45 protein-coding genes and 3 tRNA genes (2 of these 48 cut by a window edge) are annotated in these 57,671 nt (G+C 37.8%); 43 read left to right on the forward strand and 5 right to left on the reverse strand.

The genetic code is table 11. From position 1 onward, the window contains the following. The 7 genes from apf to N4627_RS03135 form a co-directional block, all read left to right on the forward strand. Positions 1-469, forward strand: the 3' portion of a protein-coding gene (gene apf / locus N4627_RS03105) for an aggregation-promoting factor (RefSeq protein ID WP_260964972.1). 329 nt of this gene lie to the left of the window's left edge; 469 of the gene's 798 nt are visible here — the last part of the coding sequence; its start codon lies off the left edge, out of view; it ends in the stop codon at positions 467-469. Positions 470-985: 516 nt separating this feature from the next. Next, positions 986-1,675 (forward strand): hypothetical protein, encoded by a 690-nt coding sequence (locus N4627_RS03110; RefSeq protein WP_260964973.1) that lies wholly within the window; start codon positions 986-988, stop codon positions 1,673-1,675. Between the two features lie 25 nt (positions 1,676-1,700). Beyond that, the gene (locus N4627_RS03115; RefSeq protein ID WP_260964974.1) at positions 1,701-5,342 is read left to right on the forward strand and encodes an SEC10/PgrA surface exclusion domain-containing protein; all 3,642 of its coding nucleotides are present in this window, start codon (positions 1,701-1,703) and stop codon (positions 5,340-5,342) included. A gap of 119 nt (positions 5,343-5,461) precedes the next feature. Then, positions 5,462-5,713 (forward strand): type II toxin-antitoxin system RelB/DinJ family antitoxin, encoded by a 252-nt coding sequence (locus N4627_RS03120; protein WP_191912862.1) that lies wholly within the window; start codon positions 5,462-5,464, stop codon positions 5,711-5,713. A 14-nt stretch (positions 5,714-5,727) separates the two neighbouring features. After that, positions 5,728-6,027: a type II toxin-antitoxin system RelE/ParE family toxin gene (locus N4627_RS03125; protein WP_260964975.1), complete on the forward strand. Its 300-nt coding sequence runs from the start codon at positions 5,728-5,730 to the stop codon at positions 6,025-6,027. 212 nt (positions 6,028-6,239) lie between these two features. Then, on the forward strand, positions 6,240-8,942 hold the full coding sequence (locus tag N4627_RS03130) for a hypothetical protein (RefSeq protein WP_260964976.1): 2,703 nt from the start codon (positions 6,240-6,242) through the stop codon (positions 8,940-8,942). 184 nt (positions 8,943-9,126) lie between these two features. After that, positions 9,127-10,053: a site-specific integrase gene (locus N4627_RS03135; RefSeq protein WP_260964977.1), complete on the forward strand. Its 927-nt coding sequence runs from the start codon at positions 9,127-9,129 to the stop codon at positions 10,051-10,053. A 58-nt stretch (positions 10,054-10,111) separates the two neighbouring features. On the opposite strand, the gene N4627_RS03140 is transcribed toward N4627_RS03135, so the two are convergent. After that, positions 10,112-11,059, reverse strand: coding sequence for a hypothetical protein (locus N4627_RS03140; protein ID WP_260964978.1), 948 nt, complete (start codon positions 11,057-11,059; stop codon positions 10,112-10,114). 285 nt (positions 11,060-11,344) lie between these two features. Here N4627_RS03140 and N4627_RS03145 point away from each other — a divergent pair, with 285 nt between their 5' ends. The 3 genes from N4627_RS03145 (at position 11,345) to N4627_RS09225 (ending at position 14,302) form a co-directional block, all read left to right on the forward strand. Beyond that, on the forward strand, positions 11,345-12,226 hold the full coding sequence (locus N4627_RS03145) for a hypothetical protein (protein ID WP_260964979.1): 882 nt from the start codon (positions 11,345-11,347) through the stop codon (positions 12,224-12,226). Positions 12,227-12,349: 123 nt separating this feature from the next. After that, positions 12,350-14,074 (forward strand): KxYKxGKxW signal peptide domain-containing protein, encoded by a 1,725-nt coding sequence (locus N4627_RS03150; RefSeq protein WP_260964980.1) that lies wholly within the window; start codon positions 12,350-12,352, stop codon positions 14,072-14,074. A gap of 138 nt (positions 14,075-14,212) precedes the next feature. Then, positions 14,213-14,302, forward strand: coding sequence for a putative holin-like toxin (locus N4627_RS09225; protein ID WP_390893940.1), 90 nt, complete (start codon positions 14,213-14,215; stop codon positions 14,300-14,302). Between the two features lie 170 nt (positions 14,303-14,472). Here N4627_RS09225 and N4627_RS03155 read toward each other — a convergent pair whose 3' ends face one another. Next, positions 14,473-15,471, reverse strand: a complete 999-nt coding sequence (locus N4627_RS03155) for a hypothetical protein (protein ID WP_260964981.1) — start codon at positions 15,469-15,471, stop codon at positions 14,473-14,475. A gap of 285 nt (positions 15,472-15,756) precedes the next feature. On the opposite strand from N4627_RS03155, the gene N4627_RS03160 reads away from it, so the two are divergent. The 23 genes from N4627_RS03160 (at position 15,757) to N4627_RS03270 (ending at position 45,139) form a co-directional block, all read left to right on the forward strand. Continuing rightward, a complete protein-coding gene (locus N4627_RS03160) occupies positions 15,757-20,796 on the forward strand; it encodes an SspB-related isopeptide-forming adhesin (protein ID WP_260964982.1) in 5,040 nt (1,679 codons plus the stop codon). Between the two features lie 31 nt (positions 20,797-20,827). Continuing rightward, positions 20,828-21,052 (forward strand): hypothetical protein, encoded by a 225-nt coding sequence (locus N4627_RS03165; RefSeq protein WP_260964983.1) that lies wholly within the window; start codon positions 20,828-20,830, stop codon positions 21,050-21,052. 985 nt (positions 21,053-22,037) lie between these two features. After that, on the forward strand, positions 22,038-23,201 hold the full coding sequence (locus tag N4627_RS03170; protein WP_260964984.1) for a DUF3991 and TOPRIM domain-containing protein: 1,164 nt from the start codon (positions 22,038-22,040) through the stop codon (positions 23,199-23,201). Between the two features lie 114 nt (positions 23,202-23,315). Further along, on the forward strand, positions 23,316-25,403 hold the full coding sequence (locus N4627_RS03175) for a DNA topoisomerase (protein ID WP_260964985.1): 2,088 nt from the start codon (positions 23,316-23,318) through the stop codon (positions 25,401-25,403). An 8-nt stretch (positions 25,404-25,411) separates the two neighbouring features. Beyond that, on the forward strand, positions 25,412-26,233 hold the full coding sequence (locus N4627_RS03180) for a hypothetical protein (protein ID WP_260964986.1): 822 nt from the start codon (positions 25,412-25,414) through the stop codon (positions 26,231-26,233). Positions 26,234-26,250: 17 nt separating this feature from the next. Further along, entirely contained in the window at positions 26,251-28,146 is a 1,896-nt protein-coding gene (locus tag N4627_RS03185; protein ID WP_260964987.1) for an AAA family ATPase, read from the forward strand. Next, positions 28,139-28,426, forward strand: coding sequence for a hypothetical protein (locus N4627_RS03190; RefSeq protein ID WP_260964988.1), 288 nt, complete (start codon positions 28,139-28,141; stop codon positions 28,424-28,426). Before N4627_RS03185 ends, N4627_RS03190 begins: the two co-directional genes overlap by 8 nt. An 80-nt stretch (positions 28,427-28,506) precedes the next feature. Beyond that, on the forward strand, positions 28,507-28,800 hold the full coding sequence (locus N4627_RS03195; RefSeq protein ID WP_260964989.1) for a hypothetical protein: 294 nt from the start codon (positions 28,507-28,509) through the stop codon (positions 28,798-28,800). Positions 28,801-28,935: 135 nt separating this feature from the next. Further along, positions 28,936-31,413 (forward strand): coiled-coil domain-containing protein, encoded by a 2,478-nt coding sequence (locus N4627_RS03200; RefSeq protein ID WP_260964990.1) that lies wholly within the window; start codon positions 28,936-28,938, stop codon positions 31,411-31,413. A 167-nt stretch (positions 31,414-31,580) separates the two neighbouring features. Beyond that, entirely contained in the window at positions 31,581-32,744 is a 1,164-nt protein-coding gene (locus tag N4627_RS03205; protein ID WP_260964991.1) for a hypothetical protein, read from the forward strand. Positions 32,745-32,857: 113 nt separating this feature from the next. Continuing rightward, positions 32,858-35,815, forward strand: coding sequence for a VirD4-like conjugal transfer protein, CD1115 family (locus N4627_RS03210; RefSeq protein ID WP_260964992.1), 2,958 nt, complete (start codon positions 32,858-32,860; stop codon positions 35,813-35,815). Between the two features lie 5 nt (positions 35,816-35,820). Further along, a complete protein-coding gene (locus N4627_RS03215) occupies positions 35,821-38,268 on the forward strand; it encodes a pLS20_p028 family conjugation system transmembrane protein (protein WP_260964993.1) in 2,448 nt (815 codons plus the stop codon). A gap of 109 nt (positions 38,269-38,377) precedes the next feature. Then, the gene (locus tag N4627_RS03220; RefSeq protein ID WP_260964994.1) at positions 38,378-38,734 is read left to right on the forward strand and encodes a hypothetical protein; all 357 of its coding nucleotides are present in this window, start codon (positions 38,378-38,380) and stop codon (positions 38,732-38,734) included. Next, positions 38,715-39,377, forward strand: coding sequence for a hypothetical protein (locus N4627_RS03225; RefSeq protein WP_260964995.1), 663 nt, complete (start codon positions 38,715-38,717; stop codon positions 39,375-39,377). The genes N4627_RS03220 and N4627_RS03225 overlap by 20 nt, the downstream gene beginning before the upstream one ends. A 13-nt stretch (positions 39,378-39,390) precedes the next feature. Then, on the forward strand, positions 39,391-41,325 hold the full coding sequence (locus tag N4627_RS03230; protein ID WP_260964996.1) for a conjugal transfer protein: 1,935 nt from the start codon (positions 39,391-39,393) through the stop codon (positions 41,323-41,325). After that, positions 41,325-41,582 carry a hypothetical protein gene (locus N4627_RS03235; protein ID WP_260964997.1) on the forward strand — a complete coding sequence of 86 codons (258 nt, stop codon included), beginning with the start codon at positions 41,325-41,327 and terminating at the stop codon, positions 41,580-41,582. The genes N4627_RS03230 and N4627_RS03235 overlap by 1 nt, the downstream gene beginning before the upstream one ends. A gap of 12 nt (positions 41,583-41,594) precedes the next feature. After that, positions 41,595-42,791: a phage tail tip lysozyme gene (locus N4627_RS03240; protein WP_260964998.1), complete on the forward strand. Its 1,197-nt coding sequence runs from the start codon at positions 41,595-41,597 to the stop codon at positions 42,789-42,791. A gap of 18 nt (positions 42,792-42,809) precedes the next feature. Beyond that, on the forward strand, positions 42,810-43,394 hold the full coding sequence (locus tag N4627_RS03245) for a hypothetical protein (protein WP_191913374.1): 585 nt from the start codon (positions 42,810-42,812) through the stop codon (positions 43,392-43,394). Beyond that, the gene (locus N4627_RS03250) at positions 43,394-44,023 is read left to right on the forward strand and encodes a hypothetical protein (RefSeq protein ID WP_260964999.1); all 630 of its coding nucleotides are present in this window, start codon (positions 43,394-43,396) and stop codon (positions 44,021-44,023) included. The genes N4627_RS03245 and N4627_RS03250 overlap by 1 nt, the downstream gene beginning before the upstream one ends. A 1-nt stretch (position 44,024) precedes the next feature. Continuing rightward, positions 44,025-44,684, forward strand: a complete 660-nt coding sequence (locus tag N4627_RS03255) for a CPBP family intramembrane glutamic endopeptidase (protein ID WP_260965000.1) — start codon at positions 44,025-44,027, stop codon at positions 44,682-44,684. Positions 44,685-44,901: 217 nt separating this feature from the next. Continuing rightward, positions 44,902-44,973, forward strand: a tRNA-Glu gene (locus N4627_RS03260). Positions 44,974-44,985: 12 nt separating this feature from the next. Beyond that, positions 44,986-45,059, forward strand: a tRNA-Met gene (locus tag N4627_RS03265). Positions 45,060-45,064: 5 nt separating this feature from the next. Further along, positions 45,065-45,139, forward strand: a tRNA-Asp gene (locus N4627_RS03270). 439 nt (positions 45,140-45,578) lie between these two features. Here N4627_RS03270 and N4627_RS03275 read toward each other — a convergent pair. Further along, positions 45,579-46,073 (reverse strand): hypothetical protein, encoded by a 495-nt coding sequence (locus tag N4627_RS03275; RefSeq protein WP_260965001.1) that lies wholly within the window; start codon positions 46,071-46,073, stop codon positions 45,579-45,581. 304 nt (positions 46,074-46,377) lie between these two features. Between N4627_RS03275 and spxA the strand changes: the two genes are divergently transcribed. The 4 genes from spxA (at position 46,378) to N4627_RS03295 (ending at position 50,137) form a co-directional block, all read left to right on the forward strand. Then, positions 46,378-46,779 carry a transcriptional regulator SpxA gene (gene spxA / locus N4627_RS03280; protein ID WP_003717976.1) on the forward strand — a complete coding sequence of 134 codons (402 nt, stop codon included), beginning with the start codon at positions 46,378-46,380 and terminating at the stop codon, positions 46,777-46,779. Positions 46,780-46,918: 139 nt separating this feature from the next. Continuing rightward, on the forward strand, positions 46,919-47,605 hold the full coding sequence (locus tag N4627_RS03285; RefSeq protein WP_003716815.1) for an adaptor protein MecA: 687 nt from the start codon (positions 46,919-46,921) through the stop codon (positions 47,603-47,605). 95 nt (positions 47,606-47,700) lie between these two features. Further along, on the forward strand, positions 47,701-48,693 hold the full coding sequence (locus tag N4627_RS03290; protein WP_260965002.1) for a competence protein CoiA: 993 nt from the start codon (positions 47,701-47,703) through the stop codon (positions 48,691-48,693). A 67-nt stretch (positions 48,694-48,760) separates the two neighbouring features. After that, the gene (locus N4627_RS03295) at positions 48,761-50,137 is read left to right on the forward strand and encodes a C69 family dipeptidase (RefSeq protein ID WP_260965003.1); all 1,377 of its coding nucleotides are present in this window, start codon (positions 48,761-48,763) and stop codon (positions 50,135-50,137) included. Positions 50,138-50,196: 59 nt separating this feature from the next. Here the strand turns inward: N4627_RS03295 and N4627_RS03300 are convergent, their stop codons facing one another. Next, entirely contained in the window at positions 50,197-50,832 is a 636-nt protein-coding gene (locus N4627_RS03300; protein ID WP_098044985.1) for a DsbA family protein, read from the reverse strand. Positions 50,833-50,998: 166 nt separating this feature from the next. Here N4627_RS03300 and N4627_RS03305 point away from each other — a divergent pair, with 166 nt between their 5' ends. From N4627_RS03305 to N4627_RS03315, 3 genes are read left to right on the forward strand one after another with little or no spacing between them, the layout of a single operon-like run. Further along, positions 50,999-51,643, forward strand: coding sequence for a GTP pyrophosphokinase (locus N4627_RS03305; protein ID WP_040531036.1), 645 nt, complete (start codon positions 50,999-51,001; stop codon positions 51,641-51,643). Positions 51,644-51,652: 9 nt separating this feature from the next. After that, positions 51,653-52,468 carry an NAD kinase gene (locus N4627_RS03310; protein WP_003716820.1) on the forward strand — a complete coding sequence of 272 codons (816 nt, stop codon included), beginning with the start codon at positions 51,653-51,655 and terminating at the stop codon, positions 52,466-52,468. After that, positions 52,468-53,352: an RluA family pseudouridine synthase gene (locus N4627_RS03315; RefSeq protein ID WP_098044986.1), complete on the forward strand. Its 885-nt coding sequence runs from the start codon at positions 52,468-52,470 to the stop codon at positions 53,350-53,352. The genes N4627_RS03310 and N4627_RS03315 overlap by 1 nt, the downstream gene beginning before the upstream one ends. 71 nt (positions 53,353-53,423) lie before the next feature. Here N4627_RS03315 and N4627_RS03320 read toward each other — a convergent pair whose 3' ends face one another. Then, positions 53,424-54,449, reverse strand: coding sequence for a lactonase family protein (locus N4627_RS03320; protein WP_003716823.1), 1,026 nt, complete (start codon positions 54,447-54,449; stop codon positions 53,424-53,426). Positions 54,450-54,552: 103 nt separating this feature from the next. On the opposite strand from N4627_RS03320, the gene N4627_RS03325 reads away from it, so the two are divergent. From N4627_RS03325 to N4627_RS03335, 3 genes are all read left to right on the forward strand, one after another. Continuing rightward, positions 54,553-55,428 carry a methyltransferase domain-containing protein gene (locus N4627_RS03325; protein WP_003716824.1) on the forward strand — a complete coding sequence of 292 codons (876 nt, stop codon included), beginning with the start codon at positions 54,553-54,555 and terminating at the stop codon, positions 55,426-55,428. Positions 55,429-55,575: 147 nt separating this feature from the next. Then, positions 55,576-56,085, forward strand: coding sequence for a tRNA (uridine(34)/cytosine(34)/5-carboxymethylaminomethyluridine(34)-2'-O)-methyltransferase TrmL (gene trmL / locus N4627_RS03330; protein WP_003716825.1), 510 nt, complete (start codon positions 55,576-55,578; stop codon positions 56,083-56,085). Between the two features lie 16 nt (positions 56,086-56,101). Then, positions 56,102-57,671 carry the 5' portion of a DNA translocase FtsK gene (locus N4627_RS03335; RefSeq protein ID WP_003716826.1) on the forward strand. It continues 737 nt past the right edge of the window, so 1,570 of the gene's 2,307 nt are visible here — the first part of the coding sequence; its start codon is at positions 56,102-56,104; its stop codon lies beyond the right edge, outside the window.

The raw sequence follows: 57,671 nt of genomic DNA on the forward strand, positions 1-57,671 counted from the left end.
AATTAAGCAAATTGCTAAAGACAATGGATTAGACGCTAACTATACAATTATTGTGGGCCAGCAATTGAAGATTAATCCAGATGACGGGCAAACTAACGATACAGGATCATTACCAGCAGCTAATAATGTTCAATCTGCTGCTACTTCAACGACAACTTCTAATTCAGCTACAGCAAATCAAACTACTACAAGTGCTCAAACCGCTAGTGTAAACAACAATAATAGTTATAGTTCACCAGTTTCAGGTAATGAAGCAGCGGCCAAGGCATGGATTGCTGGTCGTGAATCAGGAGGCAATTACAATGCTCGAAACGGCCAATATATTGGTAAATACCAATTGTCATCTGCCTACTTAGGTGGTGATTATTCACCAGCTCATCAAGAACAAGTAGCTGATCAATATGTTCAAGGTCGATACGGCTCCTGGACTGCTGCTCAACAATTTTGGCAAGCTAATGGTTGGTATTGATTATGAAAAATTTTATACAATTTTTGCATGACAAGAGAAAAACAATAGTTCGATGGCTTTTTACCATACTATTGCTTATAAGTTTTCTAAGTTGTTGCGAAATAATAATTAACTATTCTGCCTTTCTAAAGTCAATAGAACCGCAATTAAAGCAAGTGTCAAAAACCATTGATAATATAACCATAACTAATAGCTTTATGTATTGGGTTGAAGCTTGGTTCGTGAGCTTATCGACTTATCTTGTTTGGTCGATTTGCTATATTTGGGATACTACCGCAAAACATAAATCAAGCAACCAAGACAAAGAACACTAGTATTTTAACTATTATTAAGGATGCATTTCCGGTGTTTAATAAAAGACAAGGGGATATATTCTTTGCATAACAGCTAAGCAGCAAGCTTTTCTCGCTTGCTGCTATTATTTTTAAATAAAAGATATAAAAAGATACTAAAAAACTATTGAAATAATATCAAATAGTGATATTATAATAAGTGTAAACGGAACGAGGTGATAAGGTGTTAACTAAAGGAGGTAAGGCACGAAGAATTCTGAAATATCCTGATGGCTTTTTTAAAGATGATTTTCGTGTTTTAACCGAAAAGGATCTAACAAAATATTTAGGAATTTCAGATAAAGAGCTTTCACATTATCAAAAACATACTTCTGAATTGACTGACGCAATGATTACTAGTTTAGCTAAATTGTATGATGACTTAGCTGGCAATGGAGTTGCCGTTAGCGAAGAGAACGATGCGGATGATATAGAGGAGAAGGCTATTGAATTACTGAATAATTGGAGAAATTTTTTAGATGAGAAAGGAAAAGTTTTAACTGCTGATAAATTAGCAGAATTATTAGAGGTTAAAAGGCTTCAGATATTCCGATGGAAAAAAGATTATTCTAAGATTCCTAAGGCTATGAAGTCTAAATTGGCAAAGCTTTATGATACTTTACTAAGGGTTGACGACATTCCAACTCCTCACGATGACTTTCTCCAATTACTTCGGAACATTAGAACTGAAGATGAAATGTTTGAAATAGTTCAAGATGAAATTGCAGAGGTGGTTAAACAAGGATTAAAACAAACAGAAGTAACTTATTACACTCGAGAAGTATTAGATACTTTTACTGAAGGGATAAAAGCCAAGCAATCTACGCTATTAAGGATTATAATTACTAAGATGAATGAAAATAATGGGAATTAAGTAGTTTATTATTAGGAGGGTATTAATGATGACTAAAAAAGTAGATACTAAAAAGATTTTAAGTTTAACTGGAGTTGGTCTTGCTACTGTAGCTGGGGTTTCTGTTGCTAACGAAACTGTAAAGGCTGATACAACTAATAGCGATGTCACAATTCAATCACAAGCAACTGATCATGTAGCTAAACAAGCAGCAGTTGATCAAGCACAACAACAAGCTAGTCAAGCAACTGTAGACGTTAACAATGCACAAAATGATGTTAACAATGCTCAAGCCAATGTTACTAGTGCTCAAGGGGCGGCTGATGCTCAACAACAAGTAGTTAACAATGCTCAAGCAACCGCTAACTCTGCTCAAAGTCAATTAGACGCTAATAATGCTGCATTATCACAAGCACAAAAGAATGCTGATAACGCTACACCAGAAAATATTCAAAAGGCTAAGGATGCAATCAGTGATCAACAAAAGACGATTGATCAAGATAACCAAAAGGTTACTGATGCTCAAAAGGCAGTCGAGGCTGCTCAGAAAGCTAGTGACCAAGCTAAGAACGATGTTACTGATGCTCAAAATAAGGTTAACGATCAACAAAAGGCGGTTAATGATGCCAAGACTAACCTTAATAATGCTAAGGATGTTTTGAACAACAGCAATTCTGGTAAGGCTCAAGAAGCATTGGATAATGCTAAGGCTCAAGTTAAGGCTGACCAAGATACTATTACTAATGACCAACAAGATATTGCTGGGAAGTTTAATGCAAAGAACCAAGCACAACAAGCTTTAACTGATGCGCAAAGTAAGGTAAAGCCTGCTGAAGATGCGGTTAAGAATGCTCAAAATGATGCTCAAAAAGCACAAGACACTCGTGACCAAGCTCAAAAGAACGTTGATAATGCTAAGGCTGATCTTGATGCTAAGAACAAGGCTAAGAGTGATGCTCAAAGTAACTATGACAATGCGAAGGCTATTCTTGATGGCAGTGATTCTGGTAAGGCTCAAAAGGCATACGATGACGCAACTGCTCAAGTAAATAATGACCAAAAGTCTGTTGATGCTGCTCAACAAGTCGTTAATCAAAAGCAAGGTGCTTTGGACGATGCTACTAATAACCAAAATGCAGCTGAAAAGACTGCTACTAATGCTCAATCAGATGTAACTGCTAAGACTACCGCTGCTGACCAAGCTCAATCAGCACTTGATTCTGCAACTACAGCTAAGAATGATGCCCAAAACAAGGTTGATGACTTAAATGATCAAATCAGTAATTTCAACACGATTACTGTACCTGATGGATATGGTGATGCATTAAAGAATGTTTTAACCCATGGTGAATCTAGTAATTGGGAACAATATTCTGATGATTTAAATAATATTGCAAAGACTGGTATTAGTAATAACGTTTATAAAGACAATGAAGCAGAAAAGAAGGTAATGGTTGATGTTACTAACTTGGATCAAAATACCCGTAAAAAATTAAGTGTTTATACTGCATCATTAATTAATCAAGTTCGTGATCAGCTGGGATCACAAGATGTAAAGGTTACTGCTAATTCTGTTGCGTTGGCACATAAAATTGTTGATGGGTATAATGCAGATAATTGGAATGCTTATTCTAAGGGTGACCATGACCATTCGCTTCTTGATCGTACAGATGGTTGGACTGCAGAAAATATGGGATTAACTAACCCGCTCTTTACTGAAAACTATTATGTTTTACGTGACGGATACGCACTTCCAAAGGGGAAAATGCAAAATGTTAATGATTTAAAACATTTAATTTATGATGATGTTCTTTCCATGTTGTTTGCTGATAGATCATCTGCTTGGGGACATGCTTCTTCATTTGCTAATATCAATAATGAAGATACAGGTACTTTAGGATTTGATATTGATAACTATTACAATACTCATTATGATATGGGAAGTAGTTCAGAGGACAACTCGGAATCTTACACTGTTCCTGATGTTGAAGCATTAAAGAACCAGTTAACCACTGCACAACAAGACTTAACTACCAAGCAATCAGCATATGATCAAGCTAAGGCTGCTAATGATCAAGCTCAAAAAGATTTAACTACTGCCAAGAGTACTTTAACTGATGCTCAAAATGCTGCTAGTGCTGCTCAACAAGCGGTTACAGATGCACAAAATGACTTGAGTACTGCTAAATCAGCACTTGACCAAGCTACTACTAAGTTGAATGATGCTAAGACTACTCAAAGTCAAGCTAAGCAAAACCTTGATGCTTACCAAGCTGATCTTAAGACTAAGCAAGCTAATGTTGATAATGCTCAAAAGACTTTAGATAATGCTAAGGATGCTGCTAGCGAAGCAGAAGGTAAGCTGTCTACTGAAACTGCTGCTTTAACACAAGCACAAAAGAACCTTGATACTAAGAACCAAGCGGTTACAGACGCTCAAGCAGCTCTTGATCAAGCAAACGCTAACGTAAAGACTGCTCAAGGTAATCTTGACTCTGCTACTGCTGCTTTAACTAATGCTCAAAATAAACTTACTAGTGACCAAACTAAGTTAGCTAATGACCAAAAGTCTCAAGAACAAGCACAAAAGAACGTTGATAACTATGCTGCTGACTTACAAACTAAGCAACAAGCAGTTAAGGACGCTCAAACCGCCCTGGATAACGCTAACCAAGTATTAGCATCTCTTAATAATGACTTGACTACTAAGCAAGCTAATGCTAAAGATACTGACGATGCCTTAACTAAGGCTCAAGCAAATGTTAAGAGTGCTCAAACTCAAGTAACTAAGGATACTAACAAGCTATCCAATTTGAAGCAAAACTTAACTGATTTACAAAATGCTCCGGCATTACTTGCTAAGGCTCAACAAGCAGTTAAGGATACTCAAGCTAAAGTTGCTAGTGCTAACCAAGCATTAGCCGCTGCTAAGGCAAAGCTTGCTCCATTAGCAAGTGCTGTTCAATCAGCTAATGATGCTTTAGCTGCTGCTCAACAAAAACTTGCTAGTGCTAAGGCAAAGCAACAAACTGCTGAAGCTAACTTGGCCGCTGCTAAGGAAGCTCTGAAGTCTGATGCTGAAAAGTACGCTAACAAGGTAGTTGTTAACCCAATTAACTTAACCGAAGGTGATCAATTACCAGAACCACAAATGGCTAATAGCCTTGTAATTCCAGTTAACCTTCACAGTGCTACTAATAAGACTTTGATGGTCTTGGCTGCTACTGGTAATGGCTCTGCTGCTGATTTACCAGCTGGGACTACTGCAACCTGGGCTAACCGGGCACAAGTCCTTGCTGATATTCAACATGCTGGTAACTACACAGAAGATGTATTGGTAACCTTCCCAGATGGCTCTTCAGCTATCGTTAAGGCTAATGTAAAGGTTGCTGCTAAGAATGCTGCTTCATTTGTAACTCCAGGTAGCAACAGTCAACCAGCTAGTCAAACGTCTACTAATGGTTCAACTACTAATGCTGTAAATGACAAGGTTGCCTTTAGCGGTAATGGAACTTCAAGTGTTGTTTCCAACAATGTTGAAGGTACTAATAGTAACCAAACTTCTGCTAAGAAGAATGCCGATGCCAAGACATTACCACAAACTGGTAACAACAACTCAACTGCAATTGTTGGATTAGGTTTAGTATCAGCCTTCGCTGGACTCCTTGGCTTGCGTAAGTTTAATTAAACTTCTTAGAATCCATCAATTATTTACCAAGCCAAGCAAAAAGACTCCCATTAGGGAGCCTTTTTATTTACTTTGTATATTTCATGTATTACAATATACATACAGAAAGGGTGATGATTATGACTAAGCCATACAGTTTACGGCTTGATGAACAAACCCACGATGATGCCCAAGACGTTTTTACTGATTTGGGAATGGATTTTTCGACTGGTATCAAAATTTACTTAAAGAAAGTTATCAAAACTAATGGTATTCCATTTAAGGTCACTAATGAAACAGCAAGTCTTGATCGTTCGATAGAGGAACTAAAAGATGGTAATTACAAATCATTTAACTCTGTCGATGAGCTATTTGATGACCTTGATAACTAGGAGGAAGATTAACATTGATTATTAATCGAACTCCTGAATTTAAACGTAATTACAAACGTCTTAAGCGAAAACATTATGATATGGATAAGCTAAAACATGTTATCAAGCTTCTAGTTGCCGATGCTAAGGAAGAACTGATCAAAAAACATAAGGATCACAAACTACACGGTAAATATAAGGATTTACGTGCATTACATGTTGATCGTCAGTATGATGATAATTGGGTTCTGGTTTATCAAATTCGTAATAATAAAATTGATCTTCATATTTTAGATTTAATCCGTACTGGGAACCAGGATAAGAGCTACCGTTAAGACTATATATTACGGTAGCTTTTTATTTTAGATTGAGCATGTTAGAATTTCAGATGATTTAACATTTATGAGGTGAATAAGATGAATAGTGTTATTAACATCGTTAAGAAATTGATGGGGGGGGTAAAAGTTCACCCCTAATTACCGTATTAGCGAAAACTTTACTTGTAACCAATAAGAAGGCCATCGCTTATCGAAAGGCGGTGGACTAGGTGAGTCGAAGTCTTGTCGGTAATTTCTATAACGCAACGAAAGATAAACATGACAAAAGAACTAACCACAAAAATACTAACCAATCAGTTGTAAATTGGCTCCCTTACCCGAAAACAAGGCAAAAAGAATTCTTGAATGCTCTTAAAATAAAGTCATCAATAAAGGGTGTCAGGCAAGAAAATATTGTTGAGGGCCAATGGTTTAACGTTCTTAATTATTGCTTTGCAGAACCAAACAAGCAATACTCTACTCAAATGGCTAAATTATTAGAAACGGATGGAATGATGTTTGTCCGTGATATAACTGTAGCCTTAAGCTTACTTACTGAGTTTAAAGATGATATAGATTTGGATAAACGTAGTAAGCAAGAGCGGATACTTGCTCAAGTGATCTACTATCTAAAAAAGATTGAACAGCATATCAAAAATGGGAATAAGCTTAACTTAATAATGCCCAATGTGGTATTAGCTGCTGATGCAAATCAGGTCTTTGTTATCAATGCAAGAATATTGTATCCATATTTAAGGCTGAACATTGATTGGAGTAGAAATCCGCGTGCTGCTTATGATACGGGGGAACCTATTGAATTATTCAATAAGCTGGATCAAGATAGAAACATAAATCCATATGTTTACGACTTACGTTCTAAAGATTTTAATCTGAATGATGTTTTAGGTTTAGTAGCAGACCTGGCAAGCACAGAAAACGCCGAGAATTTGAAGAAAATTCCCGTCAACCAGGCAAATATACGTGGCGTCTATGATGAATTTTTACGTCTCGTTACCCAGAAAAGGACTAAAGTTGCTACTAATCAAGAGTTAGTAGGTATGTTTATTCAAGCATTAACTGATCATGATCATTTTATATTAAGGAATAACGAAGTAACTATATTAAATGATAAAGATAACACCTTTAGAAAATATATAGTAAATGGTCGTAATTGGTATGCATTCTTTTCACGATTTGATACCAATTATTCAGTAAGTGAAATAAAAGATATTACTGCCGTTGGTGATGTCTTACTTGAAGAAACAAATCGTAGATTTAGTGGGGAATATTGGACACCAACGATTTGGACTAATCAGGCTATAGCATTATTGGATAAACATCTTGGTAAAGATTGGAAAGAAAAATATTATGTATGGGACAACGCAGCAGGTTCAAAAAATCTTACTCGGGATTATAAGTTTAAACATTTATTTTCTTCAACTTTATTTGGTAATGAATTGCAGATTGGTAAAAATTATAACAAATCAAACGTTGCATTCCAATATGATTTTCTAAATGATGATCCAAATCTGTCATCCACAAATATAGATCAATCAAAGTTAAATAAAAAGGCCCCTGAACTTGTTAACGCTATAAAAAATAATAAACCAATAATCTTTTTTACTAATCCACCGTATGGTTCATCTGGTAATACAAGTGGAAAGAAAAGTAAAACGAACATAGCAAAAACAGCGGTAAATAGACAAATGTTAAAAGATAATATTGGACATGCATCGGAAAATTTATATTGTCAATTCTTTTATCGTGCTGTTAAATTAAAAGAGCAGTTTAACTTAGACAAAGTTATCATTGCATATTTTAGTAATTCTCAGTATCTAACATCCAACAATTATTTCAAAGCGTTGAATCATAAAATATTTTCAAATTTCAACTATGTTGATGGCTTCTTATTTAATGCAGGAGAATTTTCTGATACAGCTACTAATTGGGGAATATCATTTACTTTATTAAATAGTAAAGATAAAAATGAGAATATTCCTAAGTCTTTCGAGCTTCAAGTGAAAAAAAGTAACCCAATGGGAATTATTAAGTTGGGTCAACATACTATATATTCAGTTCCTAAAGAAAAATCATTATCGGATTGGGTAAAAGAAATTGATATACGAAAAAACACAGAAAATTGGAAGAATAATGTTCCACTAGTAACCGGAGCATTTACTGCTTCAAAATCAGATCCCGTTTTATATTATCCTAAAAATGCTATTGGATATGCGTGGTTTAAGGGAAACAATGTTGAATACGCCGATAAAGAAACTGGCTTGTTCTCCACTAATTTTAGTAAGCAACGTGGTACTGCAATAACAAAAAATAATTTTGAAAGGGTAATGGTTAATTTTGCAATTAGACGGGCAACACAACATTCTTGGATAAACAATAAGGATGGGTATAATAGGCCAAAAAGTGACTTTTTAGGAAAACGATCAATTGTAACTGATATGGTTGTCTACAGTATTTTTAATGATAAAAATTTAGCAACTTCCTTGAATAAGTTTGTTTATAACGGAAAAGAATACAATATAAAAAATCATCTATTTTGGCTTAGTAAAGCAGAAATAGCTGAATTAGCTGAAAAAAGTCACTATGCTAATATGGGATTTTCAATTAATGATGATAATGAAAGATTTGTTTATAATTGGATACAAAAAAATCGATCAAATGTTACGCCGGATGGTATAAAAGTTCTTGATATAGCTAAAAAGGTTATAAAGGATACTTTTGAACAGCGTAAAACTTTAGACGAAGATTATCCTGAATTAAATTTGATGAATTGGGACGCCGGATGGGAACAGATAAGACGCCTAATGAATAATGGCAGAAAATCAAAATATTTAAATCAATTTAAGAATGCTTATAATGATCTAGAATCCAAGATTAATAGCTATATTTATAAATACCATTTTCTAGAAAAATAAATTTACCTCTCAGCCTTAATGAAAATTACTTTAACGTATAGTTGATCACTTCATTTGCTCTCAGATGGAATAATAAATTTGTAAATATTATCTAATTATAGGAGAACGTTGCCAGACGTTCTCTTTTTTGCTTTCATATGGTCAGCTTCAAAACGAAGTAAATTATAATGAAAGAGGTTATTTTATGAACTCAAGTTCTATGTTATTTGAAGATTACTATTATAAATGGATTCATATGTATAAAGAGGGATCGGTTCGGCCGATTACGTTGGCTAAATATTATTTAACTCACCGAGAAATTCAACGTAGATTACATGGTGTAAGAGTAAATGAACTGAACCATTATATTTATCAGAAATTCATTAATGAGTATGCTGAAGAGCATGAGTATTTAACGGTTAAAGTATTTCACCATCATTGTAAAGCGGCAATTATGGACGCAATTGAGGACGGCTTATTAGAACATGATCCCACTAGGCACCTTATTCTAAAGGGAAAACAGCCACGCAAGAAAAAGGCTAAGTACTTAAATCTGTTAGACTTAAAGCGTCTGATTAATCAACTTAAACTTGGTCCGGAAGTCAGTTATGACTGGATGATCCTATTAATTGCCAAAACAGGTATGCGTTGTGCAGAAGCATTAGGGCTAACTCCAGAAGATTTTGACTTTGATAATCATACGGTCACGATTAATAAAACTTGGGATTATAAATCAGCAGTGGGAAGTTTTCAGCCAACAAAGAATAAATCTTCGAACCGCACTATTGGAATTGACCCGATTGTATCTGATCAACTACAAGAATTAGTTGAAGGTAAGGAACCTCAGCGGCCAATATTTGTTCCTCATGATCGTCGGGTGTATATTTCAACAATTAATTACCGATTAAGAGCCTATTGTAAGCGAGCAGGAATCGAAACTATTTCAATTCACGGTCTGAGACACACTCATGCTTCACTTTTAATTTATGACGGAGTTTCAATTCCAAGTGTGGCAAAACGTCTTGGTCATGCCAATACTATCACTACTCAACAGACTTACTTGCATATTGTGAAGGAATTAGAGGTTCGAGATAACCAAAAGATTTTAGAAAATATGATTCGACTTTCTTAGAGCGACAACAAAAGCAGCAGTTTCCTAACTATACTAAGTGAGGGGAGATTGCTGCTTTTTAAGAAGTTACATCGTTATGGTAATGAACAGAAGTTGTCTTTCGAGTCGGCGCAGGATCAAACTGACGAACTGGTGGTGTTGGTGATTGGGCCAATGATGCCCCATTACCAAACAGGTTGAATTGCGTACCATTATCAAAATCACCAGTATCAGCTGGTCGCCCGTTATGAGTACCAGTATAGAAGTGGTAGTAGAAGTTAGAACCCTTACCTACCATAACTCCAGTTCCCTCTGGAGACGATTCAAATCCGGTAGTGCCATCCTGACGGCTAGTTGAATAATCATCTCCAGTAATAGTTACTCCAGAGTTAGATGGCGTCCATGAAATTAAATTCCCTAGATTAGTGTTAAATGACTGTTGATTATCCAGATCAGAGAATAACGAGTTTATGAGCACCGGTGCTGCCACATCGGTACCATGATAAACAAATTGGATTGATGAAATATTTAACCCTGCATTAGCACCTTCATAGCCACCGTAAAAGTCAAATTCAATTGATCCATCGCTAGCCGGTCCAATAATTACCTGACTCTTTTTACCACGTTGATCAGTCGCCTCCGCTGTATTGGTGAAGCCAAGTTTCAAATCGTAGTTGATTCCATAAGCATCATGAACCACATTGGTCAAGGTGATGGTGCCATTATTTTTTACAACATCGGTAATGTCATAGAAATCGGATAAGCTACCATCCTCAACTTTCCCTTGATCACTACCTAATGAAGCTTTCGTTGAAGAACCGATTAAAGAAGTGTTAGCATTCCATGACACTTGACCTAAGGAGGTATAACCAGAATCAGTCGACACCACAGCCATACCAGAATAATAACCAATTGATCCTGGAGTTCCTGGAGTTCCTACAAGTTTTGTATTACCATTTGCTACGATTGTTGGCTTACCATTAACCGTTTGATTATATTCTTCAAGTTTACGACGGTAATCAGCCATTTGGGATTGGTATTTAGCTTCATTAGCAGCGTTCTTGGATTGCCAATCCTTGTACGCAGCATCATACTCCTGGTTATTTTTATCTTGTGTAACTCACGCAAAATTAAGGCAGAATTCTAAAATTATCTCTATCGTTCTAGATTATAACAATAGAAATTTTAGGCAAATTAATTAGAAAAATTAAACATATCTTTTACTTTAGTTACTCAGAAACAAAACAACCAACAATACGCTTCAGACTATGCGGAATATCAACAGAAATTAAACACCCTCAATTCCGAACCAGTGATCGCACAAAGTGGGCCGTTGAAATTAGTTGGTCATTCTGGTCCCGATGGATCCACAGCCTATTACCAAGCCATGACTGTTATTGGTATTAATGCCTCCGATACAGTTATGCAGGATATCGGTTGGCACAGTAATAGTGAATTGATTGGCGCAAATGGGCCAGCATATATTGCCCCTGGTCAAATGGCTCCTTCCTATGGAACAGCTGGATTCTACAACATTACCGATGTAGCAAGAAATAATGGAACTATAACACTTACAAACGCTGCAAAGGATCAATACGGGGATATGTATGATCTACATTTACAATTGGCTAATGCTGGTGTACCAGATACTGGTAACGAAGAGGACCCTACTAATTTAGTGATTGGTCCGTCATCAGATGGTTCAATCGAGTTTGATGGCTATGGTGGCTTCATGGTGAACAATGTTAAAATCGGCAACCTGTACTTTACTAAACATGGTTCAATGACACCTAGCAGTGTTAATGTTATTTCAACGTTTGGTGATTTGGACAACCATCAATTTATTGATACTTCATTAGGTAATGCATTATCTTATGTTCCTTCAAACAGTGAAGTATCGCAAAGTGGCAGTACTTTTAATGGAGCTGGTCCTGGAGACGATGGCTATAATTCTACACCTCGAGGAACATTCCTTATGGTTGGGCAAGGCTCTCACTTCAATGTTGAGTTCGGTTGGATGAGTGATACCCGTCCATCATTAGATAACTTCAAGAATATCAGTGCCTCACATCAAGAGACAGGCTTTCAGTTTAACCTCTTTGGTCCATCTGCTACCTCAAAAGTGTTAATTCCACCTGTTCGCAAGACTAGCTCAGTAAACTATCACTACGATGTAACTTTAATTTGCTATTAAATTCCGAATATTAATGATTTGACTTATCTATATTTAATTTGAATTTTTACTTGGCAAAAGTTGTGTTATGAAAATAACCTATTAAATTTCTCCTTGTAAATAAATGAAAAAGGAGAAATTCTTATGATTATTCGCTCAAAAACAAAAGCTGAACCAATCACTAAGCCCTTCTTACGCTATAAATTGTATAAGAAAGGAAAGATGTTAGTAACATCATCTGTTGCAGGACTTTCTATCGTTGGAATGATGGTTACGTTATCGCAAGGTCAAGTACATGCTGATACAACAACATCAGCTTCAACAACTCAAACTGCTAACGCAACGCCAACTCAGCAATCAACTGCTAATTCAGGTAGTAATTCTGTTACCAACCAAGTAACGGTTGATCACAGTACGCTTGATAATGCAGTGAATGCTGCTAAACAGGCTGGTATGAAAGTTGAAAATAAGCCAACTGTTAGTCAAACTGTACAAGAGAGTGACGTGCCAAAAGCTCGTCAAGATATTCAAGCAAATGAATCAAGCCAAGCTTCAGAGATCAATCAGAAGGTTGCAAACTATAAACATGATAAGCAAAATTATGATGATTATAGTGGTTATAAGGGTGATACCTCAAAACTTGATGCATCAGTACAAAAGGCTCAAAATACGGCAGGCTTAACAGTTATCAAAGATGCCGATCATGTACAAGCTCCTGTTGATGCTAGCGATGATCAAGCAATTAATAATACGAAGGACAAGATTCAAAAGGATACCGATGGACAAATTCCTTCAATCGAAAATGCTATCGTTACACAAGTTCATAACAACGAAGATTATGCTAATAAAGAAGCCGCTTACCAAGCAGCCCAGCAGAAATACCAGCAAGAAGTCGCTGATTGGAAAGCTTCCCACAATGTAACAGGTAATACGATATCTGCTTCTGAAATTAATCAACAGCTAATTCTTGGTCATGAACCAAATGCAACTCATACCATAAATTATGTATCATCGTTCTTAACTCCAAGTAGTGATTTGCTTAATGAAACTGGTAAAGGTGAATTGTATGAGACTCGAAGTAGTATTACTGGTGAAGTTCTTCAGGTTACTTATAATAATTTGACCCATTCATCATATACCGATGGCAACGGGAACAAACACTTAATTTCAAAAATTGTTTTTACTTTTTCTGATCTCAATCACAATGCTATGAAGGTAAATGGTAAGTCTTATCTTATCATTAAAGATGATCCAGCTGCTGGATTTTGGTATGAGGGCTCAAATGGCGTCACATTAAAGGAAACGTTCTACGGTCAAGATGGGAATCCTATTAATATTGAACCAGGAACAGGCTTCTTAGCTATAACTTCATTAAATGCTGCCTACGGTAATATACCTGCTGGAACGGTAGAGAAGAATGGTTCACCAGTGCATGTTGAATCAGTTAGTGTCTTAAACGGTGGGACACCAATTGCATTACTTGGTTCTTCAATTCAAGTTATGGGGAACCAGTTAGTATCGCCATCAACTAACGATTATGCCAATGATGGAAAAGGTAATTTAGTATTTGGTTTGCATGATGGAACAACTGTATCTTCTCCTCAATCAGCCTCAACCACATGGCAAGGCGATAATTGGGACGGAAATTCTAGTGAAACTTACTGGGGTACTGGTTTAGTTAGTCTAAATGGAAGTAGCATTACCTTACGTTTTGAATCTGCAACACAAGTTAGAGACGAGGGAACTTGGGCGACTACTCAAACCATTATTCCTCAGACTCCTGGCCCAATTTATGATGGTCCTGAGAAGCCAACCTTAAAGACCACAGAAATTAGCTACCATCACGATGTAACTCACGCAAAAAAATAGCAGGATTAATATTCCTATTTCTTGAGAAAATTAACCATGCTATAATTTTATATTGCAGAGAAGTTTTATGGGCGGTGGCTGTCTACTCCTCAGGAGGTGGAGTTCCTATGGAAAATCACTTGAAAGGGATAACAGTCCATGAGCGTTTACCAAGCGCTTACGCTAATGTTAGCTTTCGCAACCTTTGTGATTGCACTGTTAACGTTTATTTTCAGTAATCGGAAATAAAATAGACCGTCCTGTTAACTTTGGCGAGCTCAGGGCGATCTTTTAAGCTTTGATGTAATGCCACCGCCTTTAAAGCGGCTCTGCTTTTTCTATACATAATTATACCATGAATACTACATAATACAAAACAGTCTTATGTTGCTTAGAGCATTGACCAGACGAGTTTTAGTTTAAATGCTTATTGTTCGTAAATAATACCGTTTTAAAGTTACATCGTTGTAATAGTGCACCTGCGTTGTTTTACGAATTGGTGGAGTTGGTGATTGGGCCAAAGAAGCACCTTTTCCAAAAAGATTGAATTGAACACCACTATCATAGTCACCTGTTTCATTCTTAGTAGGATCTCCTAAATGACCAAAACTATCGGTTTTATAATTGAAATAGAAATTCTGACCAGAACCAACTAGCACCAATGTACCAAGAGGAGTCGATTGAAATCCATTCCAGTCGGTAAAGTCTGTCGCAGTTGTTCCATGATGAGTTCCCCAGTTATAACCATAATCACTACCTGCACCGTGATCAGCAACAGATGAGACTTCATTTCCTTTAATTTGTACATACGATCCACTAGGAGTCCATGAAAGTTGATTACCTAAGTTAGTATCAAAGCCTTGCCCAAAATCAAGATCGGAGAACAAGGAGTTAACTAATACGGGAACTGCAATATTGGTACCATGATAGACAAACTGCATAGAAGAAATATTGATTCCCTTCTGACGGAAACCACCATAATAATCAAATTCAATCGAGTCATCATTAGCCCTTCCAATAATCACCTTGCTAGGAATAGAACTTCCACCAGTTTCTGTATTCGTGAAACTTAATTTCAAATCATAGTTAACTCCGTAAGGATCATGGGCCACATTGGTTAAGGTAATGATTCCATTATTTCTAACAGCATTGGTAATATCGTAAAAGTTATTAATGTCTCCATCCATAACTTTTCCGTATTGCTTATTTAGAGAAGCCTTACCAGAAGCCCCTTGAATCTGAGTATTATCGTTCCAAGATACCTGCCCCAAAGAAGTGTAACCAGTATCAGTTGATACTACTGACATATTAGAATAATACTTAATGGATTTAGGGGTCCCTGTTGTTCCAACCAGCTTGGTATTGCCATTAGAAACAATCGTTGCCTTCCCGTTAACGGTTTTGTTGTATTCCCGCAATCTTTGCTGATAATCTGCATATTGGGAATCATATTCCTGGTTATTTTTTTCTTGTGTAACTCACGCAAAATAGCAATATTTTACGTTCAATATTTTTAATTTAACGAACTATTTTATTCGTATTGCTAATAAATGTTTGACATAAAATAGAAATTTTATGCAATTTAACGCAAAATTACTAAAATTACACAAGTTCGGAACAACCAGGAGTATCAAACTGCTTTAGCCGAATGGAATAAACAGTACGCTTCTATTATGACCAAATATACCAATGATTTAAATTTATTGGAGACAGATCAACATAAAATTGATAGTGGAACATTTAACTGGAAAGCTTATAAAGATAATGAAATCTATACAGGTAAGAATTTTGCTACCGTTGATTGGAAAAGTGATATTACTTGGCATTACGACAAAATTAGTAACACAGTAATAGTTACAAATGTGGATATTACTTTAACAAATATACCTGCTACTGCAAAAGCAAATGGATTTTGGGACGCTTTGATTTTTTTCAATCCTAATAAGGAGCTTCCAGAAGGTGAAGGTAGCTACGATTATAGACAAACTCCCGATTTACCTGGAATTAATGGTGACAGCTTGTACAATCAAATTGGAGCCAATAACCCTTCAAATGGAATATTGGCATATTATGCTCATAACAATGATACTGGTGCATATACCATCAAATTAAGCTTAAATAACACCGTTCCTTATAGTGCCGAAAAGGTAAATTCAAATACATATAGATTGGTAAGAACAGCACTAAGAAAAAACAATCATAATGCTTCTGTTGGCAAAGGGGCTATAAATGATGTTGTTTGGAAAAACGGTTCAATAGATATACTAGTTTCGCTACCAGAAAAACCAGACGTTCCAACTAAACCCACTTTAAAGACAACTGAGGTTAGCTACCATCACGATGTAATGACAGTAAATCCGCCTACACTTGCTCAGTCACGTGTTACTCCTCAATATCATGACTTGTTCTCGCAAACGGATGTTCAAAAGCATTATAGCGAGAACAACATTCAAACTGATAACAAACTCTACATTGCTGGTGATACTGCACATGCGGATGTTTCGGTTAAATTGTTGAATGCTTCTGATTATGAAGGTGGCTTGAACAAGCTTAGTTTTGATGATGATTACTCTAACTTTGCTTCTCATGCCAAAGTTAATGTTGATCAATCAAAGGTTACTCATGACGGTCAGGATATTACTAGTGACTTTACGATTACTGATAATGGCAATGGTCATGTAACGGCAACCGCTAAAGATCCTTCCAAGTTTACGGCTGGTATTTATACCTTCACGCCTTCCTGGACGATCAACACTGATACCGCAACAGATACTATCTTGAAGAACCAAGGTTCAATTACCGTTAATACTTCTACTGGTGAAGTTCCACCTGTTCAAGTTCCAGTCTACAAGCCAGATCCTTCAAAGCATTTCCAAGAAGGGAAAAAGGTTGTTGATTCAATGACCTACATCTCTGGTGATACTGCTCACGGTTGGATCAATGTACCGCTTCCAGATCCAGATGAATTAGCTAAGCCATTGACCGAATTTAGTATTACTGATAACTTCTCAAAATCTGCTAAGTACCTAAGCTATGATTCAAGCCAAGTCTTAGTTAATGGTAAGGATGATACTCAAAACTGGGACGTTAAGGTTGAAGGAACTAAGCTAGTTGCTACGGCTAAGAACCCTGGTAAGTTACCAGCAGGGAATATTGCCTTAATTGCTAATTTTGTCATCTCTAAGGACACTCCATCAGATACCACAATCTACAATGAGGGTTCTGCTACGATGAACAAGGTTACGGTACCAACTAATACTCCAACGGTTCAAACTTATCGGCCAACCGATAATAAGCACTGGGTTGAAGGTCAAGATAACCACATTGTTGATGACCATTCTTTCATTGCTGGAGACAACGTTAACGGATTGGTTTCCTTGACTACCCCAATTGCTTCAACTTTAGCTAAACCATTAACTAAGGTACAAGTTGCTGATGACTTCTCTAACTTTGCTGATAAGGCTGATTACAAGTCAGCATATGTAACGGTCAATGGTAAGCAAGACAACGATTGGGATATTCAACGGGTTGGTAACACCGTTGTGGCTACCGCTAAGAATCCTGGTAGTGTTCCTGCCGGAATGGTTCAACTTCATGTAACCTGGACTGCTCATAAGGGTCTTGCTAATAACACTGCCTTCATTAACAGTGGTTCTGGTACTATTAACAACCTCACAATTGAAACTCCTAAGCGGACAATCAAGACCTATACCCAAAATCCTGATAAGCATTGGGTAGAAGGCCAAGATCACCATTCAGTTGATGACAAGTTAGTTGTTAATGGTGATAATATTAGTGCTTTGGTTACTGGTACTTTGCCAGATCAATCAACACTTACCAAGAAGCTTGAACACGTTCAACTAGTTGATGATTACAGCAACTTTGCTGATAAAGCTGATGTAGCAACCATTGTCCTGACCGAAAACGGCAAGGATGCTCAAGATCTGTACACCGTTACTAATGAGAACGGTAAGGTGACCGCTACTCGGAAGGATGCAAGTACTGCTCCAGCTGGGATTGTTCAAATGGCGATTACCTGGAAGCTCCACAAGGATGTAGCTAATGGAACTAAGCTTCAAAATAACTCATCTGAATTGCTTAACAATAATAGTGTTGACACGAAGACCGTTACGGTTACTACTTATAAGCCAGACCCTAACAAGCATTGGCAAGAAGGTTCACTCGTGGTTGATGGTAAGACTTATGTTGATGGAGATACTGTTCATGCGGATGTCTTCATGCCATTACCAAACCCAACTGACTTGGCTAAGCCGTTAGAAAAGGTCTCTTTAACTGAAGACTTTAACAAGTTTGCTCAATATGCTGATTACTTAGATTCACAAGTCTTTGTAAACGGTAAGGATGTTTCATCAGATTGGGATATTCAACGAGTAGGTAATACTGTTGTGGCAACCGCAAAGAACCCTGGAAAGCTTCCTGGTGGGGTAGTTTACTTACACAACAACTTCAACATCAAGCTTTCAACTCCTTCTGGGACAACCTTGTTGAACAATGGTTCTGGTACCATTAACAACACCACTGTTGCGGTTCCTGAACGGCCAATTAAGGTTTACAAGACTGATGTTACTAAGCACTGGACGCTAGATAATACGGTTACTGATAACCAAATCTACATGAGTGGTACTCAAGCTACTGCTACCATGACGGTTAACACACCAACTAATCTAGCTACGCCATTAACTAAGTTCTCGATTGATGATGACTTTAGTAATTACGCTCAATACGTAACCGCAAACCAGGCTAATGTTAAGGTTATGGAAAACGATCAGGACGCTACCAGCCAATACGATATTAAGATTGACAATAACGGTCATGTAATCGCTACTCGGAAGGATGCTTCTAAAACCCCTGAGGGTAAGGTTCAATTGATTGTTACCTTTGATATTAAGAATGGCGTTAAGACTGGTACGGTCTTCATTAACAATGGTTCTGCTACTGTCAATAAGGATACTGAATCTGTACCACCAACAAAGGTTGTTGTTTGGACTCCCGATCCAACTAAGGACGTTGGTCTCAATCAACAATCCGGAAAGATTCAAAACTCCGTTAATGGTCAAAACGTTGCTAAGGGAACGACCTTAACTTACGGTTTAACTACTGATGATGTACCAGCTAACCGGGCACAGAAGATTACTTCTCGTTCGATTGTTGATACGCTTGATAGTAAGGCTCAATACCTTGGGTACAAGGCTTTCATCAAGGGTGCTGATGGCAAGTTAGTTGATGTTACTGAACACATTAATCTAACTCAAGATGGTCAGAAGTTAACCTTCGATGAAGATAGTTACTTGCTTGATCGTTACAACCAAGACCTTACTAAGTCAGTTGATACCCCAATTATTGACCTCTTTGTATCTGCACAAGGTGATGGTTCTGATATTAAGAACTCCTACGACTTGTACACTAACGGAGTTAAGACAACTTCCAACACCGTTGAAAACAAGACGCCAAATGCACCAAAGCCAGTCAAGGAAGACCTTAATGAAAAGGGTGTTAACATTGATGGTAAGAACATGCTTCCTGGTGACACTAATGTCTTCAAGGTCAACGCTGATTACTCCGACTACAAGGGTGTTCAAGCAAGTGATGATTCCATTGCTAAAGGCTTCTACATCATTGATGACTTCCCTGAAGATGCGTTGGATGTTGATACCAGCAAGTTTATTGCTGTAGACAGTAAGGGTCAAACAGTTAAGGGTATGTCTTACAAGGTTTACAAGTCCTTGAGCGAAGCACCGGCTGCTGTTCAAGCTGCGGTAGCTAAGTCCGGGATTAAGTTAAACGGTTCCTTTATCGTTGCTTCCGCTGATGATCCAGCAAGTTACTTCAAGCAATATGTTCAAACTGGTGATTCCGTAAGTATCAAGATGCCGATGGTCGTTAAGGATGCCTTCAATGGTGAGTACAAGAATGCTGCTTACCAATTCGATTTCGGAAATGGTTATGCTACTAACATTGTTTCTAACAAGGTACCAAAGATTAACCCAACGAAGGATGTTGTTATCTCCGTTGATAATCAAAAGAGCCTTAACAACAGTAATATTAAGCTCAACCAAAACTTTGATTACAAGTTAACCGGAGCAATGTTACCAGCTAATGAAGGTAACCCAATTACTCAATATGGCTTCCAAGATGATTACGACCAAGTACATGACCAATACAATGGTCAGTACAGTGTCTTGCTTGATACTGATGTAACGTTAACTGATGGTACTGTTCTAAAGAAGGGGACTGATGTTACTAAGTACACCACCCAAGTAATTGATACGGAAAACGGGGCAGTTGATGTTGAATTTGATAAGGACTTCTTAGCTAAGGTTGATATTGATAAGAGTGCCTTTGGTGCTTCGGTTTACCTCAACATGAAGCGGGTTAAAGCCGGAGATGTTACTAACAAGTACACCAATATTATTAACGGTAAGAAGTATGTATCTAACACCGTTAAGACACATACTGATGAACCAAAGAAGCCAGAAACTCCTAAGACGCCAACACCAAGTCTAAAGCCGGAGACACCACAACCGGCACAGCCAAAGGTTGAAACTCCTGCGCAACCGGTTATCGCTGCAGTAACTCCGGCACCAGTTCAACCAAAAGCTGAGCCACAACAGGAATTACCACAAACCGGTAATGATAGTTCCCAAGCTGCAGCTGCTGGATTTGTTGGCTTGTTGTTAGCTCTTGGTTCATTTGGCTTGAAGCGCAAGAAAGATTTTGCTTAATCAAATCTTTCTACTGAAAGGATGTTAGCTCATGTCGTTGGTTCAGTTAGACGAGTTATCTGATCGACAATTGGAGTTTACTCAAGCAGGGATCACTAATTCTCCGGAGTGGTCAAAGCTAGAACGTCAATTATCTCTCCATGAACAACTCCAATGTTTAAGATATGTTTCAATGGAACCTAATCCATTACCTAAAGTTCAAGCGCAACTTCAAAATAGGAATTTCTCCCCACAGATGCCATTGAAACAACATTAATAAAAGGATGCTCTACAGTTTGATTCTGTAGGGCATCTTTTTTAACCTTGTCCCCCCTGGTAGACAAGGTTGAAATAATTTAAGAAATTAGGAATGAATAAAAGTACTTTGGATCTCAAGTTTGTCCCCTCGGGGGGACAAACTTGAGATCAATAATAACCTTAAAAATGACGTAAAAAGCACTCCGTAGTATCTAAACAGATACTATGAAGTGCTTTTTGAGTTGAACTAAGATGAGTCTTTTTATCTAACCTTGTCTACCAGGGGGGACAAGGTTAAGTTCACCGATTATTTCTTTGGGGTACTAACCCATGCATCAAACCATAAGATGAAAAACAGTCCTAAAGTAATTAGGGGAGAAAAGAAAAAGATAATTAGAAATTTGAACACCTTAGCAACCAGAAAAAATAAGACATACACACCACCAAAGATCATTGGCAGGTGCGTATAGTTGGTTAAATAATCCCAAGCAAAACAAGCATATGGATAAAATAATCCACAAACACAGAGCACGATTAGTGTTCCGGTGTCAAAACTAGTATCAGGATCTTGAGCTAGTTGAGTACAAGCATATATAAAAAATACGACAAATACATACTTAGGAAAAAGATATTGAAAACTAATTCTACCTAGTGTTCTCCTAAAAAGACTCATCTTGGATCAACTCCTTTGATTATTCGTTCAACATTATTATATCACAAAAAGAAATAAATATTAACTATTTCTAATATCAATTAGTATCATTTAGTGTTTAATTATCAACTGGTATTGCTTGGCAATTTTTTTTTAGTCACTTATATTAAAGAAGCACTATTGAAAAGAGCAGATTTCTGGTATACGTATATTCACAAACTTATATACCGCAACTCTTTTTGTATAAGTGTCATTATATGGCAAAAGGTTCGTTTACCAGTGAAGTTACCTATATTCATTGGTAAAGGGGCCTTTTTGTACTCCTTTTAATTTTAATGAGGAGTGAACCAAAATGCCATCAACTGTTTCCGACAAAGAAATGGATGCCCTTTGTCGCCAATCAATTCAAAGTTATTTAGATTTAAAGGGAATCCCGTATACTCAAGATGCTAATTATTTACGTTTAAAAGATCATGACTCACTGGTGGTTGATACCCGAATTACTCCTAATAAACCTTATGAGACTTTCTACTGGAACAGTCAGGGAGTAGGGGGAAATTTATTTCACTTCTTGAGATATTATGAGAATTATTCAGGTAAAGATGCTCTTAGTTTGCTTGAGAAAATGGGTCCAGCCCTTGCTAAGCATCAACGGACTATTCCTAAAGTAGAGACGATTAAGAAGGTTTACCAACCTTATAAACATCGGGGAGTAAAGTACCCGAAACGTTCACTGGAATATTTTACTAAAGTGCGCAAACTTAGTCCCAAATTGGTTAATGCCATGTATCGGACTGGCTTAGTAAGAGAATTACCGAATGGCAATGCTTTCTTTGTTTGGTATGACCATAAGATGAAAGAAGTTGGTGGTGATGAACAGGGAACTTACATTAACCATCAAAGATTTGGTAAGCGGGGCACCAAGAAGAAAGTTGCCTGGGGTTCGCAGAAAGATTTAGGTTTTCATTTCTCTTGTAATTTTGGTAATGCGCCTGAGCGTTTATATGTCTTTGAGAGCCCAATTGACGCATTATCATTTGCACAAATGCATGGTCGTGAATATCCGGGGAAACAACGGTTTCTATCTATTAATGGGGCGGGAACAAAGGTTGAAACTTTGCCTAAATTTATCGCAAACTTTGGTGTGCCGGCTGAATTACATATTTGTTTTGATACTGATAAAGCTGGTTTTAAAGGAGTTAACAAAGCTAAAGAACGATATGATTGGATGCAATCATTAAGAATCCCAGCATTTGAAAAAATGAAGTTTGTTGTGGATCAACCACCAACCAAATATAAGGATTGGAATGAGCAGCTCCAAAAAGGAATTGATCACGAACTCAAAAGTCAGTCTTATGAAAAGTATGTAGCTGAAAATAAAGATCGTTTCTCAGAAGAAAAGGAAACTAAGTTACATTCACGCCCAGAACAACATTCAGTGCAGCCGAAAAAAACGTCTGAAAACCAACCAGACTCTTTTGGCAATTTATATCAACCCAAGGTACAACAACGGTAAATTAAGTCGACTCTTGGAGTCGGCTTTTTTGCGCTTTTAGGCGAAATTTGGCTTGCTTAACGGCTCTCATGTATGTTGGAAATAACAAATTAGTAGGAGAGGGACGGATCTGCTTTGTATGACTATTTAATTCTTACCGAAAAAACTAGTGAATTTGACCAATTTGTTCAAGCTTTAGGCGGGGAGACCGGCTTTTTTAATAATCATTCTTATAAATTGGTTCATGCTCGAGGACACTTACTGGAGCTAGATGATCCCGAAAACCAGGTAATGCCTTCCCTTGCCGCCAAGTTTAAAAAATGGAATTTGGAAAATATTCCTTGGAATCTACATGATTTTAGCTGGAAAAAGGTTCCTAAAAGAAATAAAAAAACTAAAAAGACTGATCGTCAGGTACTGAGTCTCTTAAAAGAAATAAAAGCAGCTAGTAATAATGCCGAAGCAATCGTGATCGCAACAGATACCGATGCGACGACTGGTGAGGGGGAATTATTAGCTTGGGAGATTATCAATTATATTGGGTGGCATGGTCCTGTATATCGAGAATACCACGCTGATGAAAGCCCAGCAGCCATTCAAGAAGCAATGAAGAATTTGCATGATGTCTCTAATCAAGATAAAGATGGGTGGTTTGTTAAAGGTAATACTCGTAATCGTTGGGACTATGGTTCGATGCAATTAACAGAAGCGGCAACGTTATTAGTTCAGAACGCTGGTTATTACGTCAAAGTAATTAATGAAGGACGCTTAAAATCGGTTGCTATTTCTTTAATTTATCAGCGATTATTGGCTATTAAGAACTATGTTAAAAGACCCTTTTACGAGATTAAATTTAAGGATAATCAAGGCTTTATCTATGCCCGGAAGGTTGATAAAAACGATGAAGAGACAATCAAACAGATCCGACACTTAGATAAAGAAGGGGCGATTGAAGAATCAAAGAATTATCAATCGCCAACTCCCGTGACAGTAGATAGTAAACAACTAAAGTCCCAGATTCCCCATACTTTTACTGATTTAACTAAGTTGGACGGTACGCTTTCGCATAAGGGCTACTCTAGTTCGATGATCCAGAATGTTTACCAAGTTATGTACCAGAAGTATAAATTCCTATCATATCCCCGTTCAGACGATAGGACGGTTACTCCGGCTCAATTTGACGAATTAGTCAAAAATCGTAATCAAATCGCTAATCTAGTTGGTATTGATCCTAACCTATTAACTCACCTAACTCCTAGAAAAGAGTTAGTAAAGAAGTCGGCAACGCACGGGGCTAACCGTCCGGGAAGCAAAGTTCCTCGATCTTTAGATGAAATCAGAGAAATCTTTAAGACAAAGAAAGAACAAGATTGTGCTGTCGATATTTACACTCAGGTAGCTGTCTGTGCGTTAGCTATCTTAGGGGAGAATTATGAGTATTACCAAGTTAAGGCGCATTTAACTAAGTATCCAGACTTTGTTTGTTCATATACTCAACCAGCTAACTACAACTATCGAATAATTCTTCAAGGGCAAACTAGCTTACCGGCAAAAAAACCAGATCCAGGTACGATGGCCCGAGGATTCATTTACTGTGGGGCTAATCCTAAACCAGCTTGGCCGACTAAGAAATGGTTATATGGTCGACTTAATAGCTACAAGTACAGTATTGGGACTCCGGCAACTCAACAATCTACGATTTCGTCAATTAGTGATCCCAACGAGAATAGTTATTTGTTGACGGCTAATAAAGAAAAACTGAATTTAACCCAACAAGGATTAATGGCAGCATTAATTGCTCAAGATACTTATATTGCTTCACCGCAAGTTACGGTTCAGCTGTTTCAATTAATGCAAGCAGTCGGTGAGTTCAAAGTGAAGCCTGAAGCTGTTTTAGCAACCTTAGATCAAGTAATTAGCCATGACTTACCAGTAATGGTTAAAAATGTAGACCTAATTAAACAAACGATTCCGCTTCCTAAGAAAAAGGATCCCAAAGATTATGTCGACTTTGAATATCAAGGGAAAACAATTCACTTTAAGAAAATTTGGGGTAAGCATACCTTTACTAATGCAGAGCTACAAGCCCTTTCTCAAGGTGAGTCGATTACCTTTAAATATGGTCGTAAGTCGATTACTGGTAGTCTGGGGCCTAAAAAGTTCCGTGGTAAGACGTATATTAATTTTATTCCCGATTTTGATAAGAGTAATAAGAAAAAGTGAGGCATATTATGTTTGAAATTGAAGCAAAGTTTAAGAGTGCAAAGCCTAATCAAAACAACGAAAAAAGCCACCTGTTAGTTAAATTTTCAACTAAGTCTGGTGACTTAACCTTAATTATCTCTTCTAAGCAATGGATGGATTATTTCGTTAATGATAGTCAACCAGAACCGGGGAGTGACTGGAAGCTAGGGTTAGAAACAATGGTTATTCCTGAATTATCCCAAACAATGTTGAATCTCAAAAAAGCTAGACCGGTTGAAGAAATTTCTCTAACACCAGCAACAAGCAATAATGACACCATCGTTTTATTACTTAATAAGATTTATCAACGCATGGGCGATCTATCAGTTTCGTCGCAACAACAACCTTCTCTTAGTTCGCTAAACAATTCTGATGATCAAGAACCTGAAGATGATTTTTCTGCTTATGGATATAACTATCAACCTAATGTTGACAGTGTAAGCTCTGACGAAGGTGATGAGGAACCACTGAGTGACGTTAAAACACCGGTGTCTCATGATTTTAATTTGCATCAACGAAAAAAAGTTGTTGATCCAGAAAAAGAAGCCCTTAACCAAGGGACTGGTTCATCAATTACTAATAGTTTCTTTGATGATGAAGATAATCAAAATGAAGATGGTAGTGAATCTGATAATGATGCAGTTTTAGCTGATCAAACTACCCAATCCTCAAGCGACACCGACAATAGTGAGAATAATGCTACTGATTCAACTAATTCGCTGGCTGATGATCAAGAACAAGATGTTGATCAACAAAATGGTCCCTTAGATGCCGGCCCATTATCTATTGATTTAAGCAGTGGACTATAAAGTAAGGAGGCCTAGCATTGAGTGATAATCAACGTCTAGTAAAAAAAGCTAGTTCTAAGACGAAAAAGAAAAGTATCTTGGAACAATATACCGATGATTTAACTGAAGCGGCCAAAAGAAATCCCAATAACTTTAAGGCAATTGCTCGTGATCAAGAAATGCGTCAAGTGGAGTATAACTTGGCCCGAAAGACCAAGAATAACCCAATTTTGATTGGTGACGCTGGGGTTGGTAAAACCGCAATTGTCGAAGGATTAGCTCGGAATATAGCACTCGGGAAAGTTGGCCCGCAACTGGCTGGTAAGCATATTCGGGTGCTACAAATTGCCAATTTAGGACGAAAAGACCCTATTGGTATTTTCCTCAAGATTATTGAAGAAGTTAAAGCTAGTCACCGCCAAGTTATTCTATTTATTGATGAAATTCATACCATTATGGGAGTTGATCAAGCTAACGGTGCGCTAGATTTGGGTGATGTCTTAAAGCCAGCGATGGCTCGGGGTGAAATTCAGCTAATTGGGTCAACGACACTCGATGAATATTACAAATTCATTGAACGAGATCCAGCGCTGCAACGTCGTTTTCAACAGGTTAATGTTGAGGAGCCAACCCCGGAAACAGCAATTACCATTCTCAAAGGAATTCAAAAGAACTATGAAGATTATCACAATGTCACTTATACTGATGCAGCCGTAAAAGGAGCAGTCAATCTCTCAGTTCGCTATATTGCAGATCGCTACTTACCGGATAAGGCAATTGACTTATTGGATCAAGCTGGCGCAATTGCAGCGACTAAAAAGCAAAAAGTAGTGGATTTAAAAGATATTGCCTTAGTTCTTCAAGAAATGCGAGGGATTCCAGTAACAACAGTATTAAGTAATGATTCTGAACGTTTACGTAAATTACCAGGTAATCTCCGCAAATTGGTTAAAGGACAAGACCGGGCGATTAATGAAGTCTCTAATGCAATTGCGATTGCTAAAGCAGGTTTACAGTCACCTAATCGGCCATTAGCTTCGTTCTTATTCCTAGGAACAACCGGAACTGGTAAAACGGCCTTAGCCTTAGCCCTTTCGTACTACTTATTTGATTCTTACCGCTCCTTAGTTCGCTTTGATATGTCTGAATTTAGTGAACGAGATTCAATTGAACATTTTCAACATATGGTTACACAAACTCTGAAGAAACAACCATATTGTATTTTATTGTTAGATGAAATTGAAAAGTCGTGTACTCCAGTCCATGACCGTCTACTACAAATTCTTGACGCTGGAGAACTTCGTGATAGTCGAGGACGATCGACCAACTTTCGTAATTGCATTATTATCATGACCACTAATTTAGCTGCGGAACTAATTGCTGATCGTCAAAGCTACCAAGCTTCAATTGATGCGATTAAAGAAGTTAACACGGATGATGAAGATTCTACCTTAACGCTAGAGCGGCGGCAAAAGGCATTTAGACAGTTGATTCAAGATGAATTAACGACCATCTTTCGTCCAGAATTTGTTAACCGGATTGACCACAAAATTGTCTTTAACATGTTAACTCGGAATATTATCTTGCAAATTGCCAATCATGATTTACAAGTGCTAAACAAACGGTTAACTAGCCGGGGATTCAAATTTGAGTATGGGAATGACGTTCTTAACTATTTGGCTGACGTTGGGACGGACATTGAGAATGGTGCTCGTCCACTTGAACGAAAAATAAATGAAGAATTTACATCAATTATTAGTATGGACGTCTTACAGCTGGAGTCGGACCCAAATAATAATCGTCACCGCATTAAGGCTTCCATTATTGATAATCGAAATGAATACCAACGGATGCCCCAGCAACGACACAACAAGAATGGTCGACAAATTAAATGGAGTTTATTGCCAGATGAGGAGAGTGTATTAAATGGCTAAGAAAGTTTTACTAGATTCAAACAAGACTAATAAACAAGCAGCGGCAGTCCTAAAAGCCCAGAAAACTTTAAAGGATGAAAAGGCTAAGTTGCGTTCCTCACAAGAGGAGGAAACAGACAAAGCTTTTATTGAACTAGGAGAGAAAATTGTTAAACATTATCATATTAAATCAGTGAGTGAATTAGATTCTTGGTACCGGAAAATCATTCAACAGGTACCATATAAAGAGCCACAGGAATCACAACCGTTTAATTCTGATAATTCAAATCAGCAAAACTAACTTCTTTGGCGAAAGATTGTATTTTTTAAATCATTACTATTCTAACCTCTGAACTCATTAATAAAGGAGGTTAGAGAGTAATGAAAACTTGGTTCACGACTCAAGTCTTACCATCACTTTACCTAAATGATGCATTTGACAACATTAGTTCCGGCTTAAACAGCCTTGGTGGTCGACTCACCATGGTTCTTCTAGTTTTCGGAGCCGTCCTATTTGTTGTCGGTGGTTACTACTACAGCTCTGGTGAAGAAGGTAAGCGAAAGGGTAAACACCTGTGGCTACAAGTAGGTGCTGGTGTTGGCGTTGCCCTAATTGCCGTTGCTATTATTAGTTACATCAAAGGCGTTATGGGTAGCGGTGGCTTCGGTAGTTAATCCTCTGTTTTCCAAGCTTAATTTCAAGAAAAGAGTCTACCAAAGTGTAGGCTCTTTTTTGTGGCAAAAGTTGCTAAGGCTTAATACTTCCCTATGCTATTAGTGATTATAAATATATTAAGGAGATATTAAGGTATGGGTCTAATCAATAAATTATTTGGTCATGGTAAAGGCCTGCCCTTTGATGACCATTATCTAGTCCGCTTTGAGCTGGCTAAAGAATTTGCTCCGGAGAATAATGCAGAAGTAAAGAATGTCTTGGATTCTGTATCTGGTGAGCAAAAACAAAATAATAAACCGGCAATAAACGAAACATTACCATTTGCTAGTTTTGAAAGTGCTGAAGATTTTTTCATTAAGCTACGTGATATTGCAGCTAAAACAGCTAAACCAGTTACTTTCGCTTACTTTAGTATTTGGGAATATGATCCTAATGAAAAGACAAAAGTTGGTAAAATTGGTTCTCCAGATGGTAATCCGCATGAAAAAATCCGTTTAGAAGGTGAAGGACATGAGTTCTTCATTTCTAGCGAATATCAAAACATGACGGTTAAGATATTTGAAGAGATCTTTAACGATCCCGAAAATAATGGCTCTTATGAAGAAAAAATTGATTATTGTAAGGAAATTCGAGATGCTTATTTAAAATCAACTCATTTATCTGAAAGCGAAGTTGCTAAGCTTCCAACCGTTGAAGAAACAGAGTCGGGTAACGTAAAATTAGCAATTCCGGCTTTAGCTAATCCAAGTATGGTTAAGGACGATACTCCAGTTAGGGCAGATACACCGATTTATGATCCAAGTTCCCAGTCACTCTATGATCCACATTCTCAATCAGCGGCTGCAGCAACAACGGTAAATAATACTCCTAAAGAAGCTCCGGTTACTGCTAATTCAAGTGCTAGTTCATTAGTTGAATCAGTTAATAGCGAAGGGGTAAGGACTTTAGGTGCCTCTTCTACGGTTGCTGCACCAGCCAGCCAAGCTCAGAGTGAAGCACCAAAGGTTGATCACAGTTTGACTCGAAGAACTATTCGAAAGAGCATTGAAGATCAAGCTCAAGATCAGGTGGCTAATGCTCAGACAAAGGGACATGTAGAAGCTCCCCAATTTAGTGTAGCTGTGTTTGATCCAGTTGAACCTGGGACAGAAGGGTATGTTGATTATCAGGTCAATCAAAAGCGGAAGACCTTTAATGTAGAACTACGCAAGATTGCTTCGCAAATTTCTGATAAGAACGAAAAGGCAATTATCAAAGATCGTCAGGAAGCTAGTAAAAAGGTTGATCAAGCAGTTAAGAAATTCCATGCTGAACACCAGCATGACGATGATAAAATCTTTAGTGATATTCAAGCAGAAATGCAAGAAAAAGCCAACGTTGAGATTGATGAAGCAAATCAAAAACTTGATATTGACCAGCAAAAGCAACTTGATCAAGCCCAAGAAGCTTATCATGCGCAAGTGCATGAAATTGAACATCAGACTAAAGTCAAAAAGCAAGATAGCGAAAGTTCAATTAACCAGAAATACACTGAGCAAGCTGAGTCGATTTTTAAGGATCGCCTATCTAAACACGATTCAGAATTGCAAAAAGCTGAAGAAAAATTAGTTCAAAAGCTTTCTTTACAACTGGAACTTAATGCTCGAACCTTGTCTTCCCAATTACGTTCTGATGGTGATAAGGTTTTACAGGAGGCTTTCCATAAGATGAACGATGACTTGGATAAATTTAAAGTCAAGGCACTTCAAGAGAACAATAGTGCTAAAGAAGTTAATATCTCACAACAACGGGTTGAAAACGAAAAGCACCGGTTAGAGACACCATTTGATGACTTGAAACAGGCTAATCAGAAGTTACAAGAAGTCCAAAACCAATTAGGTTCAGTTACTGCTGAGAAAAATAAGCTACAAAAAATTAATGAAGATCAAGAAGCGCTTCTTCACGCTAATAAGCACACTATTGATGGCTTACACCAGCAAGTTAATAACTTAACTACCAAGCAAGCTAACGACAAGGTTAATAAATCTAATACCGAAGCTAATGAATTACTGAATAAGTTGGTTTCTTTGCAGATGGCTAAGATGCTTGGCAATGATACGCCTAGTTCTCAAGCTAGCGAGACTACCAAGCAATTAGCTAACTCGTCAGTAAGTGATCAGCAGATGAAATTAATGCTTAAAGGGTTCCGTCGTTTAACTACTGGATTGGTAGTCTTCTCGTTATTACTTATTGGTGCTGGTGGATATACTCTTTATCATCAGCAGCAAGTTCATAATCAACAAATGGTTGAGATGACTAAAACGATGAATGCTAAAGTGGCCGCTGCTAAGAAGGCTACCCCACGAAGCATTTCTCAAAGTGAAGCTAATAAGAAAGCATTAATCGCACTACATGAAAACTCACGGAGTAAATTAGATAAATACTCTAATGAGAAATACTATGACTTGGATAAAGCAATCATTGATAATGATGCCTCTGCAGCTAATACAGCGGTTAAGGCCATGGGAAATGATTTAAAGATGAATGATCACTACCGAGCTACGCAAGCACAAAACTTATTACAAACTGCTGGAAATAATTACTTGGCCACTCGGGTTGCTGAGGCAAATTAATCATTTTCTGCTTATACCTTCTTAATATCTTAAAAGCTCAAAGGATTTTACGTCCCTTGAGCTTTTTTGGCGAAAGATTGGTAATAGGTTAGGAGCGGTAGTTTTAAGGTGAATTAAGAAGGACTTTTCTTAATTTCAAAATTATACGAAATGAAGGGATATTGCCTATGAAATCTAGTTATAGTAAGCTTTCTAGTCAATTTCTATTGGCAGCTTTGTTAGCGACCGGATCATCAATTGGCTTTATGAATAGTCAATCATCAACTATTCACGCTGATGTAGCATCAGATTCACTTGAAGTTACGGATACCCAAGAGGTTGATTTTGTTGATCAACAAACTGGTAAGACAGTTGGGCATCAGCAACTTACTTTAGCAAGTAACGGGAAAACCTTTGCCGATGACACTAAATTAAAGTTGCCAGATGGCTATAAGCGGACCGACAAGTTTGTTTATGATCTAGCCGCAAAAGGTGGCAAAGACAAACATTATAGTGACAATGACGGGAAAGTCGTTTGGAATGTTTATGTAGCCAAAGATACTACGGATAATGATGATGTTACCGTAAATGGAAAAGCTGGAAGGCAAATTACTACTAAGACGACTACTAGTGATGATGGGTCAACAGTGGTCGTCACAACTACAATTACTACTAAAGGGAACAAATCAACTACTAAACCAGCTGATGACAGTAGTACTTCGTCAACGGATTCGATGGATCCTAATAGTGACAGTTCCTCTAGCTCTAGCAGCAAGGATTCTAGTAGTAATTCATCAACTTCCAATAGTCAGGATTCTAAGTCAGACGCTAGTTCGGCTAAATCCAGCAATTCAGCTAGTTCAACGAAGCAATCAAATGCTACTTCATTGATGGATCCTAATGGTAGTAGTTCATCAGCCAACTCAGCTTCGACTCAAAGCTCTCAAGCAAATACTACTTCGTCTACTAATGATCAGGCTAAATCAGCTAATGAAAGTGCCGATAAGACAACAGCACTCCCAGATCCTAACAGTAGTACTAGTGGAAATGGTGCAGCTGCTTCAAACTCAAATGGTACTAATTCAGGAGCAAACTCCAGTTCTAACTCCAGCGCTAGCTCTTCTTCAGCTTCCAGTAACCCAAGCAATGCTAATGGTGGAGGAAGTTCTGCAGGTAGTGCTAACGGTGCTCAAAGTAATGGACAAGGTGCTCAGACTTTGCCCCAAACTAGTGCTGATCAGGCTCAACCAGCAATTGAAAAGGGAATTGGTTTAGCCATGAGTGGCATATTAGCCGGTATTGGTTTAGGCCATGTAATTAAGCATCGTCGAGACGTCAAAGAGAAAAAGTAGAAATTAGGCAATTAGGCAGTACTTTAAGTACTGCTTTTTGTTTGGCGAAAGATTGTCGATCGAGATAACCGTCTTAATCTAGCTCTGATGAATTGAAAAGGAGCCTTTCAAAAATGATATTGCATCATGATTACGATAAAGAGCGCCAAAGAAAAGAGGAAAAGCCACACTTCCTCGGTTCTCCAGGCGGTTTAGTATTTATGTACTTAATAACAATCATTATTTCTAGTATTGTCATGTGCTGGCTTACCGGAGTACTTGGTGGAGTTTGGACGTTCTTCCAAGATCCGGTAACTAAAAACGGTTTACATGGCTTATTCCTTGGTCAAACTAATGCAACTTATGGAAATGAATTAGATCAGGCTGCTTCAATAAGCAATTTAGGAAATTTCGCCATTGCTAAGCAATTTCCAGTAATTTTCTTAGTTTTAGAGATTACTTTTATAGTTTTCTGGTCACGACCAATTTTACGGATTCACGCTCGCTGGCGACCACGACAAGCTAATCAATATGGTAATGACCGGCTAACGTCTGAACCAGAAATTTTGCGTCAATATCCGATGATTGCTGATCGGGATCTTGAATTTCCGGGATATGGTGGAGTGCCAGTTGCTCACTTCCAACCATGGTCAATCTTTATTAAGTACCATCCAGTACTTTTTGTTCGTGATTACTTAAAGCCTTGGTTGTCACATACAACTAAGTTTACTAAAGGGTTTTATGCAATCGATCAAACTACCGTTAATACTTTAGGAATTGGTACTACTCGTTCTGGTAAGGATGAGACTGAAGTTACTCCGCTAATTGATATTTTGTCTCGAGCAGCTAAGAAGTGCTCCATGGCAATTTTTGACCCCAAGACAGAAACATTAGCGAAGACTTATTTAAACCTCAAAAAACGAGGATATGAAATTGCAGTGCTAAACGTTAGTGATACTAACTACTCAATATCTTATAACCCACTTCAAACAGTCATTAATTATGCTAAAGACGGTTATTATGATGAAGCGCAAGAGGCAATTAACTCGCTAGCTACGACAATTTATACCGATCCCAATGCTAAAGATAAATTTTGGCAAGAGTCTTCAATCAACCTGCTAAGTAGTCTTGTTTTAGCCTTAATTGACCATGCAGAACGAAACAACCGGAATTGGAAAGAGATCACAATGGATAACGTTATCCATATGATGACTGACTTAGGTGGGAAGGAAGTTCTGATTAATAAAGAGGGACAAATTATCCCTGGTAAAGATGACGATTTACCAGAAGTTGACGATGACAAGCCAATTGCTAAGAAGCCCATGCTAGTTATGTACTTTACTAAGTTACGTCAAATGCAGTCTTCAAGTTATAGTCGTTGGCGTCAAATGGCACTTGATTCATTTGCCCAAAGTAAATTCTCTGGTGACGAAACCCAAGGGAATATCTACAGTTCAGCGATTGGGCCAATTAAAATTTATCTACAAACCAGGATTGGCCGGTTAACTTCTTTAAATACTTTGGACTTTGAACGGCTAGGCTTTCCTCGGCGATTAAAGTTGGTATTTTCTAAAGAATATCGCTTTAGTACCGTAATTATTAAGATCACTGATTCAACAGGGAAAGTAATTGAAACTAACAACTGTTCGGTAGATAAGTTATCCCATTTGGATTATGCTGTCCGAAATAAATTACCGGAAAACTTCAATGTTGATGTGTCCTTTAATTTTCGACGTAATAAGCCAACAATAATGAGTGATTATATAACCTTTGCTGGGCGAAAAGTCTTTAAGCGAAAAGGACTAGATCGCAACAATTATGTTATTGATGAGTACACCAAAAAACCAGTACTTAATCGGGTTTCGCTATCGGTTACTGATAATCAGCTTCATGGAGAATTAATTAAAACTGAATTTGATTATTCAGAAGCTCCGGTGGCATTGTTCATGATTACACCGCCAGACAATCCTTCTTATAACCAAATCCCAGCGTTCGCTGTTGACCAACTGTTTAATGCTTTATGGAAAATGGCAGAAAAGAATGGCCGTAAGTTGGTTACCCGAACTCATATCGTTGGAAACGAGTTTGGTAACATTCCAACGATTAATAAGATGGAAACTAAAATATCAATTGGGCTATCTGCCGGAATTCTGTTTGATCTTTTCGTACAGAACCTTGAACAGTTTGAAGATCACTATTCAAAGAGTCAAGCAGACACAATTAAAGCTAACTGTGCTAACTGGCTCTATATTCTGACTAATTCAAGTAAAACAGCACAAACTATTTCTACGTTAGTTGGTAAACGGACGGTTGATGTTACCAGCAATAGTAGTAAACGTGGTGATTCACAAAGCGGAAATGTAAGCAGTTCTTATATTAGTCAACCGATTCTCTCACCAACCGAGTTAACCAATTTTATGGGTGGTGAAATGTTAACGTTACGGACGACTTACCGCCAAGATCAAAAGGATCATTCGATCATGGCTTATCCAATCTTTGCACACGGGGTTACTAAGATGCCATTCATCCATAAGTTCCTTCAAGATGAATACAATGATGGACAAACCGTTGCGGATATTGGGATCAAGGCTCCTCATCGTAATTTAGACTTAGACAAAATCAGAATTAATTATGACGATGCTTATTTACAACTAATTTCAACTGATACCGATGATGACACGGAAGCCGATGAAGAAAGTGGAAGCTTCGCCACACCGGAATCAGAGTCAAAGACAGAAAACGGTGAATCACAAGAGAATGTTAACGCTAATGTTTCTGACACTAGTTTTCAAAGCAGTCAAGAGACTACGGAAATAGACAATGAGCCAGAAAATAAGCCAATATTTGATGACTTCATCTTAGATAATCACCGCTTCTTAACTGATATAAATGCCTTGATTTATAGCTACCTTAAGGATGTTCCACCATCAGAAGTTCGCCAAGAATTTTTCAATCGAACTTATGACTTCTGGCGAGATCCAAAACATAATGATTGGGAATATCTAAGAGAACTATTTGCTGGTAACTCAGGGTTATACAACTCACTTCGAGAAACGATTAAACAAAAAATTAATAATTTAATGAAAGGATGAGGAAGTTGGACTTAATTGCACTAATTAAATATGCCCTAACCAAGCTATCGCTGTTTGCAATTACAGAATCCTCTTTCAGTACAGCAGCTGCTGGAGGCCCTTATACTAAAATACCTGATAGCGATACAGGCACAGTTATTAATTTCTATATAAACTGGTCTTCCTATTTACATTTAAATTATGGCTTTCTTCATGCCACTTATGGATACTTACAAAAGGCAACAGTTAATCTTCTATTTAGCACCGATAGAGGACTAGAAAAAATCTATGATACAGTTTTTAGCTTTTTAGGTTGGGAAGGGAATATCTCTAATTCTAGTGGCCCTCTATATGGGCTATGGTATTTCTTTCAATTTATGGGTTGGTCATTACTAGCACTTGGGCTACTTATTGTTGCCTTTCAGTCCTTAATGCACCGCTCTGATTGGGGGAAAATTGGTACTAATGTCGTATTAGCCGCAATGACGATGACCTTATTACCGATGATGATGCAAATGTTTAATACGGTTGCTGTTGATGCTGAAAGTGCAATTAAGAGCGTTAAGGGTACTGAGATGACAACTGATATTGCTGTTCAGCCAATAAAAAACAATGTGATTGATTTAAGCACCTTGATTAGGCGAGATTTTGGTAATTTTAAGTATAAACCTGAAGCTAAGAAAATTCGGAATGTAGCAAAGTGGAATGTTATTAATTCTGCTAAGGATGTTAAGGAAATGGACTTCGGTCAGTACTTAGATAAGAAGACGATGAATGATGATTTAAAGCTAAGTAAGTATAAGGCTGGAGAAGCAGCGATGAACTATCACCTTGAAGATGAACATAATCAAGTTGGTGGTGGCTACATCATTGCGAAGAATTCTAATGCTGGGTTGGGGACCTTGAATGATAGATATTATTCACGATATTCGGTTAACTGGATCGGGCTTATTGGTCAGAGCCTTATTATTGGCGTTGTCCTACTTATTGCCGGTATTCGGGTATGTAAAGATTCCTATGAACTAACTCTAATGAGTTTTATTGCTCCTTTGGTAGCTTATCGAAGTATCAGGTCCACGAAGAAATTAAGGGATTTAATTTCTTCTATTGCAGGTATGTATACTTCAATCGTCTTTATGATGGCTTTAATTCGGGTCTACTTAATTGGATTAGTTGTGTGCCAGGCTAAGGTTCCTGGTATGAACTGGTTCGAACGAAGTATTGTTATTCTGATGCTGTATGCTGGTGGCGCCTTTGCTATGTTTGGTGGCCTTAATTACCTTGAACGAGTAACGGGGGTATCTCAAGGCCTATCTGATGAAGCAGGACAAGCAATGGCCGTTGGTGCGTTAGGCGGTGCTGCGGCTGGTGCTGCTGTTGGACTAGCCGGTGGGGCGATGAGTAAAGTTGGCGGTGCTGTTAGTCGCTTTAGTAATAATCGGAGTAATAGCAGTCTTACAGGTAGTAATAGTCGGACCAACGGTATTACTAGTAGTCGAGACAACTCTAACAGCAGTAGTGGTTCAACAAGCAAGTCGAATGACCAAAATAACACCCATGGTATTTCACGCAGTCGTTCGCAACAAAACGGTCAGAACAACCCACAAACGACTAATACTAATCAGCAAAATCAAAAGGGTGGTTTGCAGAATAATCAAAACAACCCAACCGGAATTTCAAAGTCTGGTAACCAAACTAATCAGAATAAAGCTAGTCAAACCAATGACCAAAACAGTCAGAATGTTAATAATCCACAAAATGGAATCAATAGTTCTAATATTAACAATGGATCATCTAATCGGAATGAAGCTAATAATGGAATTAGTGGTCAGACACCAGACAGCCAAGATCAAAATGGTTGGTTAAATGGCACTGAGCAAAATGCTATGAGCGATACTCAGAACATGAACCCTGTCTCAGATGATCCAACTAACCAAAATCCAACTGGAATTGGTTCTAATGATCCTATTCAAAATATGAATATGGATCCTAATGCTAATGTTGCGGAAGATCCTAATAATCATGGTCTTGATAATCCAGAATCTGAAAATAGTTGGGAAAATGATCCTAACTTAAACAGTAATGATAAGTTTGATCCAAACGGACAGAATGGCATTGGTAATCAAAACGGCCTTCCAAAAGATGATAGTTTTGAAGGACAGGCAGATTGGCTTAATGATATGAGTTCTAGTCAACCGCAAGGAGAAAATCCGTCATTTGATGAAGGTACTACTAGTTCGGTCGGCTCTTCAGGTGTTGGACAAACTCAATCGCCAAGTGCCGGTACATCAGCAAGTAGTACATCAACACCAAATACTGGTGTACGAATTGGTAATGCACTTCAATCTACCGGTAATCGGGTTTCCAATGTCTCAAGATCCGTTCGACAACATTCAACGCAATATCTTAAGAATCACCAATTCAATATTGGGACTGGGAATCTTCATGGCCGTGATAGTGACCAATTAGATTAATAAGAAAGTCAGCTGTAAAGCTGACTTTTTTAGTTGGCAATTGTTGTATACAGAAATAATTTACGTAATATCTAAGTGATTTAACTAAGAGGAAAGGATAGTTTTAGCAATGAACGATAACTATGGGGTTGTTAGTGGAATTGGCGAAGGAATTAAAATTGGTCTGTTTTTCGTAAAAGATATTTGCTGCCTAGCAGCAGTAATATTTCCAGCTTATTTAATAATGAACAATGGCTTTCCACCTACCGAAAAGTCTAAAAGTCTCCTGTTCTTTATTGTTGCAATTGTGTTCGCCTTCTACTTAGATTTACACCCACTTACTAATCCGGGTAAAAGAAACTACGAAGTTATTTGGATGCTGCTTAAGGATCGAAAACCAAAAAGCTACAAATCATTTGGCTACTATGAATTTCGACCTTTAGAAAAATTAAAGGAGGAATGGTCTCGTGGTAATTCAAACCAATAAGAAAACAAAAGTTAGCAGAATCGGCAGGACTAAAAAGAAAAATGATTTGTCTGACTTACTAAAATTCAATGGTTCCGATCCTAATTTGGATTCGTCAATCCTCAAATTATTTAATTACAAAGCGATTACAGCTGACCATGATCATTTAATTGTTGCTCGTGATGGAAGTTATATGGATTTAATTAATATTCGAGGCCATGGCCTTTATTCCTTAACTTATGAACAACAAAATATCGTCCTGAGTGATTACCACAGATTCCTCCAAGTCTTCTTACCAGATCATAAATACATTATTACGCCATTTCCAGTGGATACTAGTCCGCAAAAAAGTTTCTGGGGTGAACGCTATATCAAGGTAAGCAATCAGTTACGAAGAGAAACTAATGCTATTCGACGTAAACAGTTGCAAACCCAACTTTATTACATCCGGATTAAGCAGAATAACAACATTTTAGTTGAACAATTGCTTCATTCTGAGGAATTTTACCTATTAATTTTTGGTAAGGATAAAGAAGAAGTGCGAGATAAGCGTAGCTCGTCAATTAATTCTGGTGGTGAAGCATTAATTATGAACCAGATTACTTTGGAAAAGAAGAAAGAAATTTTGTTCAGAATTAATAATCTAAATACAGAAATTAAGTAGGAGGTAAAAAAGGGTGAAAAGAAAAGAGATTAGACGATATGAAGAAGCTGGATATGATCTTGATTTCTTAGCAAAAGTTCAAACCCAAGGGAATTTACGAGTACATGGTCGATATATTGAGATGGGAGACGGCTTCCTAACCTGCTTACGAGTTTACCGTTATCCTTCTCAAGGTTTAGGTCGATTCTGGGGAGTACCGTTAACTAATAATATGAACACAATGAGTGTTGTTTCTGTAGGAACCGAAGACCAAGAAGCAATTCAAAAAGCAATTGATTCAGCCGCTGGTGAAGAGTACTCACGTATTTCCGGGAAGAATAAAGTAATTGACAACTTAACTGCTGGTGGAAAATATAAGGACTTACGTAATTTATTAATTAAGATGACTCGGCAACATGAAATTGTGAAGCGACTATACATCAGAACGTTTGTCTATGCTGAAACAATTGAAGAACTTGATAAGCGTTGCCGAAAAATTATTCATGATAATCATGAGTTCAGATTTGGACGCTACAGTAGTGAGCAACTTGATGATTTTCAAAGTATCTTTGTTCCGACAATGAGGGAAAAAGGAATGGTAAATAAGCCGGAAGGTACCCCGATTGATGCTGAGAACCTGACCGGATTTTATCCTTTCAATCACGTTAAGTTGGATGATCCACATGGTAGTTACTATGGCTACACCAAAACTAATGGGGAAGTTATGTTTGATCCGTTCCAACGAGACGATATTCGGACACGATCATTCTTTTTTGTTACCGGTAACGCTGGTATGGGTAAGTCAACCTTACTAAAGAAAATGAATGACGATGTATTCGCTCGTGGCGCTTTTATTCGCAATTTTGATGTTTCCTCGGAATACTCTGCCCAAACTAAACGTCAATCAGGAGTAGTAGTTGACTTAGCTCGGCCGGAATTTATGATTAATCCATTTGAAATTTTCCCAACAGAAATTAACGAAGATGGTAGTAGTAATGAAATTAGCTCATTTAACCGGCAAATTACGAAACTAAAGAATATGTTACGGTTCTTTAATCCTAAGGTTAATGACGATGACCTCGGGGTGTTTGAACAATGGCTTAATAAGTTCTATGTCGCTCAGAATGTCTGGGTTGCTAATGCCGCTAAGGTTCAACCAGATATTAAGGTAACCAATCTTTATTTACCTAAAGATGCTTACCCAACCCTTGAAGATTTTGTTTTATTTGCTAAAGAACAGAAACGAAAAGCAACGAGTGATATACGACGGCGACCAACCGATATGGAACAACGTTCAATGGTACGAATTGTTAATACTTTTGAAGGGCTATTAAACAATAAACGTTCTATGTTTGAAGGCTATACCAAATTCCCGGACTTAAGTAATGAACAAGTCGTTACTTTTAATTTACAAAGCCTTAATGCACAAGGAAAAAATGTTTTTAATGCACAAATTTATCAAGTATTGACCTTACTTGAAGGAGAAATCATTAAAAATGGTTTGAGGCAACGACAATTACTGCAAGCTGGAAAGATTACTGAAGATGATGCTAAATGGTACTACTTGAATCTTGATGAAGTTGAAAATTTGATTAATCCACACTTCTCATATGGGGTTGAATTTTTGGCTTCAATGATGGAGCAAATGCGGAAGAACAACTGTGCAATTACAATGGCGGCACCAACAATTAAAGATTTAATCGTTAATGTTAGTTCAGATAGTCCGTACATTATTGCAGTTCAAAAAATCTTTTCACTGTTCCAAATTAACTTCTTCTTCCAAATTTCTAACGATGACTTACCACGATTAAAGGTTGCATTAGGTAAGTCAATGTCAATGGCTGAACTTCAAGGTTTGACCACGTTGCGACGAGGAGAGTGTCTAATGAACATTAACGGTGATCGCAACATTCGATTCTATGTTCAACTTTCTGACGAAGAAAAGAAAGTTTATGGGGGCGGTATGTAATGGCGATTACTAAAAAAGATCCAGAAAAGCATCATCATTTCCCACATCCAGTAAAAGCAGCAAAGCATAGCTATCAAGACTTTCAAAAAAGGTCTAAGGATTATGTAAAAGCAAGAGTTGACTACATAAAAAATAATGATGAAGAAAATGATCGAAATACTAATCAACAATCGGATCGAGTTAATATCAGTTTTCTGATTTTTATGGTGGCTTTTGCGCTGCTTCTTGGCCTTTTTAAATTATTAGATTGGCTTTAAGAGGTGAACTAAATGCGAAAAAGGATAAAGGCCCATTGGATGATTATTACTGCTGGGATAGTAGGATTCGGAGTCTTCTTGCTTTTATTAGGTGGCTTTGTTTCAGCACTATTTGCACTAGAAGCAGGAAATTGTAAGGGAGACTCTAATGATATGAGTCCTAATGGTGATGTAACCAGTTCAGCTAATTTGAATGATAATGCAAAGAAAATCTTTGATTATTTCGTTAAAAATCTGGGGTTTTCCGGAGCGGGAGCTGCTGGGGTTGTTGGTAATGCTTCAATTGAATCAGGATATGATCCTAAGGCAAATGGTGGAAGTGTTAAGGGCATTTTTCAGTGGGGTGCCGGTGGAATTAACGGTGACCGGCTTCATCAAGGTGGCTTCATTAAAAGTGATGCTGATTTAACGCTTGAAAATGAGCTGAAACTGGCAGCTTATGAACTAGATCATAGTTATGCTTCAGTTAAATCTAGGGTTGGTCATGCTACTGATCCTTCAGTAGCTTCTAAAATTTGGCAAGATGATTACGAACAAGCACCTGGTCAAAAGACCGCTGAACGACAAGGAGTAGCTCGTGAGGCCTATCAGAAATTTGGTGGTTCTACTATTAGTGCAAATGATAGTTTGCTTGGTAATGTCGTTGCTGCTGGTGATGCTGGTGCTAACTCTGATGCTGCTTCTGGTCAAGCATGTCCGAACGGTTCAGAAGGTGAAGGTAACGGTGAAATGCTTGATATAGCAAAGAAATTACTAGGCTACTTCTCTTACGCTTATGCTCGCCCAGTTTTACAAAATACCATGAGTAATACTAGCAGTCATAGTGTTTCTGATGTCCGTCGTGATGGTCACACTGATTGTTCCGGTTTCGTTTGGTTAGTCTGTTATCTAGCCGGGTATAAGGTTCCTGCTGGTGGCTGGTATACCGGTTCAATGTATCAAGACGCTACAGGACCTCATCAGTACTTAAAACAAGTTGACGAAGGTTCGGCTAAGGCTGGTGATATTGTTGTTTGTGGTGGTCCAGGTTCAACTGGTGCTGGTGGCCACACTGCCATTCTGGCCGAAAACTGGCATGGTATGAGTACTAAGGTGATTAACGAAGGTGGAGGTGGCGACGATGTTAACGAACACACCTTTGAATATGCGTTTGGTACTGCCCTGGGAAATGATCAGCGGATCTTCTGTGAACCTGTTGCCAAAAATTAAGTATTGGGGTGAATTAAATTGAAGAAAACAGGTTTTCTGTATGTAATTGCAGTAATTACCATTATTTTTGGAATTCTATCGTGGCCTAGTGGAAAAAAGGTTAAACAAGCACAAGCAACCTTAAGTTCTACTAATACTCAAATTAAGAAATATAGGGAGCAAGCTAATAACATTACTCCTCAGGATAAAAATTTTGATCTGCAGTTAGCAGAACAAAATGGAGAAAATAAAGTTAATGAAGGCGTTGGCCTGGCTTTAGGTGGAATTCATTCAGATGACGATTTTAATAAGAATAAGGATAAATTAGTGTCTGATTTGGGAACCAAGTTAACTAAAGAGCTAATTGGATACTCACAAGATCGAAATACTAGAAAGTACATCACTAGTAAAAATGATGGGGTAGTTACCACATTTAGCAAAATGGGTAATCCTAGTGAGGCTAATTTTGAAACCTATACACAATTTGAACGAGAAGATGGGACTAAGAAATATGTCCTAATTGAAGGAACATATGATTTGAAAGCCGGGAAAGTTTTAACGGCAACAGTTAGTCCATTATCAGAGAAACCTTCTAATCATGTTCAGTCGGGAGATGAAAATTAATGAATAATAAATCTCTACCTATTATATTGATAGTCATTGGCTGCCTTTTAACTGCAGGTGGGGTTCACCATAGTCACCAAATGGACGCTAAATTGGCTAGAATAAACACAACACTAGATAGCCGAAAACAAGTTTTGAAGCATTATCAAGCAAAGGCTGAAAATCCTTTGTTATCTGATAAAGTCAAAACACCTGCACAAAAGAGTACACAAACCCAATTAAATACAAATAACAAAATGTTTAAAGCAGCTAATGGGTTCTTCTCGGTGGCCTTTAATTTTAGTAGCCAGAAAGAATGGAACCAGCGAAAAAATAATGCTCGTCGTTATGCTACTGACGATGTACTTAATGATAAGAAGCTATTTAATTCCGGAAAAGATATAACTGGTAATAGTATTATCGAAGCACAAAAAGTAGTTTCTACTTTTAATTCAGTTAATTTATCTACTAATACGATTAATAACAATGAGCATTCATTAACGGGGTTAGCTAAGGTTAGTTACTCTGCTTCAACTGATAATCATAGTCCGGCCCAGCATACCGATGTTTACCTATTAAAATATGATTTACACCAGCATAAATTATCTTTGGTACATCGTATTGGAGAATTGAGTAGTGAGGATAATTGAAATGAAGCATAAAACTTATTTATTTCTAAGAAGCGATGGATTCACTGTTATCAGCTATTTCTTTTGCTTACTATTGGCAACTTCCTTGGTCCCAGTAGTAGGAAGCAAGGTAGCATTAGTTCAAGAATTGTTATTGCTAGGGTTATTACTGGTGTTAATTTTTCTTCATCGAAGTACTTTGTTAAGAAAGATGGATAGAAAACTGGTGCTTAAAGGATTCCTTTGGGGACTTGCTAGTTTGATTGTAGAAGGATTAATAATTATCAGTATTATTCTGATAACTAAGGTATCAATACCTTCGCAAAACACCTCAGGGGTAGTGACCGCCATTAAGAAGTACCCACTATTTATTGCCTATACGATTTTAATTGCCCCTATGGTGGAAGAGTTAGTTTTTCGTGATTCCTTCTTTACGATTTGCAGTAAATATCTAGCAAGATTGCTAAAGGGAAAAAATAAGAATATTTGGATTAACATCTTAGCAGCGGTAATTACCGCTTTGATTTTTGCCGGGCTACACGCTGATAATTCTGTATGGGAGTACGTCTTGGTTAGCTTATTCTTCCAATGGCTTTTCTACCATTACAAAGATATTCGAGTAAGTATGATTGCACATATAACTTTTAATTTGAGCACCTTATCATTACTACTATTTTTCTGATTAATACAAGCAATTTGCAGATTCTCAAAAATAATTTAAAATTATACTTGCAATAAATTAGATTCTCTGATATATTTATTATTGTTGTCGGAGGGTTGATATTCTTGGTAAGAATATTACGGTAAAGCTTTTTGTTTAATAGTTCATCTTTGGTGCTTTAAACAATGTATTTGACTGATATTAAAGCTTTTCCTTTTACCTCCTTCTCCGTTACTTTGACCCGTTAGTCAAGTGGTTAAGACACCAGCCTTTCACGCTGGTATCGTGGGTTCAAATCCCGCACGGGTCATTTTTTTATTATCGCGGGGTAGAGCAGCCTGGTAGCTCGTCGGGCTCATAACCCGGAGGTCGTTGGTTCAAATCCAGCCCCCGCAATTGTTGGTCCGTTGGTCTAGTTGGTTTAGGACGCATCCCTGTCACGGATGAGATCACGAGTTCGAGTCTCGTACGGACCGCTATGGTAGTCAAGCTTATTACTTGGCTTTTTTTATTTTAAGTAATAGTGCTGGCTCTACGTCAGGTAGTGTTGATCAGGGAATTTTTGCTCTACATTGTAAAATTGGACTAAAGGAATCATTTAAAGGTGATTCCTTTTTAGCTTACTTAAGTTTGTATTTCTGTTGGTTAGAGAATCGTACCTTTTAACTGGTATGTAAGAAATTAACAATAATCTGTTTAGTCATTATAAGTAAGCACATTGTAACAAAACACCCATATTTAACTTCTTAAGTTTCCTATACTGAGCTCATCGGTAAGGAAGCTTTTTTATGGTGCGCTCACAATTAAGTTCCTAATAAGTAAGATTATTATCAGATAAAAAACCACAAAATAACATCTAAGTTAAGGAGTAATTACCTAGTCATTATTTTGTGATTTATTAGTTATTTAATTTGATTACATTAACGGGCGATATACTTCATCATAGTATGTATTGTTAGGATCGCGGGTAGTAAAGCTGGCTAACTGCTTGAAATCTTCAGTTTCCTTCCAGGTCATCAAATCATCAAAGTCGTTTAATGCAGTAAAAAGAACTAACGTGGTGCTTTCATCTTTGTTGTCGACTTGGAGAAAAGCTTGCCCATTAATTAATGGGGATGGATCATCAACCATCTTACTAAGTGTGTTAAAGAGAACTTTCTGGTGGTCATTATCTACTTGGAATGATTGGTAATAAAGGATTCCTCGATAATTACTATTTAACCGTTCTCCTAATACCGTATATTCAACGGGAGATTTAAAAATAGTTGGTTCATTAGAAAAATCAAATAGTGCTAAATTATTGCTGTGAACCGAAGCCTGCATGAGCTTAAATTTTCTGTCTGGATACTTGTTAATAATACCTTGTAAAATTTGCCGTGATCCAAACGTTAAACTTAATTTTGATAACATGGCAGTTCCTCCTTTTAATTGTATAAATTTATTATAATACTTTATTTCTGTTAATTACCAATTATCGGTTAATTGACTATCAAATCTAGCTTCGATTTAGAGTAGCGATTTATTAGATTAATTTAAAATCTTTAATTTATTGGTAAAAGGGGTTGAAATGTTACTGCTGTATGTTATAATTTTACTTACAAAAAGTAATTAAAACACAGTGTCACTTTTAATGATATAAAAAACATTGTATAATTATAACTATAGTGGTGAGTTTCTGATAAAGAATTAGCTCTAAAAGGAGGCTTCTTATTTAATGGTTACACTTTACACGTCTCCAAGTTGTACTTCATGTCGCAAGGCTAAGGCATGGTTACAAGAAAATGGAATTCCTTTTAAAGAACGGAATATTTTTTCTGAACCGCTGAATATCGATGAAATCAAGAACATATTACGAATGACAGAGGACGGTACAGAAGATATTATTTCCAAGCGTTCTAAAGCTTATTCAAAATTAAATGTTGATTTGGATGAGTTACCGATGAAGCAATTGTATAAATTGATCAGTAAGAATCCAGGGTTACTACGGCGACCAATTATTGTTGATGAAAAACGGCTTCAGGTTGGTTATAATGAAGATGAAATTCGTCGTTTTCTTCCTCGTCAGGTCCGTGAATTAGAATTAGCTGAAGCTGAACGAAAGGCTAATATGATTTAAAATTAGTGAATAAGGTATTAAATAGACGCAATGTATTGATCTGGACAGGTCTTATATTGCGTTTTTTCATCCTTTACTTTTGTGATAAATTAGTTAGAATGGTAGTAATATAGGTATCGAGTCGAAGGAGGTGCTTTTTATGGAAATGGAGCGCATTAATGAAAATACAATTCGTGTTTTAGTCGACTCGAATGATCTTGAAGAACGGGGAATAAAGATTCTTGATCTGTTAAGTGACCATAAGCAGATCCAAGATTTTTTCTATAGTATTTTGAAAGAAGTCGATTCTACTCACCAATTTCAGGATAATGATTCAGTAACTTTTCAGGTAATGCCAACAGGAAATGGTCTGGAGCTTTTTATCAGTAAGAATGATCAGGTTAATGCGATGGGTGATGGTCGAAATGACGCGATTACTGATTACATTCGCCAGAGTATTGCCCAGCGCCGGAAAGATGAATCGTCAACTAATGAGGCGGATGAATCACTGAAAGCTGATGATTACCCAATATCAGGAAATGATTCAGACACATTAACAAAGCTGGTCGTCGTTAGATTTGATCAATTTGAAGACCTGATTCAATACGCAAAGGTTGCTGAGGACAATAATGTGGTTAGTGAGCTATATAAGTACAATGACCAATATTATTTAACTTTGCAATACCTTATTACTGATGAGAATACAGATGAAGAGATAAAGAACCAGATTGCATTAGCATATGAATACGGGAACGCAACTAATATTGCATCTGATTATTTAGCAGAACATTCAAAAAAGCTAATGGAAATCTCAGCCTTACATTTAATTCAACATTATTTTAACTAAGGAGAAACATCCCAAGAATTATTTGAAATTCTGGGATGCTTTTTTGATGCAATTAATAATTTTTGTCGTCTTGTATATATGGGGAGGTGGAAAAGTTGTTAGTAGCAAAATTAAATGACCAATTTATAAACGCCTTTGATGCTTGTCAAGGAAAGAACTACTGTTGTCCAGCGTGTGGGGAGCACCTCGTCCTTAAGCAAGGTCAGAGTAAGATCGCTCATTTTGCTCATCAGGTAAATAGTGGGTGTGTTTTACGGGAAGGTGAGAGTTATGAACATCTTTTGGGAAAACAACAAATTTTTGAATGGGCACGAAAAAAGGGGTGGCAAGCAGAACTTGAAGTTTATATTCCACAGTTAGAACAACGAGCAGATGTCCTTCTTAGAATAGGCGGGCAACGAATTGTAATTGAATTCCAATGTAGTCCATTATCTTTAACCGCTCTCCAAAAACGAACTTTCGGTTATCAGAGCATTGGAATAAAGTGTTACTGGTTTTTAGGTTCACCATACAAGCGGAAACTAAATCAACGACAAGCACAGAAATTCGTCCAAATAGTTAATCGACAGTATACAATTATTTTTTGGGATATTAAGGCTAAAATATTCAGATTAGTTAAACTTGCCATTAAAGAAAAACCGCTTAGTTTAAAAGGTGTAACCCGTGACTACCGCATTCTTCATCGACTTTCATTACTTCAGGAAATTAATCCTTGCGTAAAGAAATTTACTGGGGGCTTACCGGTTATTTGCCACCAAAAAATTTGGGGGATTCAAGTTACTAACCATCCAGAAATATATTGGCGGTGTTTGGTCGTAAAGAGGTTAAATGAAATACCGCTTTTTACTAGTTTTAGTTTGAATTCATGGCTTTATTTACTGAAAGAAGTGGGCTTAACCGAATGGGTGAAATTTCCCTGTCTCCCCTCATCAAGGATCATTAATGATTACTTAAAAGTGTTTACTAAACAATTACTAAAAAGCGGCATCATTATGATGGACGAGCAGACAATTATTTTAATAAGACACCCAAGTTATCACAGATCACTCATGAATCAATACCAAGAAATCCAACGATTAATTCAGTGAAATCATTAGTGGTGATTAATAAAATATGAAATAATAGAAGAGAAAAAATAAATCGGGGATGACCTAGATGAAATATCATACTTGTACAACTTTTCTTGCTGGGAAAAAGGCAACCATTGATGGTTCAACGATTGTTTGCCGAGTTGAAGACTATTCGAATAACTTTGATCCACAACGATTTGTAGTGGTTAAGCCGGAAAACCAGCCGCAGCATTACGAAAGTAAAACAACAAAGTTTACGATTGACCTTCCAACTAACCCATTAAGGTATACAGCAACTCCTGATGCGGATAATAGTGCTGGGATTTTTGGAGCAAGTGGGATTAACTCAGCTAATGTCTCGATGACAGCAACTGAAACAATTACTAGCAATCCACGAATTCTTAGTCTTGATCCATATAACAGTGAAGATGGAATTGGTGAGGAAGATTTCTTAACCCTAGTTTTGCCCTATGTCAGAACTGCTAAACAGGCTGTTGAACGCGTTGGTCAACTCTTAGAAAAATATGGAACCTATGAAGCAAATGGGATGGCGTTTGGTGATCAAGAAGAAGTCTGGTATTTAGAAACAATTGGTGGCCATCATTGGGCTGCGGTTAAGATTCCTGACGATGCATATGTAATTGCACCAAACCGACTGAACATCACCCACTTTGATTTCGCAGCAAATAATACTTTATGTTCTGCAGACTTGAAGAATTTAATAGATAGTAATCACCTCAATCCCGAGCAAGATGATTATAATTTACGACTGATTTTTGGTAGTAGTACTATTCATGATACCCGGTATAACAATCCCCGGGCATGGTATGTTCAACGCCGACTAAGTGGTGATCAGGAAAACCAGCCGACAGATCAAATGCTGCCATTTATTAATTACCCACAACGTAAAATTACGATTCAAGAGATTAAAGAGCTAATGAGTTCCCATTATCAGGGTACTGATTATGATCCTTACACTAATGAGGATGCACCATTTCGTTCAATTGCCTTAAACCGGAACCTTGAACTTCATATTCTTCAAATTAGGAATGGCGTTGATCCACGAATTAGCGGTGTTCAGTGGCTTGCCTTTGGTCCTAATACAGTCAATGCAGTTGTTCCATTTTATACAAATATTCAAGAAACACCGCAACATTATTGTGATACAAAAACAACCTTTGATATTCAAGATATTTACTGGTTAAACCACACTATAATGGCAATTGCCGATCAACATTACCAAAAGGTAGAATCAATGATTGAAGACTTTGCAGAGCAAGTTATGACACAAACGCTAGCTTTACAGCACCAAGCGGATCGTGAATTCTCAACAAAGGATGACATTACTGCATTCTTAAGCAAGGTTAATGAACAGATGGCAGAAATATCCTACCAGGAATCAATGAAGTTGCTAGGAAAACTCGTTAATTATGGATTTATGAATGCTCACCTAAAATACTAGTTAATATAAACGACCCCCAAAGTTCCCGTTTGAACTTTGAGGGCCGTTCCTTAGCTTTATTATTTTTGGATGGTTCTTGTTTGGGGATGTAATTGATAATTTTTGATAAAGTTGGCTACCGATATTTCGTCTTCTAACTGCTTATTCTGGTAAGCGGTAATAAGAGTATTGTAGTCAAAGTTATTGAGTAAGAATCCATATTGTGATTGGCTTGAATCAAAAACGACAGCAGTCGCAGGTTCTTTAACCCCTAAGCTTTTAGCAACTTGCTGTTCCTGGCGAAATGTTTTCTTTGCTAGGGACGAATTTCGATCTTCCATGAACATTTCTAGATCAAGTTTAGAGCGTAGGGCAACATCTTTTACCAGGTCATGGTTGTAGTTAATATTTTCTTTGATTAGGGCATTTTGAAGTATTAAGAGGAATTGTCGTCCCCGCTTTTTCCCCTGAAAAGAGGCGGCCATGTAATCAAGAATTACCTGATAGATCGTCCGAGAAACAATTTGACGAACGGCTAAACTATGCTGATTTAAGTGATAAGATTCAATGGTTTGTTGAATGGTTGCCATATTAAAGAACGGAATGAAACGATAATTAACTTTGGTGTTAAGTTGATGGTCAATCTTAAGAACATCGTGTTCGCACCGGAAGCAACGATTCTCTAGCGGATTGACGAATAAATGAATTTCTAGCATTAAATGCTCCCCCTCGTTTAACACTAACTTGACAACATTTCTAAACAAATTTATTTTTGCAAAAAAAGCTAAATTTGTAAAGAATTATGATTTATGAATCAGTTTTATGCTGTTTAGGGAGTGATTGTGCTAGAATTAAATGCGAACTTTAATGGGAGGGTTTTATATGGTTGAAGATTGGCAACACTTTCTACTACCTTACCAACAAGCGGTTAATGAATTAAAAGTTAAATTAAGAGGAATCCGTAAACAATATCAAGACGAAACGCAGCATTCACCGATCGAATTTGTTACTGGACGAGTAAAACCAGTTGATAGCATTAAAGAAAAGATGATCAGACGTCATGTTCAGGAAGATCGACTTGAACAGGATATGCAGGATATTGCTGGATTACGAATTATGTGCCAGTTCGTTGAAGATATTTATCAAGTAGTTGATCTGCTTCGTCAACGGAGCGATATGACCATCCTCGAAGAACGTGACTACATTAGTAATGCTAAACCGAGCGGGTACCGTTCTTACCATATTGTCATCGAGTATCCGGTCCAGTTGATTTCCGGTGAGAAAAAGATCCTTGCCGAAATCCAGGTTCGGACATTAGCAATGAACTTTTGGGCAACAATTGAACACTCACTAAATTATAAATACCAAGGTGAATTTCCAGAAGAATTATCCGCGCGGTTACAACGAGCTGCAGAAGCCGCATTTAAACTTGATAATGAAATGTCAGAAATTCGCGAGGAGATTCAAGAAGCACAAACGATGTTCTCAAATCGAACACCAGGCGATCAGAACATCCCAGACAGATAAGGAGATTATATGCGAGTCGCAATTTATAACAATGAAACAGCAGAGTCACAACGAATTAGTAAGTTACTTAAAGCAGAAATGAGCAAGGCTGGGTTAGTGCTTGATCAAAATGCGCCCAATGTTGTTATCACAATTGGTGGAGACGGAACCTTACTGTCAGCATTTCATCACTATGAAGCGTTACTAGATAAGATCCGGTTCGTTGGGATTCACACGGGACACCTTGGCTTCTATACTGACTGGCGAAATTACGAGATGGATGATCTAGTTGAAAGCTTGGTTAATGATAGTGGACAGTCTGTTTCATATCCATTGCTTGATATGCACGCTATTTACTCTGATGGATCAATTGATCACTACACAGCATTGAATGAATCAACGGTCCGAAATATTACGAAGACAATGGTTTGTGATGTTTTTATTAACAATGAACTATTTGAAACGTTCCGGGGTGACGGGCTCTGTATTTCTACACCAACGGGCTCGACTGCTTATAACAAGTCGGTTGGTGGTGCAATTATGGATCCCCAAATTGTTGGCTTTCAGTTAGCGGAAATGGCATCTTTGAATAACCGGGTATTTAGAACATTGGGATCGCCGATTATTTTTGGTTCTGAGTCAAAGCTAATGCTCCGCTTAAAAGACCTCAACGGGCATGTGATGACCTGTGATCGGGATCAGGTTCGTTTAAAACCATCAGTTGGGGAGCGGAAATTAGTAGAAATTACTTATCAGGTTGCCAAAAAGCGGATTAACTTCGCCCAATACCGTCATAATAATTTCTGGCACCGGGTTAAGGACTCGTTTATTGGTGGCGCAAAATAATGAAATTTGAATGGCAATATACGGGAAGTCAACCGCGAAAGCTTCGTGCTGCCTTAAAGCATGAAGGGGTTAGTGCAAGTTTAATCAAGGTTGCAGTTTATCATGGGGGAAAGATGCAGATTAATGGTGAGGATCGGTGGACCGTTGATCTTGTTAATCCTGGTGATTATTTCTCGCTGATCTTACCTCCTGAAAAGCCAAATGATAATGTTATTCCTAGCAATCTTCCTATCCAAATTGTTTATGAGGATCGAGACTTCTTAATTCTTAATAAACCAGCGGGAGTTGCAACCGTCCCGGCACATCACGTTACGGTTGCTGACAGTCTAGTTAACCGGGTTCGTAATTATTATGAACGCCAAGGTTATGAGAACTTAGTAATTCACGTTGCTACACGGTTGGATAAGGATACAAGTGGCCTGGTGGTTTTCCCAAAGCATCGGTTTGCTCATGCAGTTATGGATCAACAACTAAAAAAGCACCAAGTAAAGAAAAATTATTATGCAGTTGTTGGTGGACAAATCAAGGCTCCTCATGGTTATATTGATGCGCCAATTGATCGGGATCCCGAAAAATTCGTTTCGCGAACGGTTATTTCTACCGGGAAGCCATCAGTTACGGAATATTGGCTAGAAAAGTCATCAGTTCAAATGTCACTATTACGCATTCGCCTCCATACCGGGAGAACCCACCAGATTCGGGTTCACTTTCAGTATTTAGGTCATCCATTGATTGGTGATGAAATGTATGGTGGTAAACAAATAATTTCTCGCCAAGCGCTTCATTGTTACTGGATGAAATTCTATAGTCCCTTTAAGCAACAATGGATAGAAGTTCATGCTCCTGTCCCGGAAGATATGTTGAATTTAATTAATTCAATTTAAACTAGAAATGACCATTACAGTTTATAAGAATTACAAACTGTAATGGCCATTTTATTTACCTAATAGATTGATTAGAAGCGTTGAACACAAACAGGTTCAGGACAAGCAACGTCCTTTTGTAATAAGGTAAGCTTTCCAGTTTCTGGATCGCGCTTGTAAAGAGTCAAGTTATCACTATTTTGGTTAGAAGCTAACAAGAATGATTCATCAGAACTAAGGTTGAAGTCACGAGGGAAATCACCTTCAGTTGAGATTGATTGAATATGCTTAACCGTAAAATCAGGTTGTACTTCGAAAACTGCAATGGTATTTTCACCACGGTTTGAAGTATAGATAAACTTGCCATCCTTGGAAAGACGAATTGCGGCGGCTCCGTTGTGGGCAGTCCAATCATCAGGAATGGTTTTAATGGTTTGAACATGGCTGAAGGTTCCATCAGCAGCATTATACTTAAGTACTTCAAGCTTACTGCTTAGTTCACCGAGAAGGTAAGCATACTTACCATTAGGGTGGAATGCAATGTGACGTGAGCCAAAGCCATCCTCTGACTTATAACGGGAAACTGCAGTCAATTTTCCATCAGCAGAAACATCATAAACAACAACCAGGTCCATTCCTAAATCACAAACAACTAGACGTTGATCAGGAGTTAAATCTGCAAAGTGAACGTGAGGACTATCCTGTTCAGGTTGTGGACCAGTAGCCCCTTGGTGAAGGACTGAGTCAGTTTGAGTTAATGTTCCGTCATCGTTAATCTTAAAGACATCAACCTTTGCAGTGTGGTAATTGGCACTGTAAAGTAAGTGTCGCTTTTCATCAAGACCAACATATGCAGGAGGGGCTCCAGCAGCCAAAACCTTACTTAACATCTTAGCATTGTCATCCTTAAGGGAGTATGATGCAACACCGCCTTGATCATCAATTTGCTTAACAGCATAAACCCGCTTGTCTGAACCAACTTGTAGGTAAGCTGGCTTTTGGGAAGGAATTGCTAATTCAACCTTGGTAATTTCTTCTTTTTGGGGATCTAAGGTTACCTTGTAGACACCCTTACTATCTTTCTTGGTATATGTACCGATTAAAAATTGTTCAGTCAATTAAACTGCCTCCTTTGAAAATGCTTACCTCTATGATAGCAATTCGTTAAGCTTAATACTAGCTATGGTACACTGTAAATAGTAAAAAATTAGGAGAAATCAAATGAAAAAAATCGAACGTGCTGAAAAATTAGTTCAGAGTCACCTGAAGACGTTTCGTTGCCCAATTTGTCATCAGGGGTATATTAGTTTAATTGGAAATACACTTGTGTGCGAAAAGGGACATACAATTGATTTTAATCGTCATGGTTATCTCCACTTTTTGAATACTCAGGGGACAACGGAATATGATCGGGCGATGTTCTTATCACGAAGAAGACTGCTTGAAGCAGGACTATTTAAGCCAATTATTAAAAAGGTTAATTCGCTGCTTCCGACAACCTCACAGACCATTTTAGATGTCGGAACAGGCGAAGGAACACCATTAGCCCAGCTGGCTGCTCTTCGTCACGACCAAGATTTCTACGTTGGTTTTGATATTTCAAAAGCTGGGATTACCTTGGCAACTCAGCTTGGAATTAATGCTTTCTTTTGTGTGGCGGATCTACGGCAGTTACCCTTTGCTGATCAATCTTTCGATACAGTTTTGGAACTTTTTTCGCCCTCAGATTACCGTGAATTTAACCGAGTCCTAAAAGCTGGCGGTTTATTAATGAAAGTAATTCCTAACGCCGATTATCTCCTGGAATTGCGCCATTTATTATATGGGGACCGGGATCAGCATTACCATTATGACAATAGTAAAGTTTTAAAACTATTTAAACAGCATTATCCAGATGCAGAGCAGGTTCCAATCCGTTATCAATTTAACCTTCCTCATGAATTAGTTACTGATATGATTAAGATGACGCCAATGAGTTGGGGAAAGAATGTCCGCCAGCCTACTAAGGATGAGTTAGCAAATCTTACTTCAATTACTGTTGATGTTAGTTTATTGGTAGCAAAAAAAGTAATTAAGGGTATTGCCAATTCGATTTAAAGGTGGTAAATTATCTTATGAGAAATCGTTTGGCAATTGACATCGAACAGATTCGTTGGTAATTACCAAGGAGTACTTCATTAAAGCAGCGTTTCGCCGTGCCAACACCGAGACCCTGCTTTTTTTATTTGCCTAAGGAGAATCATAATGACAAACCATATTGTACTATTTGAACCATTGTTTCCTGCTAATACTGGGAATATTGCCCGGACATGCGCGGGAACGAATACGGAATTACATTTAATTAAGCCGCTTGGATTTTCAACGGATGATAAGCACATGAAACGGGCAGGATTAGATTATTGGGATAAGGTTAAGATTACCTACCATGATGATCTACGGGAATTTGTTTCGACTGTTCCTGATATTAGTAAGCTCTACCTTGTGTCAAAGTTTGCAAGCCGTGATTATACTGATGTGGACTATACAGCTGATGGAGATCATTACTTCTTATTTGGTAAGGAGACAACTGGTCTACCTGAAGAATTCATGCGACGGTACCCAGAAAATGCTATTCGAATTCCGCAAAATGACAATAATATTCGGGCATTAAACCTCTCGAATAGTGCAGCAATTGTTATTTATGAAGCGCTTCGTCAGCAAAGTTTTCCAAACCTGGCTCGTGTGCATAAGTACCATTTTGATAAGTTAAAGTAAGCGGGGAATATCTATTATGGCAAGGAAAAAACGATCGGGAACCGGTCGTCGTCGATCAGCAAGTAAAAAGGGACAAGCAAAGATCGTAGCTAATTTGGTGGGGCTAATCCTTGCGTTTTTAATGCTGATTGGGTTATTTAATTTGGGAGTTATTGGTCAGCTCCTGGTCGGGATCTTTAGTATTTTGGTGGGTAAATCTTATCCAGTAGTGATGGCTCTTGCTCTTATTTCTGGAATAGCGCTCACCTTTTTTGGTCATCAGCCAAAGTATAATCAGCGATGGATCTGGGGATTTACTGTTGCCTATGCTGGAGCTTTGATCTGGCTCCACTATTTAATGTTTAATCACTTAAACCTTCATGCTAATTTTCTTGCTGTTACCTGGAATAATTTGAGCAAGGTTTTCTTTCAAACCAGTAACTCAACGAATATTGGTGGTGGAATGATTGGAGCCTTGCTTTATAGTGGCAGTAATTATTTAATTGGTCAGCAGGGGACAGCAATTTTAGCGTGGTTAATGATTATTGCTGGAATTGTGATCTTCTTTGCGATTCCTTGGGATCAGGCTTTAACTAGTTTTGGTCAGCAGTTAAAGAAAGCTCCGGCAGCTGTTCAACAGTTTAAACAACGACTTCCTAAGCACCCTCATGTAAGACAAACATTGTCAAAAAAGAAGGTCAGTTTAGCTGAAAAGTCAAATACTAAACCAGAAGCTAATGAAGCGGTCGCTGTCAGTTCGCCTCAGCAAATGAGTTCTCCTAAGGTTGAGCCACGAATTACCGTTGCTAATACGAGTAATGAAGAATCACCAGTTAAATCAACAGCACCTGAACAACATGATTCTGCGAATGATGATGATTTACAACTAACAACGACGACTGAAAAAGAAGATGCTGATTATCAATTACCACCGCTTGACTTGTTAACTAAGATCCCTCAGGCGGATCAGGGGGATGATCTGCACGCAATTAAAAAGAATACTCAAAAGCTCCAGGATACCTTAAAATCGTTTGGAGTCGAGGCAACGGTTGAAAATGTTAACCTCGGTCCATCGGTAACAAAATATGAGTTACGTCCGGCGGTTGGTGTTAAAGTTAGCCGAATTACTCATTTAGCTGATGATTTGGCATTAGCCCTTGCTGCAAAGGACATTCGAATTGAAGCACCAATTCCGGGGAAGTCACTAATTGGGATTGAAGTCCCTAACCAACAAGTTGCAACTGTTGGTTTCCGTGACATGATTGAATCAATGCCCCACGACGATCATCCAATGAATGTTCCCCTGGGCAGAACCGTTACGGGTGATGTAATGATGGCGGATTTAACAAAGATGCCGCACCTGTTAATTGCTGGTGCTACTGGTAGCGGGAAGTCAGTGGCGATTAATGACATCATTACAAGCATTTTATTAAAAGCCAAGCCGCACCAGGTGAAATTTTTGATGATTGATCCTAAAAAGGTCGAATTGAGTGTTTATAATGGCATTCCCCACTTGCTTAGTCCGGTGGTTTCTGAACCAAAGAAGGCTGCCCGGGCATTAGGCAAAGTTGTTGCTGAGATGGAGCGCCGATACGAACTGTTCGCCA

The organism is Limosilactobacillus vaginalis, assembly GCF_025311515.1.
Classification (GTDB): Bacteria; Bacillota; Bacilli; order Lactobacillales; family Lactobacillaceae; genus Limosilactobacillus; species Limosilactobacillus vaginalis.

Bases quoted from the DNA above. Each gene is read 5' to 3' on its own strand.
- N4627_RS03190 (WP_260964988.1), top strand. From the start codon at position 28,139: ATGGCTAAGAAAGTTTTACTAGATTCAAACAAGACTAATAAACAAGCA.
- N4627_RS03235 (WP_260964997.1), top strand. From the start codon at position 41,325: ATGGCGATTACTAAAAAAGATCCAGAAAAGCATCATCATTTCCCACAT.
- N4627_RS03295 (WP_260965003.1), top strand. From the start codon at position 48,761: ATGAAATATCATACTTGTACAACTTTTCTTGCTGGGAAAAAGGCAACC.
- N4627_RS03120 (WP_191912862.1), top strand. From the start codon at position 5,462: ATGACTAAGCCATACAGTTTACGGCTTGATGAACAAACCCACGATGAT.
- N4627_RS03315 (WP_098044986.1), top strand. From the start codon at position 52,468: ATGAAATTTGAATGGCAATATACGGGAAGTCAACCGCGAAAGCTTCGT.
- N4627_RS03310 (WP_003716820.1), top strand. From the start codon at position 51,653: ATGCGAGTCGCAATTTATAACAATGAAACAGCAGAGTCACAACGAATT.
- N4627_RS03255 (WP_260965000.1), top strand. From the start codon at position 44,025: ATGAAGCATAAAACTTATTTATTTCTAAGAAGCGATGGATTCACTGTT.
- N4627_RS03205 (WP_260964991.1), top strand. From the start codon at position 31,581: ATGAAATCTAGTTATAGTAAGCTTTCTAGTCAATTTCTATTGGCAGCT.
- N4627_RS03140 (WP_260964978.1), bottom strand. From the start codon at position 11,059: ATGGCTGATTACCGTCGTAAACTTGAAGAATATAATCAAACGGTTAAT.
- N4627_RS03275 (WP_260965001.1), bottom strand. From the start codon at position 46,073: ATGTTATCAAAATTAAGTTTAACGTTTGGATCACGGCAAATTTTACAA.
- N4627_RS03195 (WP_260964989.1), top strand. From the start codon at position 28,507: ATGAAAACTTGGTTCACGACTCAAGTCTTACCATCACTTTACCTAAAT.
- N4627_RS03150 (WP_260964980.1), top strand. From the start codon at position 12,350: ATGATTATTCGCTCAAAAACAAAAGCTGAACCAATCACTAAGCCCTTC.
- N4627_RS03285 (WP_003716815.1), top strand. From the start codon at position 46,919: ATGGAAATGGAGCGCATTAATGAAAATACAATTCGTGTTTTAGTCGAC.
- N4627_RS03220 (WP_260964994.1), top strand. From the start codon at position 38,378: ATGAACGATAACTATGGGGTTGTTAGTGGAATTGGCGAAGGAATTAAA.
- N4627_RS03325 (WP_003716824.1), top strand. From the start codon at position 54,553: ATGAAAAAAATCGAACGTGCTGAAAAATTAGTTCAGAGTCACCTGAAG.
- N4627_RS03165 (WP_260964983.1), top strand. From the start codon at position 20,828: ATGTCGTTGGTTCAGTTAGACGAGTTATCTGATCGACAATTGGAGTTT.
- N4627_RS03300 (WP_098044985.1), bottom strand. From the start codon at position 50,832: ATGCTAGAAATTCATTTATTCGTCAATCCGCTAGAGAATCGTTGCTTC.
- N4627_RS03170 (WP_260964984.1), top strand. From the start codon at position 22,038: ATGCCATCAACTGTTTCCGACAAAGAAATGGATGCCCTTTGTCGCCAA.
- N4627_RS03180 (WP_260964986.1), top strand. From the start codon at position 25,412: ATGTTTGAAATTGAAGCAAAGTTTAAGAGTGCAAAGCCTAATCAAAAC.
- N4627_RS03200 (WP_260964990.1), top strand. From the start codon at position 28,936: ATGGGTCTAATCAATAAATTATTTGGTCATGGTAAAGGCCTGCCCTTT.
- N4627_RS09225 (WP_390893940.1), top strand. From the start codon at position 14,213: ATGAGCGTTTACCAAGCGCTTACGCTAATGTTAGCTTTCGCAACCTTT.
- N4627_RS03305 (WP_040531036.1), top strand. From the start codon at position 50,999: ATGGTTGAAGATTGGCAACACTTTCTACTACCTTACCAACAAGCGGTT.
- trmL (WP_003716825.1), top strand. From the start codon at position 55,576: ATGACAAACCATATTGTACTATTTGAACCATTGTTTCCTGCTAATACT.
- N4627_RS03210 (WP_260964992.1), top strand. From the start codon at position 32,858: ATGATATTGCATCATGATTACGATAAAGAGCGCCAAAGAAAAGAGGAA.
- N4627_RS03115 (WP_260964974.1), top strand. From the start codon at position 1,701: ATGATGACTAAAAAAGTAGATACTAAAAAGATTTTAAGTTTAACTGGA.
- N4627_RS03240 (WP_260964998.1), top strand. From the start codon at position 41,595: ATGCGAAAAAGGATAAAGGCCCATTGGATGATTATTACTGCTGGGATA.
- N4627_RS03135 (WP_260964977.1), top strand. From the start codon at position 9,127: ATGAACTCAAGTTCTATGTTATTTGAAGATTACTATTATAAATGGATT.
- spxA (WP_003717976.1), top strand. From the start codon at position 46,378: ATGGTTACACTTTACACGTCTCCAAGTTGTACTTCATGTCGCAAGGCT.
- N4627_RS03250 (WP_260964999.1), top strand. From the start codon at position 43,394: ATGAATAATAAATCTCTACCTATTATATTGATAGTCATTGGCTGCCTT.